This window comes from Limnoraphis robusta BA-68 BA1 (assembly GCF_034932365.1).
In the GTDB taxonomy this organism is placed as follows: domain Bacteria; phylum Cyanobacteriota; class Cyanobacteriia; order Cyanobacteriales; family Microcoleaceae; genus Capilliphycus; species Capilliphycus robustus.
Genome location: NZ_JAYGHR010000062.1, coordinates 131,653 through 189,323, shown reverse-complemented (window position 1 = coordinate 189,323; position 57,671 = coordinate 131,653). Strand labels below are relative to the sequence as shown.

Sequence of the window (57,671 nt, the reverse complement as noted above, 5' to 3'; positions counted from 1 at the left end):
TGTAGATTACCCAATTAAACGGAAACTGACATCCCAAAAACCCGGTTTCTGTCAGAAACCGGGTTTTTAATCTCCAATCGAATAGAATTTAAAACCCTAAATCATCCATCGCTGATGCTGCGGCTTCAAACAGTTCCTCATCCGGCATTTCTTCCCAAGCTGTATCACCAATTTCGCGATAAAATTGTTCATCATAGGCACGAGTGCGAATCACGACAGGCATGGGAACCGCATGACCTAAGACTAACGCCTGTTGTTTAGAGTCTAATTTCGACAAAACTGAACGTAAATTTTGACCGCCTGAAACCCCAGTAAAAATCGCATCAATATCTTTATCATCATTCAATAAAGCAGTGATTCTTGTGCCAATTTGAGACATCACTTCTGCATCAATTCCTGATGGTCGTTGGTCAACCACTAACAGCGTCACAAAATATTTTCGCATCTCTCGCGCAATGGTGCCAAAAATCGTTGAACGGACAATGGCAGAATCTAAGAAACGGTGGGCTTCTTCTATCGTAATCACCAAAGGTTGAGGTCTATCGACGGGATTTTTAGACGAAAGAAATCGATCAGCTTTGCGAACATAAGAGGCATGAATTCGACGAGTAATCATATTCGTCACCAACATATAGGATAACATATCCGACTGAGTTCCAAACTCAACAATCACATTTTTTCCGGCATCTAATGACTGCAAAATTCGGTCAATATAATTAAACGGAGAAGTCGGACGCATATATTTTAAATTCTCCATCCGCAACAGTTTTCGCTGAAGCGACATAATAGACCCTTTGTGACCCCGCCTTTCATCACAAAACAGTTGAATTTCCTCATTCGTCATCGATAATAATTGAGAAATCCAAGACTTCCCAAATTCACTGCGGAGAATATTGGCACTATCTAAACTCGCCTCAGATAGATTTAACTCACGCTGCACTAAGTTAATATCTTCAACTTCAATTTGATCATAACTCAAATACAATTCTTGAGCATCTCTTACTCCTCGCCGTTTCGTTGATTCGGGGTCAAGGGTATACACTTCAACTCGTTCAGGAAACAGTTGACGTAAACCTTTAACCGTATTGAATTTTTTACCCTCAGAAACCGCTTCCCAACCATATTCGGAGTGCATATCAAAAATAAGATTAACAGCCGCTTGTTTTTTGATAATTCCCGATAATAATAGCCGGGTTAAAAACGATTTCCCCGTCCCTGATTTACCAAAAATCCCGTTACTGCGTTCAACCATTCGGTCTAAATCCACACAGACGGGAACATCCATATCAATGGGTTTACCGATAGCAAAATTACGACGATGGGGGTCATCTTCCCAGCCAAAAATCACCCTAAAATCGCGTTCGCTGGCTTCATAAACCTGGGAAAAATGAGTGGGAATAGTTTTTACCGGGAGAAGTTGAATATCGCTGTTTGTATTGGTTTGAAAGGAAGCAAGGGTTAAATGACCATTCTTTTGATTGTCTTGTTGTTGTTCGAGTTGGCGACGAAGCATTTCTTCTGATTGTACATCCGCCTGATTTAGCATTAACATCGGGGTTAATTCTATCGTCCCATAGGTGCTATTTCCTGCGAGAATGGCTTGCAAAAAATCATCACTGGGTTGCGGGGGATTGGCTAATATTCGCAGATTATTGGTTCCCAAGGAAACATCTGTCAAGAGACAGAAAAAATGCGATCGCAAACCGCGCACGACTAAAAATTTCCCGACTCTCATATCTTCGACAGAGATATCAGCATTGAGTCGAACTTCTAAGCCTTTGGTGAGGGAACCTTGAATAACGGAACCGAGGGGTTGTTCTGTGGTCATCGATTTATAATTGATCAGGTGTTTGTTGGCAGTTACTCAGGTGAAGGGTGAACGTGTTTATCCAAGCTAACCTCTATCTACTATCTAATATTATGATATTTTCGTCAACCTTTTCACCGATAACCCGATCAATTTCGATAGATTTCTAGATTTCAACAAGCAAGACGCTTGCATGATTCTGGTTTAAAGTGAGAAATGACTTAAGAAGAAACCACTGTTAAAGGTTTTGGAAGGGATCTTCCTAATTGTTGGTATTCTGCAATTAAAAGTTCTAAAACTTCTTCTGCATTCTTGAGTGCTTCTGCGTAGGTTTCTCCGTGTGTATGAGCGTAGGGGCCAAATTCGGGCAAACTCACTACATATTTTTGGTCTTCATCTGACCATTGAATAAAAATACTATAATGATGATTCATCACTTTTTATAGATATCTCCTCTTGTCCCAATTGTGTAAATTTCAATTTCAGCAGAATCAATATCGACTAGAAAGACAATTCTAATTTTACCAATACGCAGTCGATAAAATCCTTCCCAATTTCCCCTCATTTTTTTGATGTCAAGTTCTGTAAAAGGAATAATCCCCTGTTCCTCAACAAAAGTCAGGATTTGATTGAGTTTTTCTCCGATTTTCGCCGAGTCTTCAAGATTTGCCTTTTCTAAAAATTTAATCGCGTTCTTACGAAATTTTATGCCCATGTTTCACCCAATCTGTCATATCAACTGATTCTTCATCTTCATAGTCAGACGGTGAACCAAACATTTCATCTAGTTCTTTTTGTTCTTTTTCACTGACGTAGGGAATCAAAGTCTGAGAAAGTAATAGTCTTTCTTCTCGTAAAACTTCCCGCACACTCTCTTTAATTAAAGCTTTAAGTTCCTGAATTTCCATTAACGCTGTCCTTCGGTGAATACTGTATACACTTGAATACTGTATACAGTATAAACTATATCATCTGTTCGAGTCCTAGAGTACATCAGACAATTAACCCCGTGATTAGATCATTAACTTGAAAATCTGATGCACCCTACAGAATTCTTCTTGAAGATTATGATATTTTCGTCCGTCGGGTACATTAAACAATTAACCCCGTGATTAGATTATTGACTTGAAAATCTGACGCACACTACAGATTGAACGTGGGAATTTTGAAATTAAAAGACAACAAACTCATTTTAGCCATCTCCAACCTACCCAAACCTATGATCACTCCTGTCTTGATTACCCACTCAATCTACTCAATATTTGTATAACTTGTTAGTTATATGGTAAACTAAAGTGAGATTGTCTTGGAAGACCTGTGTTACGGTAGCCAAGTTTTTGCAATCGGTTCACAAATTAACAATTTTTTTTGAAAAACCCTATGGATAGTATCCTTCCTATCGACAGTCCATCCCTTTCAAGGCGGCAGCTACTCAACTTTCTCACCGGAGCAACCGTTGCAGCTACCACAAGTTCTATCCTCTATGTAGCCGGAAAATTTATCATCCCAATTCCCGAAAAAACTGGGGTTGGGGGTGCAATTCTTGCTAAAGATGTTTTGGGAAACCCCATTCCCGCCGCGCAAATCTTAGCAGAGCCACCTGGTACCCGCGCTTTGGTTGCAGGTTTGGCGGGTGAACCGACCTATCTAATCGTCAAAGAAGACAATACCCTGGATGTGATTGGGATTGTCGATAATTGCACTCACTTGGGCTGCACTTTTCCCTGGAATCCCACAGAACAGGAATTTCAATGTCCCTGTCATGGTTCTCTGTACGCCCCCGATGGCTCGGTGATCAGAGGTCCTGCACCTCTTCCACTCAAAATTGTTCAGGTTGCGGTTATTGAAAACAGCATTTTGATCTTACCCTGGACAGAAACAGATCCCCGCACTGGAAAACAGCCCTGGTGGGTTTAGCATTTCATGGGATGGCAGCATTTTTGGGAAATTTCCCCTTAGTAAAAGCGATTTGTAGAGAGGTGCATGATGTCAATATTAACGACTGATCAGCAATCGGTGATCAATCTGTCACCAACAGAGTTTATTAACCAACCTAATCTTCCTTTATTAATCGATGTTCGCAGTCAATTAGAATACAAAACGGGTCATGCTTCTAATACTCGTAATCTCAGCTTACCCCGCATCTTAATGGGCTTGGGATTGGGATGGCGTTGGATGCTGCCTGAATGGTTTCGGCAATTACCTAAAGAACAACCAATCGCTGTTATTTGTTTAACCGCCCACCGCAGCCCGATTGCAGCTAATCAATTACTAAAAACCGGATTTACTCAGGTGTTTAATATTACGGGTGGAATGGTCGAGTGGAAACGTCTCGGACTGGAAACAACCAAGTAATTGAATTCACAATTTCAGCAAACTCCAATAAACAGGAACAAGTTTTTATGTCATTCAAAAAATTACTTCAAAAAACATTACTCGGACTCGCATTATTGCTTTACTTATTTTTAGGCGTTGAACAGAACTCCCTCTGGGCTGCAACAGTCACTCAACCTAACACATTCCCCGATCTGGAATTAGAAGTCGATCAATTTCTGACTTCGATTCCATCAGGATATTATACCATTGGTAGTGTTGAAAAATTAAAAAGCTTGTTGAACAGTCGTCAACTGTTGTTAGTTGATGTGCGAGAATCTTCTGAATATCAGTCTGGGCATATTCCGAATGCGATTAATATTCCCATCCGAACTTTAGCAGAAAATCTCGATAAAATTCCAAGCGATCGCCCGGTTGTTGTATACTGCACTACGGGCTATCGTTCGGCGATGGGAGTGATGACATTACATCTTTTGGGCTATGATAATGTACAGGGTTTTCCGCCGAGTTTTGCTGCTTGGAAAAGTGCCGGAGAAGCGATCGCCATGTCGGGTAAAACTCAATCGATAGTCGGTGCATCAGACCATTGATTAAACTATCAATCATTAGGCAATCCTAAATCGGGTAAATTTTTAACAATTTTAACGGTTTCCCAACTCACAGTAATCACCTTTTTAATTAACCTAACAATATATTCTTCATCGTCAAGGCGATTGGGATCGTTTGTAATTCCGCTACGTTTATCAATGCTTACTTGATATTGGTCTATGATCCAGTCCAAGGCGGAACGGTTTCCTAAGCGATATTCAAATGCTTCTGGGGGAATTCCTGTTAGGGTGAGAAAGTCGTTATATTTGAGTTGGGTTTTGTCTTTGGAAAGGCGCATTTTTTCGACACGCCAATCTATCGGTAAGTCTTTATTTTCGATATGTTTTAGGTGATATTCGGGCTGTTGTTCGTAGTTAATATGAATTTCTGCGAGTCGTTTTCCTGCGGTTACAAAGGGGTGAAATTCTGGGGCGAAGGGTATGCGGGGAAGTTCTCGTTTGAGGTTGGCGGCGTAGCGTTCTCGGTAGTCGGGATGATGAAGAATTGAGTATGTATAATAAAAGATATCCCATTTGGTAATTTGGGTATCTTTGTATTGATTGCGAAATTGTTCTAATGCCCAATCTGTGATGTTTTCTTGGCGGTTTGTTCCGTCTTCATCGTAGGTGTAGAAGGGGAAACATTGAGAGTCACCTGTTAAATGTAAATCAGGAATATATCTAACCATTAAACAATGAAATGGTTTATGATTACCTATACTACTTAAACAAATTACCCAATTATCTTGTTCACTTTTAGGAGTTGGAAATATTGATGGAAATTGGTAGCGTCTGTTGTTTAAATAACGATCAAAATAAAGCCAAAAAACTGTAAATGGTCGGTAAATGGATAGCCTTAATCTATCGGAGTTATATTGAATTATAACCCCTTTGTTTAAATGTTCTTTTAAGTCCCCCGACCAACTTATTTTCGTGTCATCACAGGTAAGAAAATCGTCAATATTAAGAGATTTATCGCCTTTCTGCTTCCATTGGATTAGCTGTTCATTATAAGTATCAATCATTCGTTGAATGTTTGCTGAAATCTCTCCAGGGCTAAAATTATATGCCCAAACATCTCGATTGGTTTTAACTCCATTGCTAAACAACTTAAAAATACAATCACTTACATCTCCTTTAGCTGATTTGGTTTCTTTAGTTCCCAATGGAATAAACGCCTCAAAATCATCTTCTAATTCACCCGTTAACCAATTCTGCTTTTTATCAGGTTTAATTTCTTGCCATTCCACATTACCAATATGTTGAAGCTTTTCTAAATAATCTAACTTTTCTTCTTTCCGCCAAAACTCATCCATTCTGGCATAATAAATTTTAGCTTTTTTCATAAACCTCTAAACTAATTTTTATACAAGGAACGGGTAAAATTTAAGACTTCTTGCTGTCTTTCTTCTGAAAGTGTTTGAACGGCGGCGGTAATGCGATCGCTAATAGATACCCAAGTTTGTGTTTTAGCTTGCCAGACTACAATAAACTGTTCAGGAGAGAGGGTACGCAGTGCAAGAGTTTCCCCTTCTGGATTTGTAAATTCGACTTCATAAGCGCGATCGCTGTATTTTTCTACAATAGCACCGCGATCGCCTGCTTGAAGTCCTAATTCAGAAATATCAACTAATAGTTCTACTACATCAAACAAATCAGGTTTAATCATTTGCGCCTCCTAACATAAAGAGTAACAAGTCTTGCAATATCTTCATTCGATCTAACAATCCAAGTATAATCTTTACCCATGTTGGGAAAATCAGCAACTAATTTGCATTTTTTCCGAATAGAATCAAACAACTTGCTGGCTGCTGTTGTATTGGTTTGACCAATAAAATCACAAATTTCATTCAGGTCTTGAACTGCTAGTTCCGAGAAAACATAACTACCCATGTTTAGCCTTTTTCCATCCGGTCTAGCTTTTCTTGTAACTGTTGAAACACCGCTTCACCCTCGACAACCTTTCCGTCACGAATTTGCTGTGTTCCCTGAGCAATCTTTTCTCTTAGTTCAAGCAGTTGTCTTTCTTTATAATCATGTTCTTCCAAAAGTTTAAATGCTACTGCTAACAACTCATCAACACTTTGATACTTACCTTGCTGTAATTTTTCAAGAATAAATTTTTCTTGTTCTGGCTTTAAAGCAATTTGCATTTTTATCTCCTGGTGCTTGAGTTTATTGGTGAGAATCCGTCATGCTAGAATCATAGGATTTTGTGCGATCCGGTTTGTCGTTTAATTCGCCATCCAATTCTTTCTAGTGCGGCTAACACTTTTCTAGCTTTTGTCGATGACCACTGACTCATATTAGGATTTTCTAAACAGCAACAAAGGTTAAACTTGTCAAACCCAAGCTAATTTCTCCGTGTTCGAGTTTGTCAGCAATCACTCGCAACGCCAAAGCTTGTACATTTGCGATCGCTTCTTGTTGAGTTGAACCGTAGACTAAAACACCCGGTATTTCTAAAATTTCTGCGATCCAACGACCATCCAATTCTTGTTCTGTTTCAATCGTAAAGTGAGTAGATATTGAGCTTTGCATCAGATCTCCTCCTTAATTTTTTTCTTAACAAATATATTAACACTCACACCCACCTGAATCCCAAAAACATTATGAGTTGTTCCTGACAGCTTGGGATTTTTACGAACATTTCCTCCCAAGTCAAAGACATAGATTTGATCGAACTCCTTTTCTAGCTGCTGTCTCATCCCATCAAAGGCTATTTGGTCAATAAAACTGTTATTCGTCACAAAGGCGATAATTCCTTCATCACTTATTCTATCACTAGCCCAACGAATCGCTTTAACATAAGGATCGGACAGCGCATTTTTAAGCGTTGCTTTTGAGGCTTTGGCGTAAGTTGCGGAAACAATATCATCAATTCCCGTTTTATCTTTGTTGGTATACTTGCGGTTTTTATTATTATCATTCTCGTTCAACTGACCGACATTGTAGGGCGGATTTCCCAGAATCACAAACAGATTAGAATTTCTTTGTTTTTGAACCCGTTTCATGTTCTCCGGGTTAAATAAATTCAACTGTTGAACCGCCTGATCTTCAAAGGTATCAACCAAACAAATCCCTTCAAAAGATTTATATTCCCCAGCTTGTTCAAAATACTCATGCTCAATATTCATCGAAGCAATATAATAAGGTAACAACATCACCTCATTACAATGTAACTCCTGTTCATATTTATAAGGTAAAGCTGATTTTTGAATCTCTACAATTTCCCGCATCACCCGAATCAAAAAATTACCCGTTCCCACAAATGGATCGAGAATATGTACACCTTTATCAACCAACGATTTCCCAAACTCCCTCTGTAAAATCTCCTCAACACTTTTCACCATAAAATTAACTATCGGTTGGGGTGTATAAACAATCCCGTGAGTATCGGCTACTTTCACCGAAAACCCTTGAAAAAACTTCTCATAAATTGTATTGAGAAAATCCTGTTTTTTGGAATAATCATCAATCGTTGCTGCGGTTTCCTCTATCGCCCCATAAAACCGATCCAACTTGCTTAAAAAATGACTGCGACTAAAAGACTTAGACGTTAAAGCATTAATTACCGTTTCTATTTCTCTGGCGATAATATTGCGTTGGGAAAAATCTGGATTATTAAATACACTTCTAAAAATTCGTTCGGTTAATAAATGCTGAATCAACATTTCCTCAACCGCTTGTTCGGAAAGATTGGGGTTAATCGACTGGCGACAAAGTTTGAGAAAATCGGCGAAAGCATCAATAAACTTTTTATTTTTCTGACTCTGTTCTCGAATTAATTCTAGTAATGCTGTGGCGTGTTCTTTAACCCGAAATCCAAACTCATCAACGGCTTTTTCCCATTGTTCAATCGCCGGAGGACGATATTCAAAAAACTGACGCACCACATCAACTAACATCTGCGGTTTAGTGATATCTTCATCCATCACCAGCTTACCATCTTGGTAAAGAATAGCGCGATCAGGTTGCTGAAAAATGATATTATCTTTGGGATAGCCAACCGCAAATTTTTTCTGAACTTCTTTCTTTAAATCGTCTTTAATATCTTTGGCTTCCCAATAAGCCCGAGCTAAGTTATAATCATCTACTAAAGCCCCATCTATCCGAATCGGCTTTTTTTTGGGTCGCTGAATGGCATATTGTGGAATTAAAGTCCATTTGAACTGCTGACCACAAGACTCTAGTAACTGCTGAAATGCGGTTTGTACCGCCCCTTCGTGGTTCACTCCCAATTTAGCATACTGTTCTAAAGCATCGTAGTAGGCTTTAATCGGTTTATGGGTGGGTTTGAGGCTGAGATTCGGCATATACAACCTAATGCTTAAGTTAATACTAATATTACCCGAATTATCCGATAAATGATCAGTATTTTTGATGTTAGTCTCATGCTCAACAAACAAGTATTTTTGATGGATAGGGTCAATTCTGAGGGTTTTTATAATTCTACCTCGTCTAAGTTTATTCCCTGTAAATCGGTATCTTTGAAAACAGCTTGTTTGAGATTAACCCCTTTAAGATTAGCCCCTTTTAAGTTGACTTGACATAATATTGCATGACTTAAATCTACACCAGACAAGTTAGCATTTTCTAGATTAACTCGGATTAATTCAGCTTGACTGAGGTTCACTTTTTCGAGATTAGCTTGTGAAAGATTAGCACGAGTTAGGTCAATTCCCCGTAAATCTGTATCCGCAAAGTTAACCCCTTGTAAACTGGCTTGGGTAAAATCAGCCTGGCGTAAATCTGCATTACTCAAATCAGATTGATCTAAAATTGCACGAGTAAAATCAGCTTTTCTCAAGTCTGAATTTTGGAGATTAACAGCTAACAAACTTGCTCCTGTTAAATCAGCTTCTCGCAAATCTACCCCTTCTAAATTAGCATAATTCAATAAAACACGCTTGAGATTTGCTTGAGTTAAATCGGTATTTTTTAAACTCACGCTATTTAAGTTAGCACCCCATAAATTAACGCCAGAAAGATAAATTTCACTCAAATCAACGCCACTCAGATTGACTCCGGGAAGTGAAACATTTGCCGCAATTAAATAAGCCCCCCCCTGACGCAGATCAATATTCGGAGATAGGCGAGTATTGGGATCATAAATGGCTTTTTCTAGAATCGCTTCATTTAAAACAGCTTCTCTGAGATCAGCACTGCTTAAATTAGCTCCTGCAAGATTAGCTCGACTCAAATTAACCCCAAATAAATTAGCTTTAAAAAGATTGGTTCCGCGTAGATTTGCCCCTTTGAGATCTGCTCCACTCAAGTCAACTCCTGAGAGGTTAATATCAGCTAAAAAGACATCAGGAGCTAATAGATAAGCTCCCGCTATAACCGGATCAATTTCTGGGGGAAATAACGTGCGGTTGCTGTAAACGGCACCTGTGAGAATCGCTGTGAATAATTGAGCGCCTCTTAAGTCAGCATCGCTGAGATTAGCGCCTGTTAAATTTGCTTGATCTAAATTAGCGCCCACAAGATTAGCTTTTTTGAGATTCGCCTGAGAAAGATTGGCTGCTGTAAGTTCAACACCCAGGAGAGTGGCTTCACGCAAATTCGCGCCTTTGAGGTTCGCTCCCGTTAAATTCGCCAGATTCATAAAGGCTTCACACAACAAAGCCCGACTGAGATTGGCTTCACTTAAATCGGCTTCAATTAAGTCTGCATAAACAAGCAACGCCTCACTCAGATTTATTCCTTTGAGATTTAACCCCCGAAAATTAGCGCCCCGCAGTTGCGCTCCGGCTAAATTAGCCCCCAGGAGTTGTTTTTGTTGTAAACCGAGTTGTAGGAGAAAGTCACCGACATTCATCTTAGAGGATCTGAATTAAACAGAAGAAAAACCCGCGAATTTTAGGAAAAAAAATCAACGGATTTTTTGAGATTAAATTCAACCCAAAAATTCCACAGTTTTGAGCTGATTATTTTGATAAAATCGGTTAGAAATTAGCTCGATTTCTCAGAGAGAATAACAACTCGATATCTCATCTAGCGGACAAGCCGGATGAAGATCGCAAATCTATTAATCTAAGGCATACTGGACAGAAGAAGATCTCCGACACCCGTTTTCTCATCTACTGCTCACTCCCATACGTTCAGCTATGAATTCGTCCAACTCTGCTCGCCCAGTCACCTCTCAATCTGCTGATTCTCAAGTTTCTGCACCCTGTGAAACGAATCTTGACCCAGCTCAAACTTCGGAAGCACTTCTACGGTTAAAAGATGCTGCTCTGGAAGCGGCGATGGATGGTATTGCTTTGCTGGAGAACGGTCAATATCTTTATGTGAATTCTCAACATCTGCGGATTTTTGGCTATGATCACGTACAGGAGTTGATCGGTCAATCTTGGCAAGTTCTCTATGAACCAGAGGAAGCCAACCGTTTGCAACAACAAGCCATTCCTATTTTAGAGTCTGTGGGGTATTGGCGCGGAGAAGCGATCGCGAAACGCAAAGATGGCAGCAAGTTTTTCCAAGATATTTCTCTAAGTTATACCGAAGATCAAATTTTGATCTGTGTTTGTCGCGACATTAGCGAACGCAAACAAGCAGAACTTGAACAAACTCGCCTCAAAGAACAACTGAGCCGCAGCAAGGCTATTTTACAAGCTCAACAGGAAGCTTCTTTCGAGGGGTTTTTGATGATTGATGAAAATCGCCAAGTTCTTTCTTATAACCAAAAATTTTGTCAACTTTGGGATATTCCCCAAGCTTTGATCAGACGGGGTAAAGACCCAGAATTATTAAGATATGTTTTAGATCAACTGCTTTCCCCTGAAGAATTTATCGCTAAAGTTGAGTATGTTTACCAACATCCCGAACTGATTATCAAAGACGAAGTACAGTTGAAAGATGGACGTATTTTTGAACGTTATTGTGTGCCGCTTCGCTCTCCATCAGGAGACTATTTCGGTCGGATTTGGTCGTTTCGAGATATTAGCAATACCCTTGACCACACACTAGGCAATTGCAACAGCATTGAAGATAAACTGCGAGTTTCTGAGCAACGATTGTCCCTATTAGTTCAGCAAACACCCTTAGCAGTAATTGAGTGGAATACTGAGTTTCAGGTAACAGCTTGGAATCCGGCGGCTGAACGGATTTTTGGCTACACCGCCTCCGAAGCGATCGGAAGTAATCTGGAATTTTTGGTTCCTGAATTTGAACGAAAACAGGTGAGTAAGGTCGTTGCTGATTTACTAACCCAAAAGAATGGGAGTTATAATATTAACAAAAATCTCACGAAAGACGGTCGCTTTATTACCTGTCAATGGTACAATACTCCCCTCGTTACTGCAAAAAATGAATTTGTCGGAGTCGCATCAATGGCAATTGATATTACCGAACAAAAACGGATTCAATTGGAATTAAAACGTTCTCAGGCACAACTGCAAGCTATTCTTGATCATACACCCGTTGGCATTTATGTGAAAGATTTAGAAGCTCGTTATACTCTAGTGAACCGGGCTGTTGAGCAAATTTTTCAGGTGAAACAAGCCGACTGGATCGGTAAAACAGATTTAGAAGTTATGCCCGCTAAAATTGCTGAATCTATTCTAGATAATGATTTACAGGTCATTGAGCAAGGTCAACCGATTCATCTCGAAGAAACGGTGATTTCTCAGGAAGGGGAACGTCATTTTTTAGCCGTAAAATTTCCGTTATTAAACGAGAATAATCAACCCTATGCGATCTGTGGTATTTCCACCGATATCACCGATTTTAAACGCACTGAACAAGAACTGAAAATCCAAAAAGCTTTTCTACAAAGTATTTGGGATAATATTAATTATGGAATTTTTGTTCTGGATGTTATTAATCAGGGCGAAGATTTTCGGTTGGTTCGCTTTAATCCCGCTTCCATTAAAGCTTTTAGTCAACCGCTAAAAAGTTTTATTGGTCAAACCCTCAAACAAGCTTTTCCGCCGGAAATGGCTAAAATTTTCCTCCCTCGATACCGGGAAGTTGTTCGCTCGGGTGAAAGCCTTTCTTTTGAAGAAAGATTTTCGATTGAAAATGAGCTAACCTGGTGGTTTATCACCCTTGCACCCTTGAAAGATTCTCAAGGTAAAGTTTATCAAATTATTGCGACGAGTGAAAATATTACCGAACGGAAACGTACCGAAGAAAAGCTGATAATTCAACAAAAACAGATCAAATATTTACTCAATAATATTCCTCACATGGCTTGGCTGAAAAACAAACAAGGTCAATTTATTGCGGTGAATGATCCTTTGAGTCGCCAATTTGGTTTAACTCCTGAGCAAATGATTGGTCGAGTCGATTCTGATTTTTTTGGGGAGGAATTAGCACGTAAAATCCTCAAAGATGATCAGGACGTTATGATTTCAGACAAGCCTTTGCTTTCCGAGAAAAAAATCATTTATTCTGATGGTAAAGTAAGCTGGTTAGAAATTTACAAAACCCCAATTATTAGTGATCACAATCAAGTTTTAGGGACAGTCGGAATTGCCGTTGAAATAACAGATCGCAAGCGAACAGAGCAGTACCTAAGACAGCAAGCCAGACGAGAAAAAATCCTCAACCAACTCACAACACAAATCCGTAAATCCCTAGATTTTGATACAATTTTAAAAGCGACTTTAGAAAGTGTCAAAGAGTGTTTATCTGTAGATCGTTGTAGCTTCTGTGTATATTATCCTGATGATAGTCAACCCTACTTAGAAGTCATTCAAGAATCTCATAACCCTGATTTACCGGACTTTCAAGGACAAAAATTTTCAGATGCTTTGATTTCGCCAATCACCGAACGAGCTTTAAACTCAAAAGTGACAAAAATTTTCGATGCTGATCTCGAAAAAAACAGACTGTTTAAACAAGTTTTAAAATCCACTCAAACCAAATCATTTGTGAGTATTCCCCTCCCCAAATATTCCGGTAAAATTGGCTTACTCACCTGTAGTACCCACTATGAAAAAATGCGGAATTGGAGTGATGAAGAAATCAGTTTATTAGAAGCAGTAGTCGAACAGTTAGCCATTGCACTCAAACAAGCTGAACTCTACGATCAAACTCGAACAAAAGCTCAAGAACTCGAACAAGCGATGCAAGAACTTCGCCGCACTCAAGCCCAAATGATTCAAAATGAAAAAATGTCATCTTTAGGTCAACTGGTTGCGGGTGTCGCCCATGAAATTAATAATCCAGCCAGCTTTATTTATGGTAACTTAACTCATGCTCACGATTATGCCAATGATCTATTTAGACTAATTGAACTCTATCAAACTCACTACCGTGATCCTCATCCAGAAATTATCGCAGAAATCGCTACAATTGACTTAGACTTTGTGACTGAAGACTTACCGAAACTGATTAATTCCATGCAAACGGGAGCAGAACGCATCAAGAAAATCGTGGAGTCACTGCGAACATTTTCCCGTCTGGATGAAGCGGAATTGAAAACCATTGATATTCACGAAGGAATTAACAGCACCTTGATGATTTTGGAGAGTCGTCTGCACAAAAATCTGAACCGTCCAGCCATTGAAGTGATCAAAGAATATGGTGATTTACAACCTGTAGAATGCTACGCCGGACAACTCAATCAAGTGTTTATTAATATCCTCAGCAACGCCATTGATGCTCTCGAAGAATCGCTCAAACATTTTACTGAAAACGGAGAACGCTTTGATCACCCTCACATTAAAATTCGCACAGAACTCACCCCCGATGATCAAGTGATGATCGCGATCGCCAATAACGGTTTAGGGATTTCCGAAGACATCAAAGAGCGTATTTTCGATCCCTTTTTCACCACAAAACCTGTGGGAAAAGGAACCGGAATGGGTTTATCGATCTGTTATCAGATTATCACCGAAAAACATGGCGGTTCTATCGAATGTCATTCTCAACTCGAACAAGGAACCGAGTTTGTTATTCGTATACCCTTTTCAGTTAAGCAGACGAGTTAAATTGTTCACTTAATCTCCCCATTATAACGGATGCCTTAAAATTAGCTCTCCTTTAAGAGAAAGTGTAAATGGTTTGAGGTTCAAGCTGATCGCAAACTGAGGAAGGAAATTGACTTAAAGGAAAGGTTTTTCGCTGAAGTTGTACCTTTAAACTCCCTAACGGATCAACCCCCGGAGAAACTAGAAATTCTAACTTTTTCAGTCCCGGAGACGTGATAATTTGATCGAGAATTTTGGCGATCGCTTCGACATAAGGATGATCGATTTGTTCATACCAATCAGAACTCGCAGAATCCGGTTGATCTAAACCCAAATGAAACGTCAAAGACGCCCGATGAAACAACGCCGTAGCCACAGGACGCTGTTCTTCTTGTAACAGTAAATCGTGACTTATGACTAAATCCGTCAGCTTTTCTAAACGCTCCGAACGTTCATAAAGTTGGGCGGCAGATTTCAACACAGCAGGCGTTGCAGGCGTCTCTAGATTCAATTCTTCCGCCACAGACTGCACACCGGTTTCCTGCCATTGTATCGCCACCGTGACTAAATAAGTTTGAATCAACAAATGACCCAACTTTTTCGCTTTCGTTGCCAAATAAACCGAATTATAATCCGTTGCTTCAATCAACAACGGAACCCGATCCACCACTTCAATTCCATAGCCTTTTAACCCGGCAATTTTACGAGGATTATTCGTAATCAACCGAATTTCTTTCACCCCAATATCATTTAAAATCTGCGCTCCCATGCCATAATTTCGTAAATCCGCCGGAAACCCTAAGCGTTCGTTCGCTTCTACAGTATCCAAGCCCAAATCTTGTAAAGAATAGGCTTTTAACTTATTAATCAACCCAATTCCTCGGCCTTCCTGACGCAGATAAACCACCACACCCGCCCCCGCCTGTTCGATCATTTTCAACGCACTTTGCAACTGCATCCGACAGTCACAACGCAACGATCCAAAGGCATCTCCCGTCAAACATTCCGAATGCACCCGTACCATCACAGGCATATTTTTAAACCGCATCGGATCGCCTTTAATAATCGCCACGTGTTCGGATTGATCCAGCGTATTGCGATAGGCATAAATCAAAAAATCACCAAACTGAGTTGGCAATTTGGCAACCGATTCGCGATGAATAAAGCGATCATGGAGTAGGCGATAACTAATCAGATCGGCAATGCTAATCAGTTTGAGATGGTGAATTTGAGCGTATTCAATTAACTCGGGTAAACGAGACATCGAACCATCCGGGTTTTGAATTTCACAAATCACCCCACCCGGATACAACCCCGCTAATCGAGCTAAATCAATCGCCGCTTCCGTATGGCCTGCGCGTTTCAAAACCCCCCCTTCTCGCGCCCTCAAGGGGAAAATATGGCCTGGTCGTCGCAAATCTGGGGGACGAGCCGAGGGATTGATCGCAACTTGGATAGTGCGGGCGCGATCTTCAGCAGAAATCCCGGTGCTGACCCCCATCGCCGGAGACGCATCAATACTGACGGTAAAAGCGGTTTGGTTGCTGTCGGTGTTGTTGGCGACCATCAAGGGGAGATCGAGTTGATCGAGGCGATCGCCTGTCAGGGCTAAACAAATTAAGCCTCGCGCATGAACCGCCATGAAGTTAATCATATCGGGTGTTGCAAACTGAGCCGCACCAATAAGATCACCTTCATTTTCCCGATTTTCATCATCGACGACCACAATACAACGTCCGGCTTTCAGGTCAGCCAGGGCGTCTGCGATGGAGTCAAACTGAAACGGTTGAGTTGGATTGTTTGGAGAAGACACAGACTCGTTCACACCTTTTCGGCTATCAATTAAAGTTTATTTTGATTGTAGCGGTTTCACCCAATTCAGGCATTGATCCGCTAACAATTGTTCCTGAGATGGCTTACGATTAAATTGTGTAAATTGTTTTAAATATTCCCCCATACACCCGATACGATTGGTCAAAATTAAGCTTAAATTAATTCTTCTGTCTCCCCTGCCATCCCAGCTATGCCTGTTAATCCCCTACGCCGTCTGTTGAGTCGAAAGCTGAGAATGCCCTTACAACTGATTTTGATCGTACCCTTTGCGATTGAGATTGTTGCGGTCGTCGGGCTAACGGGGTATTTGGCTTATCGCAACGGTCAAAAAGCAGTGCAGGACTTAGCCAGTCAGTTGATGGATGAACTCGGCGATCACGTTAACGAACGACTCGACAACTATCTCGAAGAACCGCTACTGATTACCCAGATTAATACAGATGCGGCTCGGGTGGGACAACTGGCGTTGAAAAATTTGTCGGTGATTGAAAATCGCTTTATGTTGCAAATGCAACGATTTCAGTCCGTCCAAGAAATCTATCTGGGTACTTCTGACGGAGACTACCTCGGCGTTTATCGCACTCCTGAGACTTCCCTCGCCAGTTTCGCCTCACAGGCTTACTATCAACGTTTATTAAAGCAGCGCGATCCCTTACTCGATCCTATTTCTCCCCTCAAACCCCTGGATGATTTTGATCCTCGGACTCGACCTTGGTACAATGCGGCGATCAAAAGCGGAAAAGCCACTTGGAGTCCGATTTACCCTTTTGTACGGGGAGAGTTTGGGCTAACGGCGGCTCAACCGTTTTATGATAGCGCTGGGAATCTACAAGGGGTGATGGCGGTTGATGTCATTTTAACGGTGTTAAGTGATTTTCTGCGCCGCCTCAAATTGACTCCTTCCGGCGAAACTTTTATTCTAGAACGTTCCGGGGAACTGGTTGCGACTTCTACCTACGAACCTCTTGATCAGATTAACCCCGACAGTGATCAATGGTTAAGAATTTCAGGCGTAGAAAGTCAAGATCCTCTGACTCGAGCGACCATTAACAATTTGATTCAATCTGTCGGATCTCTAGACCAAATTAGCCAAGCCCAGCAGTTAGATTTTAAAATAGACAATCAACGGCATTTTCTGGCGGTTACGCCCTATTCTGATGGTTATGGATTGGATTGGTTGATTGTGGTGGTGGTTCCTGAAGCGGATTTTATGGAACAAATTAATGCCAACCGTCGCACCACAATTATAGTATGTTTAGCCGCTTTAATATTAGCAATTGGGTTGGGTTGGTTTACTTCTCGTTGGATTGCTCGGCAAATTTTACAACTGGCTCGGGCGAGTCAAGCGATCGCTTTTGGACAACTAGATCAAACCGTTCATACCGCTCGTGTGAGTGAATTAGAGGTATTGGCTGAGTCGTTTAATCAAATGGCGCGTCAGTTAAAAACGGCTTTTGAAGAGTTAGAAATTCGCGTCGAAGACCGGACGATCCAACTCAAAGATGTCAACCAACTGTTACGAGAAGAAATTTGGGAACGCAAACAGATAGAAAGAGCATTACGACTTTCGGAGAATAAATTTTATAAAGCCTTTCAGAGTAACCCCAATCCCAGTATCATCACGCGGTTATTAGATGGTTATATTATAGAATTTAATGAAAGTGCGCTTAATTTTTTTGGTTATCACCCCTCGGAGGTGAGGGATAAAAATACACTCAATTTGCAGATATGGGCGCATTCGGAAGATCGCGATCGCATCTTTGAAATCCTCGATCAACAAGGAATTGTTCGCAGTGTTGAATGTGATTTTCGCCGAAAATCAGGAGAGATTAGAATTGGGTTATACTCAGCCGAACTGATTAATTTAAACGGACAAACTTGTGTATTAAGTATACTCAATGATATCACCGAACGGAAACAAACTGAACTGGCTTTGCAAAATCGCTCCAACATTGACCATTCAATTAGTCGGATTTTTCAGCAGTTTGTGGACCAAGATGTGAATACGGCGATTAATTTTGCTCTCGCTGAAATTGGCAAGCTAACCGATAGCGATCGCTGTTATGTGGTTCAATATTCTGATCAAGAACGACAGTTTATTAAAATGACCCATGAGTGGTGTAATGAAAATATTCCCTCGGTGATGCACAAAGTACAAGGAATGTCTATTAAACCTCTGGGTTGGAGTTATCAACAGCTTCAAAATAATAATATTCTGCACATTCCCAATATAGAAGATTTACCCGAAGAAGCCAGTAATGAAAAACGCAACTGGAAACATGAAGGAACTCAATCTTTTCTCGCCGTTCCGATGATGAGTGCCGGAGAAATTGTCGGTTCCGTTGGTTGCAGTAGGGTTCGTTATCAGAAAGTTTGGAGTCCCGAAGAAATCAAGTTAATTCAACGAGTGGGAGAGATTATTCCGATAGGTTTAGAACGCGATCGCGCCGAACAAGGACTCAAAGAAAGTCAAGAACGATTAGCAGGAATTTTAGATAATGCAGAAGATGCGATTATTTCGGTAGATGAAACTCAAAAGATTTTACTGTTTAATCACGGGGCTGAAAAGATTTTTGGCTATTCTGCGGCTGAAGCCATTGGTGAATCTTTAGAAATGCTTCTGCCGATGAAATCCAGAAAATTTCATCATCAATATGTCGGTGATTTCTCGAGTTTAGAATGCCAATCTCGTAAAATGGGCGAACGATCTCGAGAAGTTTATGGTCGCCGAAAAAATGGTGAAGAATTTCCGGCTGAAGCTTCGATTTCTAAGTTAAAAATTCGCGATGGTTGGATTTTTACCGCGATTTTAAAAGATATTACCCAGCGCAAACAAGCGGAAATGGTGTTAGAACAAGCCAAAGATGCGGCGGAAGCGGCGAACCGCGCTAAAAGTGAATTTCTCGCAAATATGAGCCACGAACTCCGAACCCCTTTAAACGCGATTCTAGGTTTTTCTCAATTGATGAATCGCGATCTCTCTCTCACCCCCGAACAACAAAATAATCTGAATATTATTAATAGTAGTGGGGAACATTTACTGACTTTAATTAACAATATTTTAGACTTATCCAAAATCGAAGCCGGGCGAATGATATTAAATGAAAGCAGTTTCGATCTGCATCATTTACTCGAGACTTTAGAGAAAATGCTACATTTAAAGGTGGCAACAAAAGGTTTATCTCTGAAATTTCAGCGAGATGCAAATGTTCCTAAATTTGTCAAAACCGATGACAGTAAACTGCGTCAAGTTTTGATTAATTTACTGGTCAATGCGATCAAATATACTGAAAAAGGCGGCGTAACTTTAAAAGTTAAACAACAAACTTCTGAAGCGGAATATTCACAAGATACTGTTAATCTTGTCTTCGAGGTAACAGATAGCGGAAGCGGAATCGCACCCGATGAAATTCATAGCATTTTTGATGCGTTTATCCAAACCGAAACCGGACGAAAATCTCAACAAGGAACTGGTTTAGGATTACCCATTAGCCGTAAATTTGTACAGATGATGGGCGGAGATATTACCGTTAAAAGTGATTTAGGGGTCGGAACAACCTTTCGATTTAATATTCGAGTCACTCCCACAGAAACCTGTGATATTCAAGCACACAAAAATCTACAAACCGCCATCGGATTAGAACCCGATCAACCCGAGTATCGCATCTTAGTTGTCGATGATCAATGGCAAAATCGTCAACTGCTATCGCGGCTGTTAATCTCAGTCGGTTTTCAAGTTCAAGAAGCAGAAAACGGTCAAGAAGCAGTAGAGATTTGGAACAGTTGGCGACCGCATTTTATTTGGATGGATATGCGAATGCCGATTCTCGATGGATATGAAGCGACTCAACAAATTCGCGCTTCTTCTGAGGGAGATCAAGTTGTGATTGTTGCTTTAACAGCGAGTGCATTTGAACAAGATCGCGGCGCCGTTTTAGAGGCGGGATGTAATGATTTTGTCGGGAAGCCATTTCGAGAAGAAATTATTTTTGAGAAGATTGCTCATTATTTGGGGGTGCGGTATATTTATCGACCAAAAACATCAGCAATGAATTTTAATCGGTGTTTGAATTCCGATGAAATCGAAGAAAAAATCGAGCCAATACACCTGAAGATGATGTCAGCAGAATGGCGATCGCAAATGCAGCAAGCCGCTTTGGTGGGTCGAGATCGACAAATGTTGGATCTAATTCAAGCTATTCCTGAAAGTCATGCTTCTGTCGCCAAAGCCTTAACCCAGATGGTAGAAAACTTTGAATTTGACCGCATTGTAGAGTTGATGACTCCCCAGACCGATCAAGAATAATCCTCAAAAAATCGGTTCAAAATCAGATAAAATAGCAACAAACATGAGTGTACGTTATTGAGATACCTATCCCCATTGACCGCCAAAATTGACGGATGGGGTGAATTCTTACCACAACTGCAAATTCCAAATCCGATGACTCACAATCCCGTTCGGGACTACAAAGCTGATATCCTGATTGTTGATGATACCCCGAACAACCTGCGCGTTTTATCTTCAATATTGCAAGAGCAGGGGTATGAAATTCGCAAAGCCATCAATGGCAAGATGGCGATCCGTTCAGTGCAAACTGACCCGCCGGACTTGGTACTGCTCGATATTAAAATGCCTGATATGGATGGCTATCAGGTTTGTTCTCAGCTTAAATCAATGGAAGCCTCTCGCGATATTCCGGTGATTTTCTTGAGCGCTTTGGATGATGTTTTTAATAAGGTTTTGGCTTTTCAAGTCGGTGGCGTTGATTATATTACCAAGCCTTTCCAAGTCGAAGAAGTGCTGGTGCGAGTGAAAACTCATCTCACGTTGCGGCGACTCACCAAAGACCTAGAATTGCGAGTACAAGAACGAACAACAGAATTGACACACACGCTCAATGAGTTACAACAAACTCAGGTTCAACTGGAAGATTCCCTGCGAGAATTGATTCAGGCTCGAGATATCGCCGAAAGAGCTAGTCGGGTTAAAAGTCAATTTCTAGCGATGATGAGTCACGAACTTCGTACTCCTCTGAATGCGATTATTGGCTACAGTCAATTGCTAGAAATGGAAGCTCAAGATCAACAGTTAGAAGATTTGATTCCTGATCTTCAACAAATTAACCACGCTGGACAGGATTTACTGGCTATTTTTAGTAATATTTTGGAAATGTGTCAACTCGAGACGGGTAAACAACGAGTTTATCCCCATGAATTTCAGGTGAAAGAACTGGTCGATGAAGCGCTTACTCAAGTACAACCTCTAGCCGATCAAAATGATAATACTTTAACGGTTGACTATATTAATGATCCGGGTTCTATGAATACGGATAGCCGCAGAATTCGTCAATGTATCTTGCAACTCCTGAGTAATGGTTGTAAATTTACCCACAATGGTAGCATTACCTTGAGTCTAGAACGGATTACTAGAGAACAGTTACCTATGAGAGTTTCTGAAGAAAATAAAGTCGATTTTACTCCGGGTTTAGGGGATGTGTTATTGGTAAAATGTAGTGATACGGGAATTGGGATTAAACCTGATCAATTAGCCAGAATTTTTGAACCCTTTACCCAAGAAGATGAGTCAACTACTCGCAAGTATGGCGGTGCAGGACTCGGTTTAGCGATCGCAAAAAAACTCTGTCAATTAATGGGAGGAGATCTAAGTGTTGAAAGCGTTTTCGGTGAAGGATCAACTTTTACCCTGTGGGTACCGACTCAACTCCCGACGTTTGCATCCAGGGTTTAATCATCACAATTATAGATCCCAACTTTTAAGAGGATTAGATTAACAAATGAGCAGTGAAAATCAAACAGAACATCGTAAAGTTAGTATTCTTATTGTGGATGATACCCCCAATAATTTGCGGTTTTTGTCGAGTATGCTATTAGAACAAGGCTATGAAGTTCGCAAAGCCATTAACGGACAAATGGCGTTAAGATCAGCCCAAGCTGAACCGCCCAATTTGATTTTACTCGATGTTAGAATGCCTGATATGAGTGGATATGAAGTTTGTCATGCCCTGAAAGCAGAAGCGAAAACTCGCGATATTCCCGTGATTTTTTTAAGCGCTCTCAATGATGAAAAAGATAAGGTGATTGCCTTTGAAATGGGTGCAGTAGACTATGTGACAAAACCCTTTCAGTTTCAAGAAGTTTTATCCCGAGTTAAAACTCATTTAACGATCCGACATCAACAAAAGCTGTTAACCGAGCATAAAAATCTCTTAGAGCAAGAAATTCGCGCTCGTATAGAAACAGAGTTAGCCCTCACAAAAGCCAACCAAGAACTTCACCGCCTCGCTACTATTGATAGTATTACTCATGTCGCAAACCGCCGCCGTTTTGATGAATATCTCAATGAACAGTGGCAAAAATTAGCCTTAGAAAAAGAGCCAATTTCTCTAATTTTATGTGAAATCGATGAATTTAATGCCTATATTGCAATGAATGGTGATCCATCAGGCGATGAATGTTTAAGAACCGTCGCTTGGGCAATTTCTCGCCCCATTAAACCTGCCAAAAATTTAATCGCTCGGTATAGTGATGCAAAATTTGGCTTGATTTTTCCTCAAGCAACTGTCGCTGAAGCTTTTAGAATTGCTGAACAAATTCGCACAGAAGTTGCTCAGTTAAAACTACATCATCCTTCAGCTAAAGAGAGTCCCTATGTTACCCTAAGTTTAGGCGTCAGCAGTACCATTCCGAGTAGCAAATCTCAACCTAAAACCTTGATTGAAACCGCAGATCGAGGACTCCATGAAGCCATCAAACAAGGCTGTAACCGCACCGTGATTCATCAGTAATAGAAACTTTGTTTATTTTGTAGAGCGTTACCCGAATGAGTTGAAGAAGGTAGAGACATATGCTGATACATTTCTACCATCTCCCTTAATTAAAGCTTATCGGCTTCTGTTGGAATTTCCGGTTAAAATTCCCTTGAAAAGTCGGCCGAAAATTCCGTTAGAAGTTCTGTTGGAACTGCTGTTATCTGTTTTGTTAGCATTGCTGTTATCTGTTTTGTTAGCAGTGCTGTTGTCTGTTTTGTTAGCAGTGCTGTTGTCTGTTTTGTTAGCAGTGCTGTTATCTGTTTTGTTAGCAGTGCTGTTGTCTGTTTTGTTAGAAGTTCGGTTGTAAATTCTATTAGAAGTGCTATTGTCTGTTTTGCTAGAAGTGCTGTTGTCAGTGCTGTTAGAACTTCCGTTGTTGGTTGGACTGGGATTAATACTTTGTGAATAAGCACTCGCCGAGATATCATTGGTGAAGTAAATATGACCTAAAGTTTTATCTTGATAAGTGCGTTTTGTAAACCGCCAACCCGGTTCTAACAGAATTTTGGTAAAGCCATTAGAAAGACCATAGGTTCGACCAATCACAATCGGTGCTTCTTGAGGATTTGCGCGAGACGTTGCCACTAATAATATCTCATTTCCAGTTCCTCGAACACTCAGCGTATGAGAGAGGGCTAAATCTTGTTCTCCCATGCGAACAGAATAGCCATTACTATCAGTTGCTCGTCCGCAAATTCCGGTAAAATCAAAATTGAGCAATAACGGATCAACTTGAATCGGATTATTTCCGCTTTCACTCCAACAAGGAGTCGTATTAGAAACCTGTTCAACAATCACTAAAGAATATCCATAAGCACGGGGAACTGCGATCGCAATAAATCGTTCTTGTTGGACTTCTTGCTTACCAAATTCAACCGCAATTGCTTCTGAGGCGACATTCAAAGTGGATAAAACTGTCATCGCGAGGGCTGCAAAGGTTCGTTTTAATGCACGTTTCATAGCTCGTAAAACCTCAATAAATGTATTCAAAGACCTACTCTATTTACCCGTCAGTAAATAGCAACAAGTTAACCTGGGTGATAGACCAACTTAGATTAGATGACTTGTGAATTGACTCAATCGCTGAATAACTTGCTTCTTCGGATTCAACCCAAGACTATCAGAAGATTTTTGATTTTTAACTATAGATAGAATCCTGGAAAGAAAAAAACTGTCAAATTTGTAACAACTTGAAGATCAGTTTCATTAAGCAAGTCTTTAAACTTTGCATAAATGTTCCGGAACCTCCAAGATTTTTTTCAGGTCATTGAGTTTGTAGCCGTTGCAGGTTGATGTTGCAGATCCCGGTTTGGATCGCCTAATTCCCTTGTTTTTGCGGCAAATTCTAGCAAAATTCCATCGGGGTCAAAGAAATAAAATGAGGATATAAAAGTCGTTTCATCTGGTTGTTCTACATAACCCGAAGGAACATCTGCATGATGCAAAATAGGAGTGGTAAAAATGCCTAATTCCCTGAATTTTTCGTGATAGTCTTGTAACTGTTCTAAAGGAACATTAAAAGCAACATGATTCATTGAACCATGAGCCGTGACAATATCCCCTTTTTTTAAACGTTCTGGATCAACCGACGCTATTCCGGGCGCCGATGCAGGTGCATTAGGAAACCAGAAAAACGCTAAAGCATCTCCATTTCCCACATCGAAAAAAAAGTGTTGTCCGCCATCGGGTAAAGCTATGGTTTTGATCAATTTCAATCCTAAAATATTCGTATAGAAATCAACCGTGCGAGCCATATCCCGACAAACCAGGGCTAAATGATTGATTCCTTGGAATTTAAACTGATTCATTAGCCAGCCTCAATTGAGTTTGAGGGAAAATTGATATTCAAACCGAGTTGTGTCCTATTTTTTGCGATCGCCTTGAAATTGTCAATCCTTTCTCAGAAAAAAATAAACGGAGAAACCCGCTTCCTCCTTGCTTTTGCTGAGAAACCGGGTATTTGCAGAATTTTCAGTTTAAAATTGTTTACCAAGTTTACGCACAAATCATAGCTTCCGACGCCACCTCAATCACTTTCCGCCCCACAGATGCCGCTACCGGACGCAAATTTGCCACTAACTGAAGCATCTCCTCTAACGACAACGCCTGACGCGCATCAGACACCGATTTCTCCGGCTCAGGATGACACTCTACCATAATCCCATCCGCCCCACAAGCCACCGCAGCCCGTGCCAGGGGTTCAACTAATTCTCGTTTTCCGGCCGCATGAGACGGATCAACGATAATGGGAAGATGGGTTAACTGTTTGAGTCCGACAACCGCCCCCAAGTCGAGAACATTGCGGGTGAAACTATCGAAACTGCGAATTCCTCGCTCACAGAGAATCACATCGGGGTTGCCATGTGCCAAAATATATTCGGCTGCCATGATGAATTCTTCTAGTGTCGCCGCCAGTCCCCGCTTCAAAATTACAGGTTTTCCCGCTTGTCCGACAGCTTTGAGTAACTCGAAATTCTGCATATTTCGGCTACCAATTTGTAACACATCCGCATAAGCAACAACCGATTCTATTTGAGGAATAGACATCACTTCTGTTACAACAGGAACGTTATAACGCTCACTCACCCCCCTTAAAATTTTTAATCCTTCCAAGCCAAGACCCTGGAAGGAATAAGGAGAAGTACGGGGTTTGTAGACGCCGCCTCGTAACAGTTGAACGGGGGCTTTTGCTAAATGTTCCGCCACTTGTTCCATTTGTTCGAGACTTTCAACAGTACAAGGGCCACCAATAATTAACAACTCTTCACCGCCAACGGTTGTCTGTTCGTTAATTTTAATCTGGGTTTGGTGTTCGGGATGGGTTTTGGTTGCTAGTTTAGCTTCTGACATGGTGAATTTCTCCTTAAGTTTGTTGTGAATGAGTCAAAAAAAAACCCGGAACTTTCAGGTGTTCCGGGTGAGGTAAAAGAACCAGCATGAGAACTTACCCGGAATGTGTTCGGGGCCAAAAATAAAAGCCATAAAAGCAGGTGTAAAGTAAAGTCATTGCTGTTCGGTAATATTGGGAAACTTGTTCTGAGCAATTAAAAAGCCGCAGGTCTTAGTTCTGCGGCTCACCTTGAGTATCCATGAAAGACTGGACTCACTCTCGGTGAACCGGGGTAAACCAATAATAAAAATAGCGATTTGCTGAAAACATAAACTTGCTGGCTCTTTTTGTTGAGTTCAATCCTATCTACTTACGAAGCTAGCACAACAAAGGAATAAAGTCAAGTTTTTTCCCAAAAACCGGGTTTTTATTCGTACTCCCTCCCGACTCCGAGGCGGGTTTATATCAGTTGTTTGTGGGAGACAGAGATTTTTGAAGAACCCGCCCCTACGGTGACGGGTGACTGTCTAAAAGATCCTTTAAGATGGGAGTAGAACGGTAATTATGCAAGCGAGTGACGAATCCATGACTTCTCAAGTAATTGTTAAAAAGCAAAAGTTAGACAATCCCCCCTTTAAAATTCATTATCTCGGCGATCGGGTTCTGCGTCAGTCGGCGAAACGGATCTCTCGCGTGGATGACGACACTCGCAGATTGATCCGAAAAATGCTACAAACGATGTATAGTGCCGATGGGATTGGTTTAGCGGCGCCGCAAGTCGGAATTCAAAAACAACTGATTGTAATTGACTGCGAACCGGATAACGCTGCAACTCCGCCTTTAGTTTTGATTAACCCAACGATTAAAAAGTTGAGTAAAGAAATCTCTCCCTTTCAAGAAGGATGTTTAAGTATTCCAGGGGTTTATATGGATGTGACTCGCCCTGAAGTGATTGAAGTGTCGTTTAAAGATGAAAGCGGACGTCCCCGCACCATTCGCGCCACTGAACTATTATCCCGCGCCATTCAACATGAAATGGATCACCTAGAAGGGGTTTTATTTGTAGATCGTGTAGAAAATCAATTCGCCCTCACCCAAGAGTTAACTAAACATAAGTTTTCCCCGAAAGCCGTTAACCATATTCAGTCTTAATATCATCTCCGATAATCGATCACGATTATGTAGGGGCGGGTTCTAAACCATCTCTGACACCTATTACTAAATTTTTAAAACCCGCCCCGCCCCCACCAACACCCATTAATCAACCGGACATGGTAGAATTTTTGCTCGTGCTGTTGGCTGATGGGAAAATTGCCAATTCCTCGACCTCTAGCTTTTGAGCCGGGTAAATATTACTATAGTTAAGAAATTTTAACAAGTTTGGAAAAAGCGAATATGGTTGGAACGCCAAAGAGTGCTTTATTTTTAGGGGGTTCGTGTATTGCTGCGATCGCCGCAGTCGGTTCGATTTTTGAACTCTCATCAGGACAACCTGAACTGGGCGCAACAGTAACAACAGTTATTTTACTCCTTAGTGTTCCCTTGGGGGGATTGTTATTTTGGGCTGCTGTTCGGGATGCTCAAGCCAACCAAGAATAGTTTTTACCTCACCCTACCCTCTCTATCCCCCCTGCCCCCCGATGATCGGGGGGTTAGGAGAGGGAAAAGACAAAAGTTTTGTAGGGGCGGGTTCTGCTGAGATTTCTGTCTAAGAGGAAAAATTTAGATAAACCCGCCCTTCCCCATAACTATTTATTGGTGATATCACATCAAATTAATTAATGTTCATCATGTAGGGGCGGGTTCTGCAAAAATTGATGTCTGGCGATCAATAATACATATAAACCCGCCTTAACTCCTCAATATTCTCCCCTCGCCTCACCCCCCTTTTTAAGGGCAGGGCCGTTTCATTCTAAAATTTTGCGATCGCTAAACCTTTGATGGGGGGCAAGTTTTAGGCTCTATTTAAACAGAAAATCTCAAAACTGTTGAAATAATCCTCCTTTTCTTTACAGAGAAAGGCTTTTAAGATTTGGCGATCGCATTTTTGAACCGAGAATGAAACAGCCCTGCCTTTTTAAGGGGGGATCAAGGGGGGATTAAGGGGGGATTAAGGAGGGATAGAGAGGGGTTGGGGGAGAGGTCAATTCTCTAGGCGATCGCTGCGGGTTTTCTTTCTAACGGCACCTCAAACCGTTCTCCAGGAGTTGGGTTGAGAACACGAGTAGAGAGGTTATGACGCGCCAATAATGAACGAAAATCCTCTAACGTTCCTACTGCTTTCAACAGAGAAACCAACAACCCCTCATAGGTGACATCTCCCTCTGCGGCTGTTGGTAACATCACCTGTGGTTTCACCCATTCGGCAATTTGTAACGCGCTTTTTGTTCCTTTAATAATCGGCCCAATTAACGGTAAAGCCAGGTCAATTATCGGCGTAATGACTACATCAATGGGTGTTTCTTGTTGCAGAGATTTATCATGGTAGCCGTGCGGTTCATAATAGACTTTGAAATTTGTTTCTAACTCTCGAAATAAATAGCCATTTTCAACGGTTGTCGGCCCAATTGGAGAACCGGGAACGGCTTTAATTTCAACTAGGTTATCCAACGAATAAGTTGAACCCTGTTCTAAAGCTCTGACTTGAGTATATCCCAATTCTTGAGCAACTTTAGCAGCGCTGGGTGAACCGACAACGGGAATTTTTTTATCCAGTATTTTCAAGGTTGGGGGATGGGCATGATCTTCCAATCCCTGCGATAATACGATTAGGTCAATATTGGGCGGTACAGGGCGAGGGGTGCGTTTTTCTCCTTTGAACAGCCAAGCCTGATTTCCAAAGACTAAGGGGCCTACTAGCCAAGGATCAATGAGGATTCGTTTGTTGGCGATCTCTAGTAGCCAAGAGTTACTATCAAACCAAGTCAGATACATCGGGTTTTGTTATATAAAGACATTCTCTCTATATTGTAATTAATGTTGACATTCTTGGTTAAACGGATGGCAAAGATCTGATAATAGGAAGTTTTGCGGGTTATGAGGAATACCACGAAGACACTAAGACACTAAGAGATAATTTCTTTGACTTGAGTTTTTGATGTTTCGTAATTAATATCTTGATTTTATTCGTGAACGGTTCCATCTGGCATTGTTGCACCTTTTAATTTAGCATTAGTTAAGTCTGCTCCATCTAATTTAGCATTGGTTAAGTCTGCGCCAGTTAAATCTGCATTTTTTAAATTAGCTGCACGAAGATCTACTGAAATTAAATTAGCTCCTCCTAATGTTGCACCGCTCAGATAAACTCCCCGCAAATCAGCATTATTGAGATTAGCAGACTTCAGATTAGCACCTAAAAGATTTGCTTGACTTAGATTAACTCCACTAAGGTTCGCATTACTCCAATTAATAGAATTAAGTTCTGCTCCCTGAAAAGTTGCTCCTGTTAAAATTGCTCCACATAAGTTCGCACAAGTGAGTTTTGATCCATTCAAATTTGCATTTCTTAAGTTAGCACTACTGAGATTTATACTCGTTAAGTTAGCTTGGCTTAAATTTGCTCCTTCTAAATTGGCTCCAGACAGATTAAATTGACTTAAGTTTCTACCTGACATATTAGCATTTTTTAATGAAGATTTAGAAGAAATATAGTAAGCTTTGGCATTATTGATATCAAATCCGATAGGAAAATTCGTTGTCTCATTATAAATAGCAGATTCAAGATTTGCTCCGGTTAGATTGGCTTGTTGAAGATTGGCTTCTAACAGAATAGCATGGCTTAGATTAGCATGACTTAAATTTGCTTTTCTCAAATTAGCTTTACTTAAGTCAGTTCCAGTTAAGTTAGCATAACTAAGATTAGCTTCGGTAAGATTCACTTCTTTAGATAAATCAGCATGACTCAGGTTAGCTCTAGTTAAATCAGCTTTTCTTAAATCTGCACCTTGTAAATTTGCACTAATAAGATTAGCCTCTTTCAAGTTTGTGTTCGGTAGTCTTCCATATTGCAATTGTGCTTTGTACAAAGTAGCATTTTCTAGATTAGCTCTATCTAAAACTACATAGTTATTAGTATTATTTTTGCGAACTTCATTTAACGACGCTTCTTTTAAATTGGCTTCAATCAGATTCATATTCTCCCAAATAGTATGATTAAAGTTGGCTTCATATAAATTAGCTTTGCTAAAATTAACATTTTGAAAAAAATGATTATTTCTAAATTTAATACCTACCAAATTCATCTCAGTAAAATCTCGTTGACCTTCGTTGTATAGGCGTAGAAACTCCCCGCCTGTAATAAGTGGTTTTGGTTCTTCCTCAATTTTATTCTCGTCTTCCTCATCCTCGTCAATATCTTCAGTCTCGACAATTCCTTCTAAATATTCCGCTTCGTCTAACCGTTGAATACTTCCTAAAAACTGTTGAACAATCTCACTTTTCTCTGTTTCCTGACTCTCATCAAAACGGTTAATTAACCCTTGAATAATCTGCAAATCAGTTGTTCTAATTCCCACTTCTCTTTCCGCACTGTGAACCCCAGAGGTTAATACATTGTGACTCCCCACCATCGCAAACTTATCATCACAAACGAGATACTTTTCATGGGTTCCCAATAGTTTGAGACGAAACAAATCAGGGTATTCTTGCTCTAACTGTTGTAAATCGCTTAAAGCATTATAGCGCCAACCTTTGCCGATTTTATTGCGATCGCCTAAATATCCCCAACCAATCTCGATTTGACAATTGCGGTTGAGACAATATCGAAATTTTTGCAGCAAATGTTCATCAATGCTGTTACAATTTAACCAGGGACAAACGATAATAACTCGTTCTTCGGCAATTTCTAACGCTTCTAATAAAACACTCCGACTTCCCAAACGATCAAACACCAATTGAGACTCAGATGAAGAAACAATTACCTCTGTTTCTAATAGCGGTATTGTCGGGATAATCTCAACAGAAATTGGTATCTCTGTCTCTGGAGACGAGGAAATATTAACCTGATTTTCACACAATTCATCGAGGCGTTTTTGTAACTCAGCTAACTGTTGAGGTTCGGGTCTTGTGTTAAACTGTTGACTGTATTCATCGAGACGACGTTTGAGGCTAGTCATGTATTTTTTCAGTTGAACTTGTTGTTGTTCAAGTTGTGAAATTCTTGTGACTAAATCCGGTTCAGGTTGAGAAGACATCGTTCAGAGAATATCAGGGAATTCAAGGGGTTATTGACCTAGTTTACCAAGAGAAGCAAGTTTAGAGCAAGGTCGTTTACGACGGATTATTTTTGTGCTACAATAGTTTATCGTGGCTTGATGCCGATAATCTATGCTTGTGTATGAAATGAAGCTGCAAGGAACGCAATACCAGTACAGAAAGTTAGACGAAGCTATCCGTACTGGTCGTTTCGTTCGTAACAGCATCATCAAAGCATGGATAAATGGTCAAGTTAAAAGTCGCAACGATGCCTATCGCTACTGCAAACTGCTGTCAGACAATCCTAGTTTTCCTTGGGTAAACAAACTCAACTCTATGGCTCGACAAGCACACGCAGAAAGAGCATGGGCATCAATTTAAAAACGGATAGAGAAGCGGAAGAACGGATTAACTTAACTGTAAAACCCATAGATCTTGGCATCTCACAGATAGCTTAATCCGTTAAATCCTTATCCTATCTGTTTTAAATTGAGCGATTTTATCAAAATTGTCGGAAAAAAATACCAGGTCGAAAAGGCTTTCCCCAGTTCAAAAAGTACCAAGTCAGAGCATCGGTTGAGTACAAAACATCGGGCTGGAAACTTTCAGAAGATAGACGCTATTTAACCTTTTCCGACAAGTTTCAAGCGGGGACATTTAAGCTTTGGGGAAGTCGAGATTTGCACTTCTATCAACTCCAACAAATTAAACGGGTTAGGGTGATTAGAAGGCACGATGGTTACTATGCTCAATTTTTGATAGACCATGAAAGGGAGGAAAACAAAGAACTCAGTAACAAACAAACAGGTTTGGATGTCGGTTTAAACCATTTCTACACAGATTCCACCGGGATACAGGTAGAGAATCCCCGCTTTTTAAGGAAAGATGAGCGGCGCATTAAAAAGCTGCAACGTCGGTTATCTCGAAAAAAAAAGGGAAGTCAAAACCGTAAAAAAGCCATAAATCGGTTAGGTAGAGCGCATCTCAAGGTTTCACGCAGGCGTAATGATTGGGTTTGTAAACTTGCCCAACACGTCATCCAATCTAACGACTTGGTAGCGATTGAAAACCTACGGATACGCAATTTGGTTAAAAATCATCATTTAGCTAAATCAATTAATGATGCTGCTTGGTACAGATTTAGAGAATGGTTGGAGTATTTTGGGAGGATTTATGGGGTTCCGGTGATTGCCGTTGAACCTGCATACACGTCTCAAAACTGCTCAAATTGCGGTGAGAAGGTTGTCAAAACTCTCAGTACGAGAACTCATAAATGTCCTCACTGCGGATACACATCCAACCGAGATGAAAATGCCGCCAAAAACATTCTAAAATCTGCACTTAAACAACTATCAAATACCGTCGGGCAGACGGAAATCAACGCCTCCCGAGAGACTGATCTCTGCTTGGGCGGGGAAACCCAATCCTTGTAAGTCAACTCATAGAAAGAGGAAGCCCAAATAGTGATGTTTGGAATCTCCGTTGTTTACGGCGGAGAGGATGTCAACTCAAAAACCTCACCTCTCCCTAACCCTCTCCCTAGCCCTCTCCAACCTCTCCCTAGCCCTCTCCACCTCTCCCTAACCCTCTCCAACGAGGAGAGGGAAAAGAAAGAAAGTTTTTTATTTGGAATGGGGATCAGTTTAGACCTTTTAAACATTTAATACTAAGAATTTTTTTCCCCTCTCCTGGCAGGGGAGGGGGCGAGGGGGAGGGGTCTAACAAATTCACTGGGAAAATGAAACAGCCCTGGGGTTGAGAGGGGTTGGGGGAGAGGTGATATAATCACAGGAAAGTTAGTTTCACCCTTGAAAATAAACAGTATTACAACGGTTTTAATGTCAAACTTCCAGCTTCGGGAAAACCCAGACTATTCGGTTCACCAAACCGCCAATGTTGTTGGTATTGGTTGAGATAATTTTGCCCAACAATTCCATCAACGCCTAATAAATCTAACAATTCATTATTTAACACCACGCCATCTAAATTTGAAGATTCGTAATTTTGTAACTTGACAGAAGATAGACTAACTTTCTTGCCGATTTCATTCCCACAAAATCCTTTAACCTCTGTATTTTCTGCCTTTTCTACATCAATTGATAATGTATTGGCTAAACGCTTTGAAAGCACCATGAGATCAGCACCCGTATCTAATAAAAAAGTATAAGGCCCTTTACCATTGACAAAAACTTCTGTTGTCATTACTCCCATTTTTCCCTTTAACGGAACTCCTCCCGCCACAACATTTGAACGGGGTAAAAGTTGTAAAGTTGAATCTTTGGGATTAATCAAAACATCAAAACTTTTCAGGAAATCTAACCCTAAAACACCGCCTAAATCTCCAGGAATTGCAGTTTTTGGTAATCCCATTCCGTTCATTCCTTCTACGGTTGCCGCATCGACTGCTATTTCCGGTAAACTATGCAGAGTTGCATTAATATTAGAACAGTCATCACCGACAACAAAATATGCTAAAATATCACTAGGAAGGGTTGTGCCTGTTAGTCCTAACTGTTTAACGATGGGTTCAGATAAAATCGAATTTGATGCGCCTGTATCGAGTAAAAATCTTTGGGCTTTTCCACCAACAACCACCGGAACCGTATAAACCATGCTGTCAGGAATTATTTCTAATTTAACAGATGCTTGTCCCTGACTAACGGTAGCGGGGAGTGTAACGTTCATTGCCGTTAAAATAGCATTCATGCGTTCACTCGCATCAGTTCTAACTTTGCCATCCGGTGTTAGAATTATTACCCGAACGGTACACTGCATTGATGCCATTTGAAGTGCGGCTAAAGATTCGGGTTCGCTGCTAGGAATGGCATTTCTCATACATTGAGAAAGTTCTTGAACCAGTTGTTTTCCTAGTTCTTCTGATGAGGGATTTTGGGGTTTAACGCCCGGTGTCGAAATCGGTTCAGAAACAGGTTCAGAAATCGAAGGGGAATAATCCCGATCAAATCGATTATTGGAATTTCGAGGATTTTCTGCAATAGAAGGCAAAAACGTTAAGGTAATTGTAGCCAAAGCCGTAATAACAGTTAAACCCGATTTCAGATAAGATAAACGTTTCATCTTGAGTTAAATGTGAGATAATTTAATCCGTTATAATTTTTGTTCCGGTGAAATTCGTAAATTGCCCGACCCGTTTTTTCAGTCACCCATGTTTTTAGTTATCAGATCAATACTTTCTTTCACTGGTCACTGGTCACTGTTCACTGTAGACTGTGATACCCTAAAAAAAGTTCAACTGTACTAAACTCAATTCAATTATTTTTACAAAATTAGACTGATGTTTCCCGTTAAACTCGAAAAATTACTCTTACCTCTGGGAATTGTAGCGATCGCGGCGATCGCACTGTACGCTTATAATAGTGCTGTAGCCGCACCTTTACCCAAAGGCTTTCCAGCCCCCACAGAAGAAGGTAAAATCGAAGTCAAAGTTTATCCAGCTTATAGGTCAGCAACCGTTCAGTATACCGGAGATTTATCAGAAGCAACCTTTCGGGCTTTTGATCCGCTTTTTCGCCATATTAGCGATAATGAAATCTCAATGACCTCTCCTGTGGAAACCCGTTATCTTAATGAAGCGAGAAGACCCGCGCCATAAATAAAATGTTGGCGACGTTCGGGAATCGCGACCAAGCAGACATCTTACAAGTTTTGTGGTAAACTGTAAGCCATGACAGAGAAAGCTTACCGTTACCGATTCTACCCAACTCCAGAACAGGAAAATCTGTTGAGGAGAACATTAGGGTGCGTCCGTCTGGTGTACAACAAAGCACTAGCCGCACGCACTCAAGCATGGTATGAAGATCAAGAACGGGTAGGCTATTCTCAGACTTCTTTGATGTTGACAAACTGGAAAAAAGAGGAGGAATTAAACTTTTTAAATGAAGTCAGTTCAGTTCCCCTTCAGCAGAGTTTAAGGCACTTGCAAACTGCGTTTACCAACTTCTTTGCGGGTCGAACAAAGTACCCAAATTTCAAAAAGAAACGCTTAGGTGGCAGTGCCGAATTCACCAAGTCAGCATTCAAGTGGAAAAATAGTCAAATCTACATTGCTAAGTGCTTTGAAGCCTTGCCTATTCGATGGAGCCGTCAACTTCCAAAGGGATGTAGCCCGTCTACTATAACGATCAAGCTAGATCCGAGCGGAAGATGGTTTGTTTCTCTAAGAATTGATGACCCAACAGACCATCAACTAAAACCGACAGACAAAAAAGTAGGGATTGACTTAGGAATCAGCAGTCTGTTCACCACGTCCGATGGGGTCAAAGTTTCCAATCCTAAACATTTTAACAAACTGCACAAAAAACTCCGACTTGCTCAAAAGTCTTTAAGCCGGAAAATCAAAGGCTCAAAAAACCGAGAGAGAGCAAGAGTTAAAGTTGCTAAAATTCAGGCAAAAATCGCTGATTGTAGGCGCGACCATACCCACAAGCTAACAACTCAACTGATTCGTGAAAACCAATCGATTGTAGTTGAGGACTTGGCTGTGAAGAACATGGTGAAAAATCACAAGTTAGCCAGAGCAATCAGTGATACCAACTGGGGAGAACTTGTCCGACAACTCACTTACAAAGCCGAGTGGTATGGACGAGAATTGATCAAAATAGATCGATGGTTCCCTAGTTCAAAGCGATGTTCCAATTGTGGGTATATTGCAGAAAGAATGCCGTTGAATATCCGAGAATGGGTTTGCCCCAAGTGCAACTCTCACCACGATAGGGATATCAACGCAAGTATAAATATTTTGGCTGCTGGACTAGCAGTTTCAGCCTGTGGAGCGACTGTAAGAGCCGAACAGAGTAAATCTGTTAAGCCAGGTGCGAAATCCCGCAAGGGACAGAAGCAGGAACCCAAATAGTGATGTTTGGGAATCCCGCGCCAAAAACGAATGTGTTGGCGTGCGGTCGGAGGTCAACCGAAAGAAATTGCAGACAATATCGAAATTGAAGACATTCCCGCGATGACTGTCGTCAGTTTAGGACTGCGGGGAAGCTACGACTACAGCAGTTATAAAGAAAATATCAAAAAATTGCAAAATTGGTTAGACCAACACCCCGAATATACCGTAGTCGGACAACCGAGGCGATTTTTCTACGACTCGCCCTTTGTTCCCGAGGCCTTCAAACGCAGTGAAATTCAAATTCCGATTAATCAACGGCTGACATGAACCCATAATCGCGTAAAATTGAAAAAGGCTACGCTTGGGAGTCTAAGCTATGACAGATCCTCAGATTTCAGCCATTATTTGTACACACAATCGCGATCGCTATTTGGGAGCCGCTATTGATAGTTTACTCCAACAGGATTTTGAAGACTATGAAGTCATTGTAGTCGATAATGCCTCTAGCGATCGCACTCGTGAAGTCACCGAGGCCCGGCTTCCTCATCCCAAGTTAACCTACGTTTACGAAGGGGTAACAGGGTTATCTGTCGCCCGCAACCGAGGCGCCATTGAAGCAAAAAGCCCCATTCTCGCTTATCTCGATGATGATGCCGTTGCCACACCCCAATGGTTGGGCATTTTAGATCAAGCCTATCAACAAGACGAGAAATTAGCGATCGCAGGCGGTAAAGTTACTTTATTGTGGCCGGAAGGCATTCAACCGCCCAAGTGGTTGTCAGAGGGGTTAGCAGGCAATTTAGGGGCCTATGACTTAGGAAATGAGGTGGTATACATCACCAAAGCCGGTTTAACGCCCAGAGGCTTAAATTACTCCATTCGTCGCAGCTTTTTAGACCAAATTGGTGGGTTTGACCCCAACTTAGGCCGAGTGGGGAAACGCCTGCTTTCCAACGAAGAACTACAAATGACTGAATTAGCGTTAAAACAAGGGTGGAAAGTCGCCTATCTCCCCGAAGCGTTAGTCGCCCACAACGTCGCCCCGGAACGAGTCAACCGCAGTTGGTTCATGGAAAGAGGCTGGTGGCAAGGCATTAGTGAATGTTATCGGGAACAACTGGCAGGCGAAGCCGGTTGGCCTCAGTTGGGCCGGGGTGGGGAACGAATTGTGAGAGGATTGTACAAATCCGTTAAGAATTTAAGCGATCCTGCACAACGGTTTGATAATTTCGTGTATGCTTACGGTCAGATTGGTTATTTAGGGGCTGCCATTGCTGGAATCATCACCTCAAAATCGCAAAAGGATTAGCAAAAAAAGAAACAGACTAATCGGGGTTGTTCACAGAGATAAAAACACAGAGCAGTAACTTAGTTGACAATTTATGGTACAACACGGTACTATCTGTAAGATAACAGAATACATCTATGCAACGAGCCTTCAAGACCCAACTCAAACTTAATAACCGTCAAAAAACCTTAATGGCTAAACACGCGGGATATTCTAGATGGGTCTGGAATTGGGCATTAGCGATGTGGAATGAAGCTTACAAACAGGGTTTAAAACCTTCTGCGAATAAGCTAAAAAAGTTCTACACCAATCACGTCAAACCTCAATATTCCTGGCAGTCAACCCTAAGTTCTAGAGTTTATCAATTTGCTTTCATGCACTTGGGAGAAGCTTTTAGTCGCTTTTTTCAAGGCACTGCCCAACATCCTAAGTTCAAGAAAAAAGGCAGAAATGATAGCTTTACTTTAGATAATTGCGGTAAGGTAATGAAGTTTTCAGGAAGGAGGTTAAAACTTCCTTTCATTGGATGGGTTAACACCTACGAACCCCTAACCGAAATTCAGACTAAACGAGTCACAATTAGTCGAGTCGCTGATTCTTGGTATCTGTCTGTAGCCTACGAATTTGAGCCTGAACAGACTGTTAAATCAAGAGTTTATCTGGGTGTTGATGTTGGAGTTAAGGCATTGGCGACCTGTTCAGATGGTACTGTTTTTGTTAACCCAGCAGCCCACAAAAAAGCTCAAAAAAATCTGGCTCGACTTCAACGCGAACTCTCTAGAAAACAGAAGGGTTCAAATAACAGGAATAAAGCTAGACTGAAACTCGCAAAAGCATATCAAAGAGTGGCTAACATCCGAAAAGATACAATTCATAAATTGACCTCATGGCTATGCAAAAACCACGCAGTCATCGGGTTAGAAGACTTGAATGTTTCTGGGATGATGAAAAATCATAAATTAGCGGGTGCTATTGCCGATTCTGCTCTTTATGAAATTCGCCGCCAAGTCGAGTATAAGTCCGAGTGGTACGGCTCAGTAGTAGTTTTTGCTGACAGATTTTATCCGTCAACTAAAACCTGTTCAAGTTGCGGTCACATTCAAGAAATGCCACTCAAAGAACGGGTTTTCAATTGTCAGGTTTGCAGTGTAAGTATTGACCGTGATTTGAATGCGAGTCTGAATTTATTACATTATGCCGAGGGCTTCTCGGTAAAAAGCCTGTCTGACCGGGTACTGCCGACAGTCCGGGGTGATGCAGGAAGTAAACGTTAACACGGTTTGTACCGCGTTATATCAGTTTTATAAAGCAGCAGTGTTGTTTAATCGGTTTTAGAGACATCTTCAACGACTTTAACCCGTCCTCGAACTACAGAACGGAGTAGTCTATCAATAGAGCGTCTTTCCTCTTCGTTGAGAGATTCATCCAGCACAGCCGCCATCAGTCCATAGCGATCAGCTTGGGTAAGACAGTGGTGATCTGTAACCGAGGCGATGATTTCATTAATGGCACCAGGGAGGAGATTAACTTGATCCATCTTGGATGGGGCAAGGGGACTCCCGTTATACCGAAGGTTAGCGGGAGGGGAATTGCCGTCTACAAATGATTTTCGCGATAGCGAATCCTTAAAATCAGAATTGGTACTCATAACCGTCAGCTTTGTGAATGGTTGTTAAATATTTTGGATGAACGTCAAATTTTTGGGTCGGCAGTTGCAAGACAAAACTTGGTCTAAACCTGATAGCGATTCGACCTGTATATTTTCCTGCAAACTTCCCTTTTTCAACATCGGCTTTAACAATGTCACCAGTTTGAAAGCCCTGGAAAAATTTAGCCTTTGGAGCATAAGCTTTGGGAAATCCGTATTGCTCAGGGCGGCAACGCTGCCTAACACCGTGACCTTTTGCCGCTATTAACAGGGGCTTAACTCCTCTAATCAACAGCTTCTCTGGAGTTGATTTTCCCACACAAGCTGCGTCAGTCCAATGATGCTTTTCGATTCCTTTAGTTTGACGATTGAACTTTGTCCGACCTCCTGAACCTACTTCTACAGGCAATCCCGTAGCTTGCAACCGCTTGTACAATTCCCAACGAGTAGCATTGACAGCCGTTGCATCTTTTAGGGGTGCTTTGGCTTGAGACAAAACCCGCCTGAGAATGTCGGGCTTTTTGCTCAAGAACTGCTCAATCGGTTTGTTGCCTTTAGCTTGATTGCATTTTCGGCAAGCCAAAGTTAAATTGCTAACCCGGTTTGAACCTCCTTTCGATTTGGCGAGAATGTGTTCGACTTCCAAAGGGACACCATCAGCGTGACAATACACGCATTTTCTACCCCACTTTTGAAGCAAGTATTCTTTGACCTCAAACCCGTAAAGTTCTCCGTGTTGATACTCTATTCCGGCAATCTCAGGATTTTGTATTTGCTGAAGGTCAAACTTCACCAACTCCTGAGAAATTGCAGTAACGGGGCAGAGTTTCCTGATTCGTCTTACCCAAGTTTCAATATTGGCAATTCGACTTTCAAGGGAGGGTGGTAGCCAACCTTTTGGGCGGGTGCGGTTGAAAAATCTGGGTTGGCGATAGCGGGTTTTTCGGTTACGTCGCCCTCTTCTTAACGCCCTTCGAGATAAGCACGTATTTTTAATTTGCTCTCCCCGGTGAGAAACTTCCAGAGCGTTTGTGACGCGACCTGTCTCTTCCTGAACAACAGCAATACCGGACTTCTTGCTGCCGGGGTCAATCTTGATTCGATGTGGATGGACTATAGATTTTTCTACAACCCTGTCCTGCAACACAATAGTGAATGGATAGCGTTTAAATACCTTAGCCCTTCCTTTGTTCAAGAATTCTCTCGCCCTCGCCGGATTGCAGGGGTCAAGAGGTTGCAAGTTTTTATCTAGAACGAAAACGCGCATTACTGCACCTCTCATTTTTGGTTGAGTTTGCCTCGACAATGTTACATCCCGGTAACTATCCAAATTGCACTGACTTAACCCTTTACATCTGTTTAACAATTTGGTTCTAGAGCATGAGACTGGCACGCATCCCAAGGTAGGAACTTTAACTCTTAGATGTAACGTAGTTCTCGTAGAACTTAGTCTGGTCAACTAGAGCCTGTTTTCACAAGCTCCCGCTCTAGTTCGCCGCGAACTTAGCGGTGAGTTGTTGACAGGAAATTATAGACTCGACTTTACGATTTTCTCACGATTGAGAAATAATCGGGGTGATAGTTTTCGGGGAAATTTTGTGAACTCACCCCAGGAGTCTGAGTGATATCGATCACTGAGTTTGACGAACGATTTTCGGCTTGTCGGGAAAGGGTTTTTCTTCAAGCTTTGATAAATCTCGCTCTAGGGCGATCGCTTCTGTGTCTTCCAGTACCTCAGACAGAGGAGCGAGGGTTTTTGCTAGTTTGGTTTGCTGTTCTAACTGATCGCTATAGGCGAGAATATTTCCTAAGCCGTTGATGATTTCTCGCAGATTTTGGCGAACTTTCGGATCACCGATCAGATCATCTACATCTGAGGTGATTTTTTCGACATTTTGTAGGGTTGTTCTCGCCGAGTCGAGGGTTTGTTGGAGTAGGATTAAAGTTTCGGGATCGTTAACAGCTTTCGAGAGATCTAATAAATTTTCAGAAGCTTCTGCTGCGTTCGACGATAAGACTTCTAAATTGCTTAACAAACTTCCTTGTTCGATTTGATTGAGTAGGGGACTAATACTCGCCGCCGTAACGCTCAGTTCCCCGGTAATTTGTTCAATATTTTTGAGGGTATTGGCGAGTGTGGAACGGTTACTTGCAATTAAAATCTGTACTTCATTACTAATTGTACTGACTTCATTAGCCGCGCGTTGAACGGAATTTGCCGATTCAATTGTTGCGCGTGTAACTTGATTCGTTGAGTCTTGTAAGGTAGCTGAAATTGAATTTAATTCCGTTGAAAAAGAGCCAATTCCCTCATCAACTGAATTACTGACACTTCCCAATTCTGTCCGCGCCACTTCAACTAACTCCGTCATTTTTGTGCTGAGTTTGGAGACTTCATCGGCAGCTAAAGCAGTGCGTTGTGCCGCTTGATTCAGGTTTTTAAACAGTTCAGGACTGGTATAAAGTTCGCTAAATTCTACCATAGAAGCAATCAATCGTTCTAAGCTCACTCCGCTTTCTCCAGACAGCAGCACATCATTACAAATAATCGTTTCAGGGCAGTCGGAACTGAGGGGATTTTCATCTTTCATTTCCTCAGATAAAGCCTGATTCGGAATAATATCAACAAAATTTTCACTCAATAATCCACTTTGACTAGAGCGAATCATCACATCACGAGGAATCACTAACGTTGAGGAGGTGATCTCTAAGCGGACTTCGACTTGATTAGAAGTGGGTTTTATATCAAGAACTCGACCAACTTTTACTCCCCGATATCGCACAGGTGTTCCCGGCTGCATTCCAGACGCTTCAGGAAATTCTACCCGAATTTGATAGCCTGTGTTATCGAGACGCAAGCCCTGAACCCAGAAGGCAACCATTCCAAATAAACTTAATCCTAACAACGTTAATAACCCAACTGAACCTTCTCGAATTGCTCGCGATCGCATGATATCCTATTCCCTTTTCAATCGGATGGCATTAAAAAAATATAAAGACTAGGAGCTGATGTTCCTCGTTATTTAATCATAGCTATCTTGAACAATAACATTGAGCTGGAGAACACTTTTGATCATTTTTAACAATTTTTTTAGGATATTTTTATTTTTTAAAGCTGTGCAGATTGTTCTCTGAATCGTAAATAAATCCTTAAGTCAAAATCTGAATCGGCCCGTTCACACTGCCGCTAAAAAACTGTCGCACAATGGGGTTATCGGTGCTGTAGGCTTGATCAACGCTTCCCGACCATTGAATCTTTCCTTTGTAAAGAAAAATCACTTCATCGGCCGTTCGTCGAATCGTGCTATCTTGGTGAGTAACCATCACATAAGTCTTGGCTGCTCCTCCACTATTTTGAAGCTCACGAATTAAATCTTCAATCACCGTCGAAGCAATCGGATCTAAACCTGCGGTGGGTTCATCATAGAGGATGACTTCCGGATTATCAGCCGGATTTTCAGGATTAGGTAAAATCGCCCGCGCAAAACTCACCCGTTTTCGCATTCCGCCAGAAAGTTCAGCCGGATAGCGATCGCCAATCCCCGGTAATCCGACCATTTCTAACTTTTCATCGACTAACTTTTCAATGGTTTGATGAGACAATTTAGTATGTTGATAGAGCGAAAATCCGACATTTTCCCTCACCGTCAACGAGTCAAATAGAGCCGCATTTTGAAACACCATCCCAATCCCAATCGGATCACGAATATCATCAACCCAACCTTTACGTTTCTGACCCTTAATATAAATCTCACCCGCATCCGGTATCAGTAACCCCGCAATAATTCGCAGGATAGTCGATTTACCCGTTCCGGAAGGGCCGATAATCGCTAGAGCTTCTCCTCGGTGGATGTTCAAGTCAACGTCATCGAGAATAACGTTATTTCCAAAAGACTTGCTAATCCCCTGTAGCTCTATTAAAGTTTCATCATCATGGGGCATGAGATCTTCTGCACAAAAGGCCACTTGATCGCTGTGATCATCTATTGTACAGAGTGTTTACAGTTTACAGTCAACAGTAATCACCTGACCAGTTATCAATATTGCCCTTGTGCCTTTTGCATGAACGCCTTTTGCCTGTTCCCTGTTGCCTTATATTGTATGAGAAGATAGACCTGCAAAGGGGATGCTCACACTAAAACAGGAGGGGATGGAAACAACGAACAACTCAACCCTTCCGAAATCTTGATTGCATCAGTTGTTCAAATCCTGTTGATACCTCTGAGGTTTTCATCCATGTCAAATGGTTCATTGAAACACAGCCTACGCAGATTAGCGAAATCTAGGCATATTCTAGGTTGGTCAAGCAGTCATTCCCCCCGTCGTCTGCAACAGTGGTTTAAATGGTTGGCGCCGGGACTGTTGGTGAAACGCTGGTTACTGATGAGTGTGGCGGGAATACTCCTCACCAGTTTGGGGTTAGCCGTTTGGACGGGGATGACTCCTATTTTTTACCTGCTGCAACTGCTTAAGGATATTTTGGGGTTGATCACGACTGTTCTTCCCAATTTCATATCTGGGCCTCTGGCGATTATTATGGGTCTGATGTTAATCTTTTGGGGTCAAACTCGCACTTTAAATTCTATTACTCAAGTGTTGATGCCGGAAGGTGATGATCATTTGGTGGATCGGTTGCTGGCCCATCGTCGTTTGCAGAGGGGGCCGAAAATTGTCACGGTGGGGGGTGGAACGGGTTTATCCACGCTGTTACGCGGCTTAAAACCCTATAGTGCTAATATTACGGCAATTGTCACGGTGGCTGATGATGGCGGGTCTTCTGGACGCTTACGCCGGGAAATTGGGGTGCTACCTCCGGGAGATATTCGCAACTGTATCGCCGCTTTAGCCGATGAAGAACAGCTTTTAACGGAACTGTTTCAATACCGTTTTAAAGCGGGTGATGGCTTAAGTGGTCACAGTTTTGGCAATCTGTTTTTAACTGCCATGAGCGATATTACAGGGGATTTAGAACGGGCAATAGCAGCGAGTTCTAAGGTTTTAGCCATTCGCGGTCAAGTATTACCTGCAACGTTAAGTGATGTGCATTTGTGGGCAAAATTAGAGGATGGTCGGCGAATTTATGGCGAATCAAGTATTACTGAAGCTAAAGGCAAAATTGTGAAAATTGGCTGCATTCCGCCTGATCCTCCTGCTTTACCTAAAGCCATTCAAGCCATAGTTGAATCGGATTTAATTATTATCGGGCCGGGGAGTTTATATACCAGTGTAATTCCCAATTTATTAGTGCCAGAAATTGCCCAGGCGATCGCTTCTGCAAATGTTCCTCGGATTTATGTTTGTAATGCCATGACCCAACCGGGAGAAACCGATGGTTATACCGTTGGTGATCATATTTTAGCGATTGATAATGCCTGTGGTTGTCGTTTATTTGATGCGGTGTTAGTTCAGGGAAAAGTCCCTCTCGCCCAATCTTTAATTAAATATGCCCAAGAAGGATCATATCCGGTGATTTTAGATCGAGATGTCGTTAAACAGTTAGGGCGAAGAATTGTATTAACGAATGTGATTGAAGTCGATGAAAAAACGGGTTATGTGCGTCATAATTCTGAACGGTTAGCTCAAGTTTTATTACGCTGGTATTCTCACGCTTAATCTCAAGGTTTAAAATGTCTGTAACGCTCACGGTTTTTCTAGCGGATTCTCAAGCCACTCATCATTTAGGGGAGTGTTTAGGAAAAGCTCTTTCTCCAGGTTCTATTCTGTTACTCGAAGGAGATTTAGGGGCTGGAAAAACGACATTAATTCAAGGTTTGGGTGCAGGGTTAGAGATTCCTGAAAATATTGAAAGTCCTACTTTTACCTTGATTAATGAATATCATTCTGGGCGTGTTCCTCTCTATCATCTGGATTTATATCGCTTGGAACCCTCGGAAGTTGAAGACTTAAATATTGAATTGTATTGGGAAGGAATAGAAGTTCCACCTGGAATTACGGCGATAGAATGGGCGGAACGTTTACCTTATAAACCTGCTGATTTTATTCAAATTGGTTTAACCTATCAACAGGATGGGAGTCGTTTGGCTGATATTATTTATCCCGAATCATTACAATTAATTTTGTCAGGGGAAAATTCACCATGATCGACAGGAATACACGAAGATTTTGGAAACAGATAGGTAGTGGATTTAACGGATGAACTTTATTCTAATATTCCTAAAAATAATTTCTTAAAAGGATTCACCAACAGGTTGATCAAATTCAAGATTAAGTCGCCTCAGAAGGTTCTGAATCAGTGTATTACAGAGACGAAAAACAACTAGAATACCTCGATTATTCAGATCTTGATGAGTTAGAGTAATCGTTTTCGTCGCCCTCAAAGTCGCAAATTTTATTGCATTTATAAAAATTGGGTTTTCCATCTGAACTTAGGGACTCAGTATAAAGATATTTTGACTTTGTTGTTTTAAGGCGTGAGGAACTAAGAACAGTTATAAAATTTAACTTTTTCAATTTAACTGTTACCTTGATTTTTAGGGTTTCCATTGTTTAAACTTCTGGAACATTGATCGCTGACTGGCTACTTCTGGACTGGTTAAAATTCCCTGGGAAGGACTGAAAAGTAAAGCCAGAATAAATAATCCCGAAACCGTTAACACAATCGCCGCTCCCGAAGGAACGTTCACATAATAGCTAATATACATTCCTGCAACAGTGCTAAAAATACCAAAAATTGCCCCTAAACCCATCATTTGATGGAGTTCTTTCACTAATAAATAGGCAGTAATTGCCGGGCCAATTAACAGCGAAACCACCAAGACAACGCCGACAGCCTGCATACTGGCAATAATGGTTAAAGTAATCGCAGAAACTAAACCAATATTAATCAGATTAACAGGTAATCCCATCGCTTGAGCGCCCAAAGGATTAAAGGTATAAAACAAAAGTTCTTTGTAAAACAGTCTAACACCGAGTAAAATCAATAAAGTAATGATCAACGTTCTCTGAACATCCTCAGTCCTAACACTCAAAATATCTCCAAATAAAAAACTGTGTAAATCTAGCCTACTTCTCAGAACCGTAATTAACATAATTCCCAAAGCTAAAAAGCCGGAAAATACTAAAGCCATTGCCACATCAATTTTAACGCGAGATTGAGATTGAATCCAAGCAATAATTAAGGTGCTGAGGGTTCCCGAAATAAACGCCCCTAAAAAAATATCAATCCCAAAATAAAATGCAATTGCAAGTCCGGGTAAAACTGCATGGGCGATTACATCTCCTAACAATCCCATGCGTTGTACAATTAAATAACTACCCACAACAGGACAAAGAATCCCCATCAACACCGCTACTAATATGGCATGGCGCATAAATTCAAAACTTAACGGATCAAGGAGCAAATTCATTTTTAATCATCAAAATTTAACGGTGTAACAAAATTACATTATCCCCATAGGCTTTTTGCAAATTTTCCGCCGTCATCACTTCCGAACGAGAACCATTGGCAATAATTTGTTTATTAATTAGCAAAAACCGATCATACTGACGGGCAACTTCTCCCAGTTCGTGACCCACCACTAACAAAATTTTACCTTGATGTTTTAACTCATTAAACACCTCAAAAATCACCGCTTCTGTCTTTTTATCCACTCCCACAAACGGTTCATCAAAAAAGAATAATTCCGCCTCTTGTGCTAACGCTTGGGCGAGAAAAACGCGCTGCTGTTGACCGCCAGAAAGTTCGCCAATTTGTCGGTCTTTAAACTCCCACATTCTGACTCTCATTAACGCCGCTTTTACCAATTCTTGAGAGTAACGAGAAGGCGATCGAAACCATCCTGTGTGACGGGTACGCGCCATCATCACCACATTTTTAACCGTGATCGGATAATCCCAATCAATTTGCGATCGCTGCGGAATATAAGCAACTTGGGAGAGTTGATCTTTTAAAGACCGTTGACGATAGCGGATCACCCCTTCAGATGCCGGAATTAACCCTAACATCGCCTTCAGCATCGTACTTTTACCCGCCCCATTCGGCCCGATAATTCCTACGAGTTGTCCTGCTTCTAAACGAAAGCTGACATCCTCAACGGCACAAACCCCTCGGTAGTTGACAGCCAGATGTAAAACTTCTAACATCGTCCATCTTGGTGTAACATAATGATAATCATTATCGCATTAGAAATCAAGAATGCTAGGAAACATGAACTTTAAACCTGTAGTCAGTTTAACCTTGCTTTGGGCGACGGTCGGGTGTAATTCGTCACCTCCAAACGTGACCAACCCGAGCGGCACTGCTCCATCCGCCTTGGAAACTGGCGTAACTCTTCCCTCCGTTGTCGCCACTACGAGTATCATTTGTGACTTAACCCGGCAGGTTGCCCAAGAAACGGTTAACCTCAACTGTTTGGTGAAAGCGGGAGAAGACCCCCACGTTTATCAGCCCAAACCCGAGGACCGCAAGGCGATCGATACCGCCAATTTAATTTTATACGCGGGGTACGACTTCGATCCAAGTTTAATTCGATTAGTGGAAGCCACAAGCAACCCCGCCCCCAAAATTGCCGTCCACGAGGTCGCCGTCCCCCAACCGTTGATGGGAGAAGCCCACGATCACGGTCATGGGAATGATAATCACGACCACGGCGAAGAATTAGCCCCCGATCCTCATGTTTGGCACGATCCGGAAAATGGTATTCAAATGGTCGAAGTTATTGCCGAATCTTTGGCAAATTTACAGCCTGAAAAAGCCGAACTTTATCAACAAAATGCCGAACAAATCAGCAGTGAACTGACTGAAATTGGCAACTGGATTCAATCAACAATTGCAACGATTCCACCGAACCAACGAACCCTTGTCACCACTCACGATGCCCTGGGTTACTTTGTAAATGCTTATGGTCTTTCCTTTGAAGGGGCGTTACAGGGATTGAGTACCGATGAAGCCCCAACTGCGGCAAGAGTCGGTGAATTAGTCCGAGAAATTCAGGCAGCAAATGTACCGACTATTTTTGCAGAAACGACCAGTAATTCTCAACTCATGGAAACGGTAGCGAGGGAGGCTAATATTCAAGTTTCCGATCAAGAATTATTTGCTGATGGCTTAGGAGAACCGGGAACAGAAGCTGAAACCTATCAACAAATGCTGAAAGCCAATACTCGCACCATTGTTCAAGGTTTAGGTGGAACTTATACACCATTTATGGCTCAAAGATAAGTCATTTTTTATTGAATGATTCACGCATTTTTTGATCTAAAAATATTGTTTTTAACTAAAAATTATGGTCATTTCCTCCATTCAATCTCAATCCAATCTTGTCCTGAAACCCAGCAATCCAAAGCACCTTGAACGGATTCGTCATACTTGCGCCCATATTTCGAGTTGAACTTGATCGCAGTGGCGATCGCTTAGGAAAACAAATTCGTCAAGCCGAACTCGATAAAATTCCAGTCGTTGCTGTAGTGGGAAAACGAGAAGTTGAACAGCAAACTTTGAGTGTGAGAACTCGACAAGCAGGCGAAATTGGTTCTCTGACTTTACCGGAACTTCAACAGCGTTTACAAACTGCGATCGCCCAAAAAATCCACCTCTAGAATGATTCTCAAAGCCCAAAAAGTAGTAGAATAACTTCAGTGGAAATTTTAACGCCCATGACTGTCCTGACCAACACCGCCACAACCCCTCTTCGCCCCCAAATAGGCGGGGCTGTTGAAACATGGGTTTGGCAGGGTGAACAGCCCGTTACCGTCGTTTACGAAACCCTCGGACAAGGCGATCCGGTTTTGCTGCTTCCGGCGATGAGTACCGTTTCCACTCGCGGAGAAATGGCCGGACTCGCTCAAAGGCTGGCTCCCCAATTTCAAGCGATCGCTCTCGACTGGCCGGGGTTTGGCGACTCAGACCGTTTACCGCTACAATACCAAGCGAGCCTATACGATCAATTTCTACAGGATTTTGTCAACTCTGTCTGTCAGACCCCCCTCAAGGTGATCGCCGCCGGTCATAGTGCGGGTTATGTGATGAAGTTGGCGGCTTCTCAACCGGGTTTATTTGCTAAAATCGTCCTTGTGGCTCCCACTTGGCGGGGTCCCCTGCCCACGATGGGCGCGAGTCCGGCGGTATCTGGTACGGTGCGAAATTTGGTGCGATCGCCCATTTTCGGACAACTTCTCTACAAACTCAATACCACTCCGGCTTTCCTGCGGTTGATGTATCGCCGCCACGTTTATACCGACTCAACCCGCCTGACGCCCGAGTTTATGCGGGAAAAATGGAATATCACCCAACAACCGGGGGCGAGGTTTGCACCTGCGGCGTTTGTGACCGGTACCCTAGACCCCGCATCGGGGCGAGAGGAGTTTCTCAACTGGTTTCAACCGCTACCCGCTCCGATAATGGTTATCGTTAGCGACCAGGCACCGCCGGGATCGAAAGCGGAAATGCAGGCGATCGCGAACCTCGAAGGGGTGGAAGTTCGCCACCTGTCCGGTTCTTTGGGACTCCACGAAGAACATCCCTCAGCCGTCCTGGAAGCGGTTCAACCCTTTTTACAGCAAGGCTAAACCGAATGTTAGGTCGGATGTAAAATCGGTCAGGCGCTGTTGCGATCGCTAAAAACCCCATTCCCCATTCCCTAAAATAACCCCTTGCCTTTTGTGCGATAATCGTTATCATTTTATAAAAGCCGAGGTTGAACTATGGTTAACGCTGTTGCAAAAGATACAGTTCCCGTCACCGTATTAACCGGATATTTGGGAGCGGGAAAAACAACATTGCTGAATCGAATTTTAACCCACGAACACGGTAAAAAAGTTGCGGTAATTGTCAATGAATTTGGAGAAGTTGGCATTGATAACCAGCTTGTGATCGATGCCGATGAAGAAATATTTGAGATGAATAACGGCTGTATTTGCTGCACCGTTCGGGGCGATTTAATCCGAATTATTGGCAACTTAATGAAACGCCGAGATAAATTCGATCATCTCGTGATAGAAACCACCGGACTCGCCGACCCTGCTCCCGTCATTCAAACCTTTTTTGTCGATGAGGATATGCAGGAAAAACTGTTACTCGATGCCGTTGTCACCGTTGTGGATGCCAAACATATTTGGCAACATTGGGAAGCCGACGAAGCCCAAGAACAAATGGCATTTGCTGATATTATTTTACTCAATAAAGTCGATTTAGTCAAGCCAGAAGAACTCGACGAACTGGAAAAACGCATTAAAAAAATGAACGCAATGGCGAAAATTTATCGCACCCAAAACGCCCAATTGGAAATGGAAGCGTTGTTGGGGGTTCGAGCCTTTGACGTGAAACGAGCCTTAGAAATTGACCCGGAATTTTTAAACGAAAACGCCCACGAACATGATGAAACCGTTAAATCTGTCGCTTTAGTTGAAAGCGGGGAATTAGATGGAGAAAAACTGAATCAATGGATCAGTGAACTCTTACAAAATCAAGGCCCGGATATCTTCAGAATGAAAGGAATTTTGAATATTGCAGGCGAAGATAACCGTTATGTTTTTCAGGGGGTTCATATGCTGTTTAACGGTATCCCTGACCGCCCCTGGAAGCCCCAAGAAACCCGCAAAAATGAATTAGTGTTTATCGGTCGCAACCTCAACGCAGAACAGTTAAAAGAGGGCTTTCGTCAGTGTTTGATTTAGGCAAAAACAAAAAAAATCGCACCCCTTCAACCCGATTAAAAACCCATGAAAACCTAACGTTATCCGATTATATTACCGCCGTTAAATGGTCGCCAGAAGGTTTGCTGGCTGCCAGTTCTGCCTGTGGAGAAATTATCCTCTGGCATCAAAAAGAGCGGGTATTTGTATTACAATCGGAGACGGGGAAATCAATTGATTGTCTGTCCTTTTCTCGGGACGGTCAATATCTCGCCGCAGGAGGACAGGATGGCGTGGTGAAAATTTGGCACCTCCCCAGCCAAACCCTCACCCCTCTCGACCCCACATCCGCCTGGGTTGACCAACTCGCCTGGAGTTCAACGACCAACCAACTCGCCTTTAGTCGGGGTCGGACGGTGCAAATTTGGGACGCCGAAACCCATCGGGAAGTCACACAGTTGAACTTTCACGACTCATCGGTGTTGTGTCTGGCTTGGCATCCCGTCCTTGATACATTGGCGGTTGGGGGCTATCAGGGGGTGAAAATTTGGCAGGGTTCCAACTGGGAGGATGACCCCCATGTGTTGCAAATTCCTTCCGCGAGTCAGGCTGTGGCTTGGTCGCCGGATGGCAAGTATATCGCCTGTGGGAACCTCGATAGAACCTTGGCGGTGGTCGAATGGGGAAACCCTCATCCCTGGGTAATGCGGGGTTTTCCGGGGAAAGTGCGGTCTTTGGCTTGGTCGGACTCGCCGACGGTGTTGGGGGCGCCGTTGTTGGCAGTCGCCAGTGCGGAAGGGGTTGTCATTTGGGAAAAACAAATTCAAGAAGAAGCGGGTTGGGATAATTGGGTATTAGAAGGACACCAGGAAAATGTCACCGGAATTGAGTTTCAACCGGGTACGTTTTTGTTAGCTTCGGGAAGCGAAGAAGGTACGGTTTGTTTGTGGCATTCGGCTGAAAAAATCATCCAAACCTTAGAAGATGGGGTTCAAGGTTTTTCCTGTTTAGCATGGCATCCTCAAGGAGAATTTCTCGCAGCAGGAGGACAACAAGGAGAACTAAGAATTTGGTCAAAGTCTACTTCAGGGAAAGGATTTGCTCGAAAATAGAGGATGTGTTAATCATCTAAGTTTTTTTATTCATTCAGATGGGTAGGGTACATCAAATGATTAATATCTTTCTTCTGTTGAAAAACAGCAATTGTTTGATGGGGCTTACTACTGACGAGATGTAGTGAACCTGAGAGGCGCAAGCTTTTAACCCTGCCTTTTAACAAAACCTTTACTACAAGATGCTTTTTCTATTGTACTTCAGTATTTTTCTTGGCTGATATTATTTATCCCCAGTCATTACAATTAATATTGTCAGGGGAAAATTCACCACAAAGACACGAAGATTCCCTCTTGGTGTTCTCTGTGTCGAGCGTGGTTTTTATTCATTCAATTTTTCTGTTAACTCCAGAAAAAAATTTACAGGAGAGTACCATTCGGCATGATTGTATTTGCAAAAATTGCTTCTTTCAAATGCTCTTCTGTAAGAAATAAAGCATTCGTTAAATTTGCTTCTTTAAATAGGGCTTTTTTTAAGGTAGTTTGATCTAAATTAGCAGCCGTTAGATTAGCTCTTGTTAAATTAGAATCTGTTAGATTAGTACCCGTTAGATTAGCACCCGTTAAATTAGCTTCTCTTAAATCAGTATACGTTAAATTAGCATCCGTTAGATTAGCACCCGTTAAATTAGCACCCGTTAGATTAGCATCTGTTAGATTAGCATCCGTTAAATTAGCATCCGTTAGATTAGCACCCGTTAAATTAGCACCCGTTAAATTAGCACCCGTTAAATTAACTTTGCTGAAATTAAGCTCATTAAGCCGACGATTTTGTAAATCAATACCACTAAGATCTAATCCTGGTTTTAGTAGAATTGCTCCTAACTCCGAAGGATCAACTGTCTTAGGAAAGTATTGCCAATTACTATTGAGAAAAACGCCCTCCAAACTCACTCCAGTCAAGTCACAGAGACAAGAATCACTAATAAATGTACCTTGAAGATTAGCGTTGTGAAAAGTTGAGTGACTGAGATTACATCCATAAAAACGCGCATCATAAAAATAGGCATTCGTGAAATTAACTTGGCGCAAATCAACTAGAGGCTGACCGCTCCTACTTGACTCGTGCCACGAAACCTCACAAAAACGAGCGTTACTAAAATTAGCTCCTGTAAAACAGCAATGCCACCAAAAAATAGCATAGAACAAACGTGTATTGCTCAAGTTTGCTTCACTTAAATCACAATAATAAAAATTAACACACGAATCCCCTCCTAAATCGGCATGACTGAGATTAGCTCTTTGAAAGTCTACATCTTCAAAATCTGAGTGTAACGTCGCATGGCTAAGATTTGCTCCTTGTAAACAAACATTTTTAAGGTTGCTTATCTCGCTGTAGCTGAGGTCGGCTCCTTCTAATAATACATTTTCTACACCATCTATCCTGCTGTAGCTGAGATTTGCTCCTTCTAACAATACATTTTTAAGCTCGAATATATAGCTATGGCTGAGATCAACACCTGTGAGATCAACATCTTCGAGATCGTGAAAATTTCCCCTCTCAAACTCGGCATGGCTGAGATTTGATCCTTGTAAATAAACATTATTCAGATTTGTTATTTTGCTGTAGCTAAGATCGGCTCTTTCTAACAATACATCTTCTAGATTTTCTATCTTGCTATGGCTGAGATTTGCGCCTTCTAACAGCACATTTTTTAGATCTGTTATATTGCTATAGCTGAGATCAACACCTGTAAGATCAATATCTTCGAGATCCTTAAATGTTCGTTGTCCCGCTTGATAAGCATCTATTACGTCTTGTCGGTTCATTATCGTACTACATCATGTATTCCGATGATAGCACATTTTAAAGATCACAAGAGGTTTCAACTTGATGGGTTATGCTCACGCTAACCCATCCTGCTTTTTAATTAATGTAAGAAATGACGCATTCCGGTTAACACCATAATCACGCCTAACTCATTTGCGGCTTTAATAGAATCTTCATCCCTCACACTTCCCCCCGGTTGAACTATGGCTGTAATTCCGGCGTCTGCTGCGGTTCTCACTGAGTCATCAAAAGGGAAAAATCCATCGCTGGCTAAATATCCCCCTTTGGCGTTTTCTCCAGCTTGTTCCAGGGCAATTTTAACCGAACCAACGCGGTTCATTTGTCCGGCGCCAACCCCTAAAGTTGTTCGGTTTTTGGTGACAACAATGGCGTTTGATTTAACGTGTTTAACCACTTTCCAGGCTAACAATAATTCGGCTAATTGTTCGGGGGTGGGTTGTTTTTCTGTTACCACTTTCCAGTCTTGAGGGTTTTCTACCGCATCATCAGCCGTTTGCACTAAAAATCCTCCCGCAATCATTTTAACGGTTTCTGACGGCCCTTGCATTAAATCGGGTAAAATAAATACTCTGAGTTTTGATTTTTTCTGAAGAATATCTGAGGCTTCTGGGGTACAACTGGGGGCGACAATACATTCTAAAAAGGTTTGGGTTAATGCCGTTGCTGTATCGGCATCAATTGCCCGATTTAAGGCGACAATTCCCCCAAAAGCGGAAACAGAATCCGCCTCAAAGGCTTTTTGATAGGCTTCAGAAAGACTATTTCCCATTGCAACGCCGCAGGGATTGGTATGCTTTAAAATGGCGGCTGCGGGTTCATCAGGAAACTCGGAAATAATTCGTCTAGCGGCTTCTAAATCCACTAAATTATTATAACTTAACGGTTTTCCTTGTAATATTTTTCCGCCAGCCCAACCTGTTGCAACAGTTCCCGTTTGATACCAAGTTGCAGGTTGATGAGGATTTTCTCCATACCGTAGGGCTTGTAATTCGCTGCCGCTTACGGTATAAACTGAAGGGAGAGGGGTTTCTTCGGGGGTTTCTTGTTGTTGTAAATAAGCTGAAATTGCCTGATCGTAAGTTGCGGTATGACGAAAGGCTTTTAACGCGCAACTTTGACGAAACTCTAATCCTATTTCACCTGAATTTTGACGCAGTTGTTCTAAATATTCGGGATATTGTTCGGGATTACATAATACCGTTAAATGGGCGTAATTTTTTGCCGATGCCCTCAACAAAGTCGGCCCACCAATATCAATATTTTCAATCGCTTCAGCTAATGTTACGCCTGCTTTTGCTATCGTTTGTTCAAAGGGATAAAGATTAACAACTACTAAATCTATCGGGCGAATTTCATGGGTTTCTAACTGTTGTAAATCTTCGGGAACATCTCGACGGGCTAAAATTCCCCCATGAATACGGGGATGTAAGGTTTTGACTCGTCCCCCTAAAATTTCAGGAAATCCGGTATAATCAGAGACTTTGGTAACGGATAAACCTGCTTCTTTCAAGGCTTTTGCAGTACCCCCACTACTGATTAAATCAAACTCAAATTCTTTGACTAAGATTTGGGCAAATTCGATGAGTCCTGTTTTATCGGATGTACTCAAGAGTGCCAAACGTGCCATGATGCCAACTTCCAATCTACAAACAACTTTACTATTTTGACATTGATTCAGCGTTATACCTCATCGATTTCTCTCGTTTGATTCAATCCTCGCTAACATAGAAGGTAATCTGAGTTCATTTGCTGCGGTTTCTCCGTTTTTTGCTATGACTATCTCTCGCTTTTTGCTTCTAATTTTCGGCGTCTGTCTGATTCTGGGGTTGATGATTTGGCTAATCACGTCTATCTCTGGATTATACAGTCAAATTGCTTGGTCTGCTCATCCGATTTTAGCGAATTTGCTTTTGCTGTTAATTATTATCTTATTGGGGCTGTTAATTTTTGCCTTTTTTTATTATACCGGATTATTCAAAAAAACTGGCAAATCTCGTAAAAAACGCCCCTCAAATTTGCGGGTTCCTGTCGATAAAGCCTCAGCAACCGAAGAATCTTTAAAAACGATTCGCCAACAGGTTGATCACATTCAAGATGAAGTCGCCCGTCAAGCGATTATTAATCGAACAGATGAAATCTCAGAATATATATCTCGGGGTAATCTTAAAGTTGTTATTTTTGGTACGGGTTCTGCGGGAAAAACATCGATTGTAAATGCGTTAATGGGGCGAATGGTGGGAAAGGTAAATGCGCCGATGGGAACGACAGAAGTTGGAGAAACCTATCGTTTGCAATTAAAAGGGTTAGAACGAGAGATTTTAATTACCGATACACCGGGAATTTTGGAGGCGGGTTCGGCGGGTTCGGAACGGGGAAAATTAGCGCGAACCTTAGCAACAGAAGCGGATTTATTAGTGTTTGTGGTTGATAACGATTTACGACAATCGGAATATCAACCCCTTTATAGTTTAGCAGAAATTGGCAAGCGATCGCTGTTAATTTTCAATAAAATTGACTTGTATACAGAAGAAGATCAAAATATTATTCTTTCTCGTCTAGAAGAACGGCTGCAAGCGTTTATTTCGCCGGAAGATATTGTTAGCGTTGCGGCTAATCCTCAAGCCGTTATTTTGGAGACGGGAGAACAGTTTCAACCCGAACCGGATATTATGCCGTTAATTCGTCGAATTGCCAAGATTTTACGAGAAGAAGGGGAAGATTTAATTGCTGATAATATGTTATTACAATCTCAACGTTTAGGAGAAGAAGCCCGCAATTTATTGGATACTCAACGCCGTCGTCAAGCGAATAAAGTGGTTGAACGGTTTCAATGGATAGGGGCGGGAGTGATTGCAGTAACGCCTTTACCTGTAGTTGATTTGTTAGCAACTGCTGCGGTTAATGCTCAAATGGTGGTGGAAATTGGCAAGATTTATGGCTGTGAATTAAATTTAGAACGGGGGCGGGAATTAGCCTTATCTTTAGCCAAGACGTTAGCCAGTTTAGGCGTTGTGCAAGGGGCGATAAAATTAGTGGCAACTGCCCTACAATTTCATTTTGGAACGATAGTGATTGGCAAGGCAATTCAAGCCGTAACGGCGGCTTATTTAACTCGCATTGCGGGTAAAAGTTTTATTGAATATTTCCGTCAAGATCAAGATTGGGGAGACGGAGGAATAACAGAAGTTGTACAACGACAGTTTAAACTGACTCGAAAAGATGAGTTTGTCAAAAGTTTTATTCAAGATGCAATTGCCCATGTTATTGAACCCTTGAACTTGAATTTATCAGAAGATGAGGAGGAGGAAGAAGAAGATGATGATGATGATGATGAACCAAAACAAGAATTTAACCTCCCTGTTAAAATCCAAAAACGTTCTGTTAATCCGTTTGAAAATGATTGGATTGATAGGGATTACAAGCGAGAGGATTGGTAAGTCTTGAACAATGAACTATAGTCCTAACAATCAAAACTCGTCCGTTTGGATGAGCGACTAATGCTCCTACTGTTGTTAAAAGAAATAGCTGGGTAAGAGATTCTCTGACGGTTGAAATTTGCTCTCGCATAACCAGAGGGGACTACAACGAATTGTCTCTGGATCGAGTCAATTCTACAGCAATTTTGCCCGGAAAACCGGGAATAGGCGGCACAACTTTCGTCAAGCGTAGACAGACTTTCTCGACGCGATCAAGTTGGAGTAAAGACTGAATCATTTGGGTCGCCAAATATTCGATAGTGTCGCATTTAGAGGTTTCAATTTGCTGGCGGACACAATCAGTCGCTTGGCGGTAATCTAAGGTATCTTCTAAGAGATCACTTTTTCCGACAACAGCTAAATCAAGCCAGAGCGTTAAATCGACTTCAAACCACTGACCCAGTACCTTTTCTTCAGGTAAGTATCCCGTATAACCGTAGTAGCGTAAGCCCACGATCTCGATTTTATCCATCCATCCTCGCTTTGGTTAATTTAGCTCTAAAATAACATGAAAACGCTTCAACTCTTAGCCTAAGTTTAGGGACAATAACTATCGCTCAACTGCCTAGAC

The 57,671-nt window shown here is 41.7% G+C and carries 50 protein-coding genes and 2 pseudogenes; 24 read left to right on the top strand and 28 right to left on the bottom strand.

What is annotated here, in order from left to right; all coding sequences use genetic code 11:
- Positions 1-88: 88 nt before the first annotated feature.
- From VB836_RS15235 to VB836_RS15220, 4 genes are all read right to left on the bottom strand, one after another.
- Positions 89-1,828 (bottom strand): ATP-binding protein, encoded by a 1,740-nt coding sequence (locus tag VB836_RS15235; protein WP_323220339.1) that lies wholly within the window; start codon positions 1,826-1,828, stop codon positions 89-91.
- Positions 1,829-2,028: 200 nt separating this feature from the next.
- The gene (locus VB836_RS15230; protein WP_323220336.1) at positions 2,029-2,241 is read right to left on the bottom strand and encodes a type II toxin-antitoxin system HicB family antitoxin; all 213 of its coding nucleotides are present in this window, start codon (positions 2,239-2,241) and stop codon (positions 2,029-2,031) included.
- Complete coding sequence (locus VB836_RS15225; protein ID WP_323220334.1) at positions 2,241-2,522, bottom strand: type II toxin-antitoxin system RelE family toxin; 282 nt, start codon at positions 2,520-2,522, stop codon at positions 2,241-2,243. The genes VB836_RS15230 and VB836_RS15225 overlap by 1 nt, the downstream gene beginning before the upstream one ends.
- Positions 2,503-2,715 (bottom strand): hypothetical protein, encoded by a 213-nt coding sequence (locus VB836_RS15220; RefSeq protein WP_323220332.1) that lies wholly within the window; start codon positions 2,713-2,715, stop codon positions 2,503-2,505. Before VB836_RS15220 ends, VB836_RS15225 begins: the two co-directional genes overlap by 20 nt.
- Positions 2,716-3,187: 472 nt before the next feature.
- Here VB836_RS15220 and petC point away from each other — a divergent pair, with 472 nt between their 5' ends.
- From petC to VB836_RS15205, 3 genes are all read left to right on the top strand, one after another.
- Positions 3,188-3,724, top strand: a complete 537-nt coding sequence (gene petC / locus VB836_RS15215; RefSeq protein ID WP_323220330.1) for a cytochrome b6-f complex iron-sulfur subunit — start codon at positions 3,188-3,190, stop codon at positions 3,722-3,724.
- Between the two features lie 66 nt (positions 3,725-3,790).
- Complete coding sequence (locus VB836_RS15210) at positions 3,791-4,162, top strand: rhodanese-like domain-containing protein (protein WP_323220328.1); 372 nt, start codon at positions 3,791-3,793, stop codon at positions 4,160-4,162.
- A gap of 47 nt (positions 4,163-4,209) precedes the next feature.
- A complete protein-coding gene (locus VB836_RS15205; protein WP_323220326.1) occupies positions 4,210-4,731 on the top strand; it encodes a rhodanese-like domain-containing protein in 522 nt (173 codons plus the stop codon).
- 8 nt (positions 4,732-4,739) lie between these two features.
- Here the strand turns inward: VB836_RS15205 and VB836_RS15200 are convergent, their stop codons facing one another.
- From VB836_RS15200 to VB836_RS15165, 8 genes are all read right to left on the bottom strand, one after another.
- Complete coding sequence (locus tag VB836_RS15200; protein WP_323220324.1) at positions 4,740-6,074, bottom strand: type ISP restriction/modification enzyme; 1,335 nt, start codon at positions 6,072-6,074, stop codon at positions 4,740-4,742.
- Between the two features lie 11 nt (positions 6,075-6,085).
- Positions 6,086-6,397 (bottom strand): DUF4926 domain-containing protein, encoded by a 312-nt coding sequence (locus VB836_RS15195; protein WP_323220322.1) that lies wholly within the window; start codon positions 6,395-6,397, stop codon positions 6,086-6,088.
- The gene (locus VB836_RS15190) at positions 6,394-6,621 is read right to left on the bottom strand and encodes a type II toxin-antitoxin system RelE/ParE family toxin (protein WP_046281401.1); all 228 of its coding nucleotides are present in this window, start codon (positions 6,619-6,621) and stop codon (positions 6,394-6,396) included. Before VB836_RS15190 ends, VB836_RS15195 begins: the two co-directional genes overlap by 4 nt.
- A gap of 2 nt (positions 6,622-6,623) precedes the next feature.
- Positions 6,624-6,881 (bottom strand): ribbon-helix-helix domain-containing protein, encoded by a 258-nt coding sequence (locus VB836_RS15185; protein WP_009787846.1) that lies wholly within the window; start codon positions 6,879-6,881, stop codon positions 6,624-6,626.
- Between the two features lie 50 nt (positions 6,882-6,931).
- Entirely contained in the window at positions 6,932-7,033 is a 102-nt protein-coding gene (locus VB836_RS15180) for a type II toxin-antitoxin system HicA family toxin (RefSeq protein WP_235440821.1), read from the bottom strand.
- Between the two features lie 11 nt (positions 7,034-7,044).
- Entirely contained in the window at positions 7,045-7,269 is a 225-nt protein-coding gene (locus tag VB836_RS15175) for a type II toxin-antitoxin system HicB family antitoxin (RefSeq protein WP_009787848.1), read from the bottom strand.
- Positions 7,269-9,044 carry an N-6 DNA methylase gene (locus VB836_RS15170; RefSeq protein ID WP_323220317.1) on the bottom strand — a complete coding sequence of 592 codons (1,776 nt, stop codon included), beginning with the start codon at positions 9,042-9,044 and terminating at the stop codon, positions 7,269-7,271. Before VB836_RS15170 ends, VB836_RS15175 begins: the two co-directional genes overlap by 1 nt.
- Before the next feature lie 128 nt (positions 9,045-9,172).
- The gene (locus VB836_RS15165) at positions 9,173-10,552 is read right to left on the bottom strand and encodes a pentapeptide repeat-containing protein (protein ID WP_323220315.1); all 1,380 of its coding nucleotides are present in this window, start codon (positions 10,550-10,552) and stop codon (positions 9,173-9,175) included.
- Positions 10,553-10,841: 289 nt separating this feature from the next.
- On the opposite strand from VB836_RS15165, the gene VB836_RS15160 reads away from it, so the two are divergent.
- Positions 10,842-14,672, top strand: a complete 3,831-nt coding sequence (locus VB836_RS15160; RefSeq protein WP_323220313.1) for a PAS domain S-box protein — start codon at positions 10,842-10,844, stop codon at positions 14,670-14,672.
- 52 nt (positions 14,673-14,724) lie between these two features.
- On the opposite strand, the gene ribBA is transcribed toward VB836_RS15160, so the two are convergent.
- Entirely contained in the window at positions 14,725-16,464 is a 1,740-nt protein-coding gene (gene ribBA, locus VB836_RS15155; RefSeq protein WP_323220311.1) for a bifunctional 3,4-dihydroxy-2-butanone-4-phosphate synthase/GTP cyclohydrolase II, read from the bottom strand.
- Positions 16,465-16,674: 210 nt separating this feature from the next.
- On the opposite strand from ribBA, the gene VB836_RS15150 reads away from it, so the two are divergent.
- The 3 genes from VB836_RS15150 to VB836_RS15140 all read left to right on the top strand — a co-directional run bounded on the left by VB836_RS15150 (position 16,675) and on the right by VB836_RS15140 (position 23,290).
- Entirely contained in the window at positions 16,675-20,790 is a 4,116-nt protein-coding gene (locus tag VB836_RS15150) for a PAS domain S-box protein (RefSeq protein WP_323220310.1), read from the top strand.
- A 75-nt stretch (positions 20,791-20,865) separates the two neighbouring features.
- A complete protein-coding gene (locus VB836_RS15145; protein WP_323220308.1) occupies positions 20,866-22,233 on the top strand; it encodes an ATP-binding response regulator in 1,368 nt (455 codons plus the stop codon).
- A gap of 46 nt (positions 22,234-22,279) precedes the next feature.
- Positions 22,280-23,290, top strand: a complete 1,011-nt coding sequence (locus VB836_RS15140) for a diguanylate cyclase domain-containing protein (RefSeq protein WP_323220306.1) — start codon at positions 22,280-22,282, stop codon at positions 23,288-23,290.
- A 96-nt stretch (positions 23,291-23,386) separates the two neighbouring features.
- Here VB836_RS15140 and VB836_RS15135 read toward each other — a convergent pair whose 3' ends face one another.
- The 3 genes from VB836_RS15135 to VB836_RS15125 all read right to left on the bottom strand — a co-directional run bounded on the left by VB836_RS15135 (position 23,387) and on the right by VB836_RS15125 (position 26,164).
- Entirely contained in the window at positions 23,387-24,274 is an 888-nt protein-coding gene (locus VB836_RS15135) for a DUF3747 domain-containing protein (RefSeq protein WP_323220304.1), read from the bottom strand.
- Positions 24,275-24,573: 299 nt separating this feature from the next.
- The gene (locus VB836_RS15130) at positions 24,574-25,122 is read right to left on the bottom strand and encodes a VOC family protein (protein WP_323220302.1); all 549 of its coding nucleotides are present in this window, start codon (positions 25,120-25,122) and stop codon (positions 24,574-24,576) included.
- Between the two features lie 187 nt (positions 25,123-25,309).
- A complete protein-coding gene (locus tag VB836_RS15125; protein ID WP_323220300.1) occupies positions 25,310-26,164 on the bottom strand; it encodes a bifunctional 3-deoxy-7-phosphoheptulonate synthase/chorismate mutase in 855 nt (284 codons plus the stop codon).
- A gap of 565 nt (positions 26,165-26,729) precedes the next feature.
- Between VB836_RS15125 and def the strand changes: the two genes are divergently transcribed.
- Both def and VB836_RS15115 read left to right on the top strand, forming a co-directional pair.
- Entirely contained in the window at positions 26,730-27,296 is a 567-nt protein-coding gene (gene def / locus VB836_RS15120) for a peptide deformylase (RefSeq protein WP_323220298.1), read from the top strand.
- 243 nt (positions 27,297-27,539) lie between these two features.
- The gene (locus tag VB836_RS15115; RefSeq protein WP_046282246.1) at positions 27,540-27,743 is read left to right on the top strand and encodes a hypothetical protein; all 204 of its coding nucleotides are present in this window, start codon (positions 27,540-27,542) and stop codon (positions 27,741-27,743) included.
- A gap of 552 nt (positions 27,744-28,295) precedes the next feature.
- On the opposite strand, the gene VB836_RS15110 is transcribed toward VB836_RS15115, so the two are convergent.
- Positions 28,296-29,078: an MBL fold metallo-hydrolase gene (locus VB836_RS15110; RefSeq protein ID WP_323220296.1), complete on the bottom strand. Its 783-nt coding sequence runs from the start codon at positions 29,076-29,078 to the stop codon at positions 28,296-28,298.
- A gap of 188 nt (positions 29,079-29,266) precedes the next feature.
- Complete coding sequence (locus tag VB836_RS15105; protein WP_323220294.1) at positions 29,267-31,336, bottom strand: pentapeptide repeat-containing protein; 2,070 nt, start codon at positions 31,334-31,336, stop codon at positions 29,267-29,269.
- Between the two features lie 133 nt (positions 31,337-31,469).
- On the opposite strand from VB836_RS15105, the pseudogene VB836_RS15100 reads away from it, so the two are divergent.
- Positions 31,470-31,712: pseudogene (locus VB836_RS15100) on the top strand (hypothetical protein); the annotation flags it as partial.
- A 113-nt stretch (positions 31,713-31,825) separates the two neighbouring features.
- Positions 31,826-32,801, top strand: a pseudogene (locus VB836_RS15095) (RNA-guided endonuclease InsQ/TnpB family protein); the annotation flags it as partial.
- A 360-nt stretch (positions 32,802-33,161) separates the two neighbouring features.
- Here the strand turns inward: VB836_RS15095 and VB836_RS15090 are convergent.
- Positions 33,162-34,415: a retropepsin-like aspartic protease gene (locus VB836_RS15090; protein ID WP_323220292.1), complete on the bottom strand. Its 1,254-nt coding sequence runs from the start codon at positions 34,413-34,415 to the stop codon at positions 33,162-33,164.
- Between the two features lie 217 nt (positions 34,416-34,632).
- On the opposite strand from VB836_RS15090, the gene VB836_RS15085 reads away from it, so the two are divergent.
- The 5 genes from VB836_RS15085 to VB836_RS15065 all read left to right on the top strand — a co-directional run bounded on the left by VB836_RS15085 (position 34,633) and on the right by VB836_RS15065 (position 38,754).
- The gene (locus tag VB836_RS15085; protein WP_323220290.1) at positions 34,633-34,950 is read left to right on the top strand and encodes a hypothetical protein; all 318 of its coding nucleotides are present in this window, start codon (positions 34,633-34,635) and stop codon (positions 34,948-34,950) included.
- Between the two features lie 72 nt (positions 34,951-35,022).
- Positions 35,023-36,210 (top strand): RNA-guided endonuclease InsQ/TnpB family protein, encoded by a 1,188-nt coding sequence (locus VB836_RS15080; RefSeq protein WP_323220288.1) that lies wholly within the window; start codon positions 35,023-35,025, stop codon positions 36,208-36,210.
- Positions 36,211-36,240: 30 nt separating this feature from the next.
- Entirely contained in the window at positions 36,241-36,519 is a 279-nt protein-coding gene (locus VB836_RS15075) for a GyrI-like domain-containing protein (RefSeq protein ID WP_323220286.1), read from the top strand.
- A gap of 49 nt (positions 36,520-36,568) precedes the next feature.
- Complete coding sequence (locus tag VB836_RS15070; protein ID WP_046281204.1) at positions 36,569-37,501, top strand: glycosyltransferase family 2 protein; 933 nt, start codon at positions 36,569-36,571, stop codon at positions 37,499-37,501.
- A 116-nt stretch (positions 37,502-37,617) separates the two neighbouring features.
- Positions 37,618-38,754, top strand: coding sequence for an RNA-guided endonuclease InsQ/TnpB family protein (locus tag VB836_RS15065; RefSeq protein ID WP_323220283.1), 1,137 nt, complete (start codon positions 37,618-37,620; stop codon positions 38,752-38,754).
- A 47-nt stretch (positions 38,755-38,801) separates the two neighbouring features.
- On the opposite strand, the gene VB836_RS15060 is transcribed toward VB836_RS15065, so the two are convergent.
- From VB836_RS15060 to VB836_RS15045, 4 genes are all read right to left on the bottom strand, one after another.
- On the bottom strand, positions 38,802-39,017 hold the full coding sequence (locus VB836_RS15060; protein ID WP_046277264.1) for a hypothetical protein: 216 nt from the start codon (positions 39,015-39,017) through the stop codon (positions 38,802-38,804).
- Positions 39,018-39,111: 94 nt separating this feature from the next.
- Positions 39,112-40,395: an RNA-guided endonuclease IscB gene (gene iscB / locus VB836_RS15055; protein ID WP_323220281.1), complete on the bottom strand. Its 1,284-nt coding sequence runs from the start codon at positions 40,393-40,395 to the stop codon at positions 39,112-39,114.
- Between the two features lie 364 nt (positions 40,396-40,759).
- Positions 40,760-42,079 carry an MlaD family protein gene (locus tag VB836_RS15050; protein ID WP_323220279.1) on the bottom strand — a complete coding sequence of 440 codons (1,320 nt, stop codon included), beginning with the start codon at positions 42,077-42,079 and terminating at the stop codon, positions 40,760-40,762.
- Positions 42,080-42,278: 199 nt separating this feature from the next.
- Positions 42,279-43,070 (bottom strand): ABC transporter ATP-binding protein, encoded by a 792-nt coding sequence (locus tag VB836_RS15045; RefSeq protein ID WP_323220277.1) that lies wholly within the window; start codon positions 43,068-43,070, stop codon positions 42,279-42,281.
- 294 nt (positions 43,071-43,364) lie between these two features.
- On the opposite strand from VB836_RS15045, the gene VB836_RS15040 reads away from it, so the two are divergent.
- Both VB836_RS15040 and tsaE read left to right on the top strand, forming a co-directional pair.
- Positions 43,365-44,741 carry a gluconeogenesis factor YvcK family protein gene (locus VB836_RS15040; RefSeq protein WP_323220275.1) on the top strand — a complete coding sequence of 459 codons (1,377 nt, stop codon included), beginning with the start codon at positions 43,365-43,367 and terminating at the stop codon, positions 44,739-44,741.
- 14 nt (positions 44,742-44,755) lie between these two features.
- Positions 44,756-45,229, top strand: coding sequence for a tRNA (adenosine(37)-N6)-threonylcarbamoyltransferase complex ATPase subunit type 1 TsaE (gene tsaE / locus VB836_RS15035; RefSeq protein WP_323220273.1), 474 nt, complete (start codon positions 44,756-44,758; stop codon positions 45,227-45,229).
- Between the two features lie 390 nt (positions 45,230-45,619).
- On the opposite strand, the gene VB836_RS15030 is transcribed toward tsaE, so the two are convergent.
- Positions 45,620-46,495 carry a metal ABC transporter permease gene (locus VB836_RS15030; protein ID WP_323220271.1) on the bottom strand — a complete coding sequence of 292 codons (876 nt, stop codon included), beginning with the start codon at positions 46,493-46,495 and terminating at the stop codon, positions 45,620-45,622.
- A gap of 16 nt (positions 46,496-46,511) precedes the next feature.
- Positions 46,512-47,231 carry a metal ABC transporter ATP-binding protein gene (locus VB836_RS15025; protein ID WP_323220269.1) on the bottom strand — a complete coding sequence of 240 codons (720 nt, stop codon included), beginning with the start codon at positions 47,229-47,231 and terminating at the stop codon, positions 46,512-46,514.
- A gap of 64 nt (positions 47,232-47,295) precedes the next feature.
- Between VB836_RS15025 and VB836_RS15020 the strand changes: the two genes are divergently transcribed.
- The 5 genes from VB836_RS15020 (at position 47,296) to VB836_RS15000 (ending at position 51,832) form a co-directional block, all read left to right on the top strand.
- Positions 47,296-48,309 carry a metal ABC transporter solute-binding protein, Zn/Mn family gene (locus VB836_RS15020; protein ID WP_323220267.1) on the top strand — a complete coding sequence of 338 codons (1,014 nt, stop codon included), beginning with the start codon at positions 47,296-47,298 and terminating at the stop codon, positions 48,307-48,309.
- Between the two features lie 128 nt (positions 48,310-48,437).
- Positions 48,438-48,686, top strand: a complete 249-nt coding sequence (locus VB836_RS15015) for a His/Gly/Thr/Pro-type tRNA ligase C-terminal domain-containing protein (protein WP_323220265.1) — start codon at positions 48,438-48,440, stop codon at positions 48,684-48,686.
- 57 nt (positions 48,687-48,743) lie between these two features.
- The gene (locus VB836_RS15010; RefSeq protein ID WP_323220263.1) at positions 48,744-49,655 is read left to right on the top strand and encodes an alpha/beta fold hydrolase; all 912 of its coding nucleotides are present in this window, start codon (positions 48,744-48,746) and stop codon (positions 49,653-49,655) included.
- Positions 49,656-49,790: 135 nt separating this feature from the next.
- Positions 49,791-50,762, top strand: coding sequence for a CobW family GTP-binding protein (locus VB836_RS15005; protein ID WP_323220261.1), 972 nt, complete (start codon positions 49,791-49,793; stop codon positions 50,760-50,762).
- On the top strand, positions 50,750-51,832 hold the full coding sequence (locus VB836_RS15000; protein WP_323220259.1) for a WD40 repeat domain-containing protein: 1,083 nt from the start codon (positions 50,750-50,752) through the stop codon (positions 51,830-51,832). The genes VB836_RS15005 and VB836_RS15000 overlap by 13 nt, the downstream gene beginning before the upstream one ends.
- 360 nt (positions 51,833-52,192) lie before the next feature.
- On the opposite strand, the gene VB836_RS14995 is transcribed toward VB836_RS15000, so the two are convergent.
- Positions 52,193-53,602, bottom strand: coding sequence for a pentapeptide repeat-containing protein (locus VB836_RS14995; protein ID WP_323220257.1), 1,410 nt, complete (start codon positions 53,600-53,602; stop codon positions 52,193-52,195).
- A 101-nt stretch (positions 53,603-53,703) separates the two neighbouring features.
- A complete protein-coding gene (gene purH, locus VB836_RS14990) occupies positions 53,704-55,251 on the bottom strand; it encodes a bifunctional phosphoribosylaminoimidazolecarboxamide formyltransferase/IMP cyclohydrolase (protein WP_323220255.1) in 1,548 nt (515 codons plus the stop codon).
- Between the two features lie 145 nt (positions 55,252-55,396).
- Here purH and VB836_RS14985 point away from each other — a divergent pair, with 145 nt between their 5' ends.
- Positions 55,397-57,061 carry a YcjF family protein gene (locus tag VB836_RS14985; RefSeq protein ID WP_323220253.1) on the top strand — a complete coding sequence of 555 codons (1,665 nt, stop codon included), beginning with the start codon at positions 55,397-55,399 and terminating at the stop codon, positions 57,059-57,061.
- A gap of 142 nt (positions 57,062-57,203) precedes the next feature.
- Here the strand turns inward: VB836_RS14985 and folB are convergent, their stop codons facing one another.
- Positions 57,204-57,572: a dihydroneopterin aldolase gene (gene folB / locus VB836_RS14980; RefSeq protein WP_323220251.1), complete on the bottom strand. Its 369-nt coding sequence runs from the start codon at positions 57,570-57,572 to the stop codon at positions 57,204-57,206.
- Positions 57,573-57,671 lie beyond the last annotated feature (99 nt).

What these genes read in the sequence shown, in the direction of transcription:
- VB836_RS15235 (WP_323220339.1), bottom strand. Translation starts at nt 1,828, where the DNA reads ATGACCACAGAACAACCCCTCGGTTCCGTTATTCAAGGTTCCCTCACC.
- VB836_RS15230 (WP_323220336.1), bottom strand. Translation starts at nt 2,241, where the DNA reads ATGAATCATCATTATAGTATTTTTATTCAATGGTCAGATGAAGACCAA.
- VB836_RS15225 (WP_323220334.1), bottom strand. Translation starts at nt 2,522, where the DNA reads ATGGGCATAAAATTTCGTAAGAACGCGATTAAATTTTTAGAAAAGGCA.
- VB836_RS15220 (WP_323220332.1), bottom strand. Translation starts at nt 2,715, where the DNA reads ATGGAAATTCAGGAACTTAAAGCTTTAATTAAAGAGAGTGTGCGGGAA.
- petC (WP_323220330.1), top strand. Translation starts at nt 3,188, where the DNA reads ATGGATAGTATCCTTCCTATCGACAGTCCATCCCTTTCAAGGCGGCAG.
- VB836_RS15210 (WP_323220328.1), top strand. Translation starts at nt 3,791, where the DNA reads ATGATGTCAATATTAACGACTGATCAGCAATCGGTGATCAATCTGTCA.
- VB836_RS15205 (WP_323220326.1), top strand. Translation starts at nt 4,210, where the DNA reads ATGTCATTCAAAAAATTACTTCAAAAAACATTACTCGGACTCGCATTA.
- VB836_RS15200 (WP_323220324.1), bottom strand. Translation starts at nt 6,074, where the DNA reads ATGAAAAAAGCTAAAATTTATTATGCCAGAATGGATGAGTTTTGGCGG.
- VB836_RS15195 (WP_323220322.1), bottom strand. Translation starts at nt 6,397, where the DNA reads ATGATTAAACCTGATTTGTTTGATGTAGTAGAACTATTAGTTGATATT.
- VB836_RS15190 (WP_046281401.1), bottom strand. Translation starts at nt 6,621, where the DNA reads ATGGGTAGTTATGTTTTCTCGGAACTAGCAGTTCAAGACCTGAATGAA.
- VB836_RS15185 (WP_009787846.1), bottom strand. Translation starts at nt 6,881, where the DNA reads ATGCAAATTGCTTTAAAGCCAGAACAAGAAAAATTTATTCTTGAAAAA.
- VB836_RS15180 (WP_235440821.1), bottom strand. Translation starts at nt 7,033, where the DNA reads ATGAGTCAGTGGTCATCGACAAAAGCTAGAAAAGTGTTAGCCGCACTA.
- VB836_RS15175 (WP_009787848.1), bottom strand. Translation starts at nt 7,269, where the DNA reads ATGCAAAGCTCAATATCTACTCACTTTACGATTGAAACAGAACAAGAA.
- VB836_RS15170 (WP_323220317.1), bottom strand. Translation starts at nt 9,044, where the DNA reads ATGCCGAATCTCAGCCTCAAACCCACCCATAAACCGATTAAAGCCTAC.
- VB836_RS15165 (WP_323220315.1), bottom strand. Translation starts at nt 10,552, where the DNA reads ATGAATGTCGGTGACTTTCTCCTACAACTCGGTTTACAACAAAAACAA.
- VB836_RS15160 (WP_323220313.1), top strand. Translation starts at nt 10,842, where the DNA reads ATGAATTCGTCCAACTCTGCTCGCCCAGTCACCTCTCAATCTGCTGAT.
- VB836_RS15150 (WP_323220310.1), top strand. Translation starts at nt 16,675, where the DNA reads ATGCCTGTTAATCCCCTACGCCGTCTGTTGAGTCGAAAGCTGAGAATG.
- VB836_RS15140 (WP_323220306.1), top strand. Translation starts at nt 22,280, where the DNA reads ATGAGCAGTGAAAATCAAACAGAACATCGTAAAGTTAGTATTCTTATT.
- VB836_RS15135 (WP_323220304.1), bottom strand. Translation starts at nt 24,274, where the DNA reads ATGAAACGTGCATTAAAACGAACCTTTGCAGCCCTCGCGATGACAGTT.
- VB836_RS15130 (WP_323220302.1), bottom strand. Translation starts at nt 25,122, where the DNA reads ATGAATCAGTTTAAATTCCAAGGAATCAATCATTTAGCCCTGGTTTGT.
- VB836_RS15125 (WP_323220300.1), bottom strand. Translation starts at nt 26,164, where the DNA reads ATGTCAGAAGCTAAACTAGCAACCAAAACCCATCCCGAACACCAAACC.
- def (WP_323220298.1), top strand. Translation starts at nt 26,730, where the DNA reads ATGACTTCTCAAGTAATTGTTAAAAAGCAAAAGTTAGACAATCCCCCC.
- VB836_RS15115 (WP_046282246.1), top strand. Translation starts at nt 27,540, where the DNA reads ATGGTTGGAACGCCAAAGAGTGCTTTATTTTTAGGGGGTTCGTGTATT.
- VB836_RS15110 (WP_323220296.1), bottom strand. Translation starts at nt 29,078, where the DNA reads ATGTATCTGACTTGGTTTGATAGTAACTCTTGGCTACTAGAGATCGCC.
- VB836_RS15105 (WP_323220294.1), bottom strand. Translation starts at nt 31,336, where the DNA reads ATGTCTTCTCAACCTGAACCGGATTTAGTCACAAGAATTTCACAACTT.
- VB836_RS15090 (WP_323220292.1), bottom strand. Translation starts at nt 34,415, where the DNA reads ATGAAACGTTTATCTTATCTGAAATCGGGTTTAACTGTTATTACGGCT.
- VB836_RS15085 (WP_323220290.1), top strand. Translation starts at nt 34,633, where the DNA reads ATGTTTCCCGTTAAACTCGAAAAATTACTCTTACCTCTGGGAATTGTA.
- VB836_RS15080 (WP_323220288.1), top strand. Translation starts at nt 35,023, where the DNA reads ATGACAGAGAAAGCTTACCGTTACCGATTCTACCCAACTCCAGAACAG.
- VB836_RS15075 (WP_323220286.1), top strand. Translation starts at nt 36,241, where the DNA reads ATGTGTTGGCGTGCGGTCGGAGGTCAACCGAAAGAAATTGCAGACAAT.
- VB836_RS15070 (WP_046281204.1), top strand. Translation starts at nt 36,569, where the DNA reads ATGACAGATCCTCAGATTTCAGCCATTATTTGTACACACAATCGCGAT.
- VB836_RS15065 (WP_323220283.1), top strand. Translation starts at nt 37,618, where the DNA reads ATGCAACGAGCCTTCAAGACCCAACTCAAACTTAATAACCGTCAAAAA.
- VB836_RS15060 (WP_046277264.1), bottom strand. Translation starts at nt 39,017, where the DNA reads ATGGATCAAGTTAATCTCCTCCCTGGTGCCATTAATGAAATCATCGCC.
- iscB (WP_323220281.1), bottom strand. Translation starts at nt 40,395, where the DNA reads ATGCGCGTTTTCGTTCTAGATAAAAACTTGCAACCTCTTGACCCCTGC.
- VB836_RS15050 (WP_323220279.1), bottom strand. Translation starts at nt 42,079, where the DNA reads ATGCGATCGCGAGCAATTCGAGAAGGTTCAGTTGGGTTATTAACGTTG.
- VB836_RS15045 (WP_323220277.1), bottom strand. Translation starts at nt 43,070, where the DNA reads ATGCCCCATGATGATGAAACTTTAATAGAGCTACAGGGGATTAGCAAG.
- VB836_RS15040 (WP_323220275.1), top strand. Translation starts at nt 43,365, where the DNA reads ATGTCAAATGGTTCATTGAAACACAGCCTACGCAGATTAGCGAAATCT.
- tsaE (WP_323220273.1), top strand. Translation starts at nt 44,756, where the DNA reads ATGTCTGTAACGCTCACGGTTTTTCTAGCGGATTCTCAAGCCACTCAT.
- VB836_RS15030 (WP_323220271.1), bottom strand. Translation starts at nt 46,495, where the DNA reads ATGAATTTGCTCCTTGATCCGTTAAGTTTTGAATTTATGCGCCATGCC.
- VB836_RS15025 (WP_323220269.1), bottom strand. Translation starts at nt 47,231, where the DNA reads ATGTTAGAAGTTTTACATCTGGCTGTCAACTACCGAGGGGTTTGTGCC.
- VB836_RS15020 (WP_323220267.1), top strand. Translation starts at nt 47,296, where the DNA reads ATGAACTTTAAACCTGTAGTCAGTTTAACCTTGCTTTGGGCGACGGTC.
- VB836_RS15010 (WP_323220263.1), top strand. Translation starts at nt 48,744, where the DNA reads ATGACTGTCCTGACCAACACCGCCACAACCCCTCTTCGCCCCCAAATA.
- VB836_RS15005 (WP_323220261.1), top strand. Translation starts at nt 49,791, where the DNA reads ATGGTTAACGCTGTTGCAAAAGATACAGTTCCCGTCACCGTATTAACC.
- VB836_RS14995 (WP_323220257.1), bottom strand. Translation starts at nt 53,602, where the DNA reads ATGAACCGACAAGACGTAATAGATGCTTATCAAGCGGGACAACGAACA.
- purH (WP_323220255.1), bottom strand. Translation starts at nt 55,251, where the DNA reads ATGGCACGTTTGGCACTCTTGAGTACATCCGATAAAACAGGACTCATC.
- VB836_RS14985 (WP_323220253.1), top strand. Translation starts at nt 55,397, where the DNA reads ATGACTATCTCTCGCTTTTTGCTTCTAATTTTCGGCGTCTGTCTGATT.
- folB (WP_323220251.1), bottom strand. Translation starts at nt 57,572, where the DNA reads ATGGATAAAATCGAGATCGTGGGCTTACGCTACTACGGTTATACGGGA.